Annotated in this window: 44 protein-coding genes and 1 pseudogene (1 of these 45 running past the window's edge); 27 read left to right on the top strand and 18 right to left on the bottom strand. The window is 72.6% G+C overall.

The features are described from left to right. From OG373_RS25290 to OG373_RS25265, 6 genes are all read left to right on the top strand, one after another. Positions 1-377: the 3' portion of a GNAT family N-acetyltransferase gene (locus OG373_RS25290; RefSeq protein ID WP_405440513.1), read on the top strand. It extends 58 nt beyond the left edge of the window; the window shows 377 of its 435 coding nt (coding positions 59-435); its start codon lies beyond the left edge, outside the window; it ends in the stop codon at positions 375-377. Positions 378-495: 118 nt separating this feature from the next. After that, positions 496-2,238 carry a serine/threonine-protein kinase gene (locus OG373_RS25285; protein ID WP_405444201.1) on the top strand — a complete coding sequence of 581 codons (1,743 nt, stop codon included), beginning with the start codon at positions 496-498 and terminating at the stop codon, positions 2,236-2,238. Positions 2,239-2,382: 144 nt separating this feature from the next. Further along, positions 2,383-3,606 carry a S8 family peptidase gene (locus tag OG373_RS25280; RefSeq protein ID WP_405440512.1) on the top strand — a complete coding sequence of 408 codons (1,224 nt, stop codon included), beginning with the start codon at positions 2,383-2,385 and terminating at the stop codon, positions 3,604-3,606. A 387-nt stretch (positions 3,607-3,993) separates the two neighbouring features. Further along, the gene (locus tag OG373_RS25275; protein ID WP_405440511.1) at positions 3,994-5,277 is read left to right on the top strand and encodes a hypothetical protein; all 1,284 of its coding nucleotides are present in this window, start codon (positions 3,994-3,996) and stop codon (positions 5,275-5,277) included. 86 nt (positions 5,278-5,363) lie between these two features. After that, positions 5,364-6,413 (top strand): WxL protein peptidoglycan domain-containing protein, encoded by a 1,050-nt coding sequence (locus OG373_RS25270; protein WP_405440510.1) that lies wholly within the window; start codon positions 5,364-5,366, stop codon positions 6,411-6,413. Positions 6,414-6,474: 61 nt separating this feature from the next. Next, positions 6,475-7,641: a hypothetical protein gene (locus OG373_RS25265; RefSeq protein WP_405440508.1), complete on the top strand. Its 1,167-nt coding sequence runs from the start codon at positions 6,475-6,477 to the stop codon at positions 7,639-7,641. A 75-nt stretch (positions 7,642-7,716) separates the two neighbouring features. On the opposite strand, the gene OG373_RS25260 is transcribed toward OG373_RS25265, so the two are convergent. The 4 genes from OG373_RS25260 to iolC are packed head-to-tail and all read right to left on the bottom strand — an operon-like array spanning position 7,717 to position 12,950. Further along, positions 7,717-9,216: a CoA-acylating methylmalonate-semialdehyde dehydrogenase gene (locus OG373_RS25260; RefSeq protein ID WP_405440506.1), complete on the bottom strand. Its 1,500-nt coding sequence runs from the start codon at positions 9,214-9,216 to the stop codon at positions 7,717-7,719. Between the two features lie 11 nt (positions 9,217-9,227). Continuing rightward, positions 9,228-11,102, bottom strand: coding sequence for a 3D-(3,5/4)-trihydroxycyclohexane-1,2-dione acylhydrolase (decyclizing) (gene iolD / locus OG373_RS25255; protein WP_405440504.1), 1,875 nt, complete (start codon positions 11,100-11,102; stop codon positions 9,228-9,230). Beyond that, complete coding sequence (gene iolB / locus OG373_RS25250; protein ID WP_405444199.1) at positions 11,099-11,977, bottom strand: 5-deoxy-glucuronate isomerase; 879 nt, start codon at positions 11,975-11,977, stop codon at positions 11,099-11,101. The genes iolD and iolB overlap by 4 nt, the downstream gene beginning before the upstream one ends. A 7-nt stretch (positions 11,978-11,984) precedes the next feature. Then, a complete protein-coding gene (iolC, locus tag OG373_RS25245) occupies positions 11,985-12,950 on the bottom strand; it encodes a 5-dehydro-2-deoxygluconokinase (protein WP_405440502.1) in 966 nt (321 codons plus the stop codon). A 41-nt stretch (positions 12,951-12,991) separates the two neighbouring features. On the opposite strand from iolC, the gene OG373_RS25240 reads away from it, so the two are divergent. The 3 genes from OG373_RS25240 (at position 12,992) to OG373_RS25230 (ending at position 15,383) form a co-directional block, all read left to right on the top strand. Next, on the top strand, positions 12,992-13,906 hold the full coding sequence (locus OG373_RS25240) for a sugar phosphate isomerase/epimerase family protein (RefSeq protein WP_405440501.1): 915 nt from the start codon (positions 12,992-12,994) through the stop codon (positions 13,904-13,906). 26 nt (positions 13,907-13,932) lie between these two features. Then, a complete protein-coding gene (locus OG373_RS25235) occupies positions 13,933-14,943 on the top strand; it encodes a Gfo/Idh/MocA family protein (RefSeq protein ID WP_405440499.1) in 1,011 nt (336 codons plus the stop codon). A gap of 236 nt (positions 14,944-15,179) precedes the next feature. Next, positions 15,180-15,383, top strand: a complete 204-nt coding sequence (locus tag OG373_RS25230; protein WP_405440497.1) for a helix-turn-helix transcriptional regulator — start codon at positions 15,180-15,182, stop codon at positions 15,381-15,383. A gap of 57 nt (positions 15,384-15,440) precedes the next feature. Here the strand turns inward: OG373_RS25230 and OG373_RS25225 are convergent, their stop codons facing one another. Beyond that, positions 15,441-17,675, bottom strand: a complete 2,235-nt coding sequence (locus tag OG373_RS25225) for an MMPL family transporter (protein ID WP_405440496.1) — start codon at positions 17,673-17,675, stop codon at positions 15,441-15,443. A gap of 131 nt (positions 17,676-17,806) precedes the next feature. Between OG373_RS25225 and OG373_RS25220 the strand changes: the two genes are divergently transcribed. Beyond that, a complete protein-coding gene (locus tag OG373_RS25220) occupies positions 17,807-18,499 on the top strand; it encodes a TetR/AcrR family transcriptional regulator (protein ID WP_405440494.1) in 693 nt (230 codons plus the stop codon). Here the strand turns inward: OG373_RS25220 and OG373_RS25215 are convergent. Continuing rightward, on the bottom strand, positions 18,477-19,715 hold the full coding sequence (locus OG373_RS25215; protein ID WP_405444198.1) for a cation:proton antiporter: 1,239 nt from the start codon (positions 19,713-19,715) through the stop codon (positions 18,477-18,479). The genes OG373_RS25220 and OG373_RS25215 overlap by 23 nt on opposite strands. Before the next feature lie 180 nt (positions 19,716-19,895). Here OG373_RS25215 and OG373_RS25210 point away from each other — a divergent pair, with 180 nt between their 5' ends. Together OG373_RS25210 and OG373_RS25205 are read left to right on the top strand one after the other, a co-directional pair. Next, positions 19,896-20,129 (top strand): heavy-metal-associated domain-containing protein, encoded by a 234-nt coding sequence (locus tag OG373_RS25210; RefSeq protein WP_030384770.1) that lies wholly within the window; start codon positions 19,896-19,898, stop codon positions 20,127-20,129. A gap of 112 nt (positions 20,130-20,241) precedes the next feature. After that, complete coding sequence (locus tag OG373_RS25205; protein ID WP_405440492.1) at positions 20,242-22,518, top strand: heavy metal translocating P-type ATPase; 2,277 nt, start codon at positions 20,242-20,244, stop codon at positions 22,516-22,518. 381 nt (positions 22,519-22,899) lie between these two features. Here OG373_RS25205 and OG373_RS25200 read toward each other — a convergent pair whose 3' ends face one another. Beyond that, positions 22,900-24,189, bottom strand: a complete 1,290-nt coding sequence (locus OG373_RS25200) for a citrate synthase (RefSeq protein ID WP_052871576.1) — start codon at positions 24,187-24,189, stop codon at positions 22,900-22,902. A 182-nt stretch (positions 24,190-24,371) separates the two neighbouring features. Then, positions 24,372-26,630: an ATP-dependent RecD-like DNA helicase gene (locus tag OG373_RS25195; RefSeq protein ID WP_405440490.1), complete on the bottom strand. Its 2,259-nt coding sequence runs from the start codon at positions 26,628-26,630 to the stop codon at positions 24,372-24,374. A gap of 301 nt (positions 26,631-26,931) precedes the next feature. Between OG373_RS25195 and OG373_RS25190 the strand changes: the two genes are divergently transcribed. Both OG373_RS25190 and OG373_RS25185 read left to right on the top strand, forming a co-directional pair. After that, positions 26,932-27,489: a DUF937 domain-containing protein gene (locus OG373_RS25190; RefSeq protein ID WP_405440488.1), complete on the top strand. Its 558-nt coding sequence runs from the start codon at positions 26,932-26,934 to the stop codon at positions 27,487-27,489. 44 nt (positions 27,490-27,533) lie between these two features. Next, a pseudogene (locus tag OG373_RS25185) lies at positions 27,534-28,046 on the top strand (GNAT family N-acetyltransferase); the annotation flags it as partial. Here the strand turns inward: OG373_RS25185 and OG373_RS25180 are convergent. Then, positions 27,952-28,932 (bottom strand): EamA family transporter, encoded by a 981-nt coding sequence (locus OG373_RS25180; RefSeq protein WP_405440487.1) that lies wholly within the window; start codon positions 28,930-28,932, stop codon positions 27,952-27,954. The pseudogene OG373_RS25185 and the gene OG373_RS25180 overlap by 95 nt on opposite strands. 100 nt (positions 28,933-29,032) lie before the next feature. On the opposite strand from OG373_RS25180, the gene OG373_RS25175 reads away from it, so the two are divergent. Further along, complete coding sequence (locus tag OG373_RS25175; protein WP_405440485.1) at positions 29,033-29,935, top strand: LysR substrate-binding domain-containing protein; 903 nt, start codon at positions 29,033-29,035, stop codon at positions 29,933-29,935. Between the two features lie 132 nt (positions 29,936-30,067). Beyond that, complete coding sequence (locus OG373_RS25170) at positions 30,068-31,831, top strand: glycoside hydrolase family 3 N-terminal domain-containing protein (RefSeq protein WP_405444197.1); 1,764 nt, start codon at positions 30,068-30,070, stop codon at positions 31,829-31,831. 43 nt (positions 31,832-31,874) lie between these two features. Here OG373_RS25170 and OG373_RS25165 read toward each other — a convergent pair whose 3' ends face one another. Continuing rightward, entirely contained in the window at positions 31,875-33,308 is a 1,434-nt protein-coding gene (locus OG373_RS25165) for an aminopeptidase (RefSeq protein WP_405440484.1), read from the bottom strand. Positions 33,309-33,392: 84 nt separating this feature from the next. Beyond that, positions 33,393-33,740 carry a hypothetical protein gene (locus tag OG373_RS25160; protein ID WP_405440483.1) on the bottom strand — a complete coding sequence of 116 codons (348 nt, stop codon included), beginning with the start codon at positions 33,738-33,740 and terminating at the stop codon, positions 33,393-33,395. A 335-nt stretch (positions 33,741-34,075) separates the two neighbouring features. Here OG373_RS25160 and OG373_RS25155 point away from each other — a divergent pair, with 335 nt between their 5' ends. After that, on the top strand, positions 34,076-34,630 hold the full coding sequence (locus OG373_RS25155; protein ID WP_405440481.1) for an EF-hand domain-containing protein: 555 nt from the start codon (positions 34,076-34,078) through the stop codon (positions 34,628-34,630). Between the two features lie 50 nt (positions 34,631-34,680). Here OG373_RS25155 and OG373_RS25150 read toward each other — a convergent pair whose 3' ends face one another. After that, positions 34,681-38,619, bottom strand: a complete 3,939-nt coding sequence (locus OG373_RS25150; RefSeq protein ID WP_405440479.1) for an ABC transporter ATP-binding protein — start codon at positions 38,617-38,619, stop codon at positions 34,681-34,683. 248 nt (positions 38,620-38,867) lie between these two features. Here OG373_RS25150 and OG373_RS25145 point away from each other — a divergent pair, with 248 nt between their 5' ends. Next, positions 38,868-39,095, top strand: a complete 228-nt coding sequence (locus OG373_RS25145; protein WP_405440477.1) for a hypothetical protein — start codon at positions 38,868-38,870, stop codon at positions 39,093-39,095. A gap of 55 nt (positions 39,096-39,150) precedes the next feature. Here the strand turns inward: OG373_RS25145 and OG373_RS25140 are convergent, their stop codons facing one another. Continuing rightward, on the bottom strand, positions 39,151-40,818 hold the full coding sequence (locus OG373_RS25140; RefSeq protein WP_405440475.1) for a thiamine pyrophosphate-binding protein: 1,668 nt from the start codon (positions 40,816-40,818) through the stop codon (positions 39,151-39,153). Between the two features lie 5 nt (positions 40,819-40,823). After that, complete coding sequence (gene speB / locus OG373_RS25135; RefSeq protein WP_030013156.1) at positions 40,824-41,786, bottom strand: agmatinase; 963 nt, start codon at positions 41,784-41,786, stop codon at positions 40,824-40,826. A 117-nt stretch (positions 41,787-41,903) separates the two neighbouring features. Here speB and OG373_RS25130 point away from each other — a divergent pair, with 117 nt between their 5' ends. Next, positions 41,904-43,550, top strand: coding sequence for a helix-turn-helix domain-containing protein (locus OG373_RS25130; protein WP_405440473.1), 1,647 nt, complete (start codon positions 41,904-41,906; stop codon positions 43,548-43,550). Here the strand turns inward: OG373_RS25130 and OG373_RS25125 are convergent. Beyond that, complete coding sequence (locus OG373_RS25125) at positions 43,538-44,542, bottom strand: hypothetical protein (protein ID WP_405440472.1); 1,005 nt, start codon at positions 44,540-44,542, stop codon at positions 43,538-43,540. The genes OG373_RS25130 and OG373_RS25125 overlap by 13 nt on opposite strands. Positions 44,543-44,847: 305 nt before the next feature. Between OG373_RS25125 and OG373_RS25120 the strand changes: the two genes are divergently transcribed. After that, complete coding sequence (locus OG373_RS25120; protein WP_405440470.1) at positions 44,848-46,005, top strand: acyl-CoA dehydrogenase family protein; 1,158 nt, start codon at positions 44,848-44,850, stop codon at positions 46,003-46,005. A gap of 27 nt (positions 46,006-46,032) precedes the next feature. Continuing rightward, positions 46,033-46,911: an acyl-CoA thioesterase II gene (gene tesB / locus OG373_RS25115; RefSeq protein WP_030384787.1), complete on the top strand. Its 879-nt coding sequence runs from the start codon at positions 46,033-46,035 to the stop codon at positions 46,909-46,911. A gap of 22 nt (positions 46,912-46,933) precedes the next feature. On the opposite strand, the gene OG373_RS25110 is transcribed toward tesB, so the two are convergent. The 3 genes from OG373_RS25110 to OG373_RS25100 all read right to left on the bottom strand — a co-directional run bounded on the left by OG373_RS25110 (position 46,934) and on the right by OG373_RS25100 (position 49,324). Continuing rightward, positions 46,934-47,794, bottom strand: coding sequence for a DUF4253 domain-containing protein (locus tag OG373_RS25110; protein WP_405440468.1), 861 nt, complete (start codon positions 47,792-47,794; stop codon positions 46,934-46,936). An 88-nt stretch (positions 47,795-47,882) separates the two neighbouring features. Continuing rightward, the gene (locus OG373_RS25105) at positions 47,883-48,689 is read right to left on the bottom strand and encodes a phosphatase (protein ID WP_405440466.1); all 807 of its coding nucleotides are present in this window, start codon (positions 48,687-48,689) and stop codon (positions 47,883-47,885) included. Positions 48,690-48,745: 56 nt separating this feature from the next. Continuing rightward, a complete protein-coding gene (locus tag OG373_RS25100) occupies positions 48,746-49,324 on the bottom strand; it encodes a TetR/AcrR family transcriptional regulator (protein WP_397731193.1) in 579 nt (192 codons plus the stop codon). 112 nt (positions 49,325-49,436) lie between these two features. Between OG373_RS25100 and OG373_RS25095 the strand changes: the two genes are divergently transcribed. The 6 genes from OG373_RS25095 (at position 49,437) to OG373_RS25070 (ending at position 57,364) form a co-directional block, all read left to right on the top strand. Next, positions 49,437-51,053, top strand: coding sequence for a carboxyl transferase domain-containing protein (locus tag OG373_RS25095; RefSeq protein WP_405440464.1), 1,617 nt, complete (start codon positions 49,437-49,439; stop codon positions 51,051-51,053). Between the two features lie 16 nt (positions 51,054-51,069). Beyond that, on the top strand, positions 51,070-53,109 hold the full coding sequence (locus tag OG373_RS25090) for a biotin carboxylase N-terminal domain-containing protein (protein ID WP_405440462.1): 2,040 nt from the start codon (positions 51,070-51,072) through the stop codon (positions 53,107-53,109). 11 nt (positions 53,110-53,120) lie between these two features. Further along, positions 53,121-54,038, top strand: coding sequence for a hydroxymethylglutaryl-CoA lyase (locus tag OG373_RS25085; RefSeq protein WP_405444196.1), 918 nt, complete (start codon positions 53,121-53,123; stop codon positions 54,036-54,038). A 7-nt stretch (positions 54,039-54,045) separates the two neighbouring features. Continuing rightward, positions 54,046-55,206, top strand: a complete 1,161-nt coding sequence (locus OG373_RS25080) for an acyl-CoA dehydrogenase family protein (protein ID WP_405440461.1) — start codon at positions 54,046-54,048, stop codon at positions 55,204-55,206. Positions 55,207-55,362: 156 nt separating this feature from the next. Further along, positions 55,363-56,400 (top strand): ABC transporter substrate-binding protein, encoded by a 1,038-nt coding sequence (locus tag OG373_RS25075; protein ID WP_189964566.1) that lies wholly within the window; start codon positions 55,363-55,365, stop codon positions 56,398-56,400. 64 nt (positions 56,401-56,464) lie between these two features. Beyond that, positions 56,465-57,364 (top strand): siderophore-interacting protein, encoded by a 900-nt coding sequence (locus OG373_RS25070; RefSeq protein WP_405440459.1) that lies wholly within the window; start codon positions 56,465-56,467, stop codon positions 57,362-57,364. The last annotated feature ends 68 nt before the right edge of the window (positions 57,365-57,432 follow it).

Raw genomic sequence — 57,432 nt, 5'->3', positions numbered from 1 at the left:
CGGCCGCCGAATCCCTCTTCGACGGGCCCGCCCGCACCGAGTGGTCCGAGCGGTTCCTCGCCGCCCCGGGCCACGTGATGCTCATCGCCTACGTCGACGGTGTGCCCGCCGGAATGGTCTCCGGCGTCGAGATGAGCCACCCCGACAAGGGCACCGAGATGTGTCTGTACGAACTCTCCGTGGACGAGGGGTACCGCCGCCGCGGCATCGGGCGCGACCTGACGCTGGCCCTCGCCGAGGAGGCGAAGGCGCGCGGTTGTTACGGCATGTGGGTGGGGGTCGACACCGACAACGAGGCCGCCCTGGCCACCTACGCGTCGGCAGGCGCGCGCGACGAGGGGGTCTTCTCGATGCGCGGCTGGCCCCTCGCTCCGTAGCCCGGACGGGCCCTCCCCGCACGGCCTCCCCGGCAACCTCCGTGCTCGGGCCGGAGCTTAGGGTGAGCGCGGATCAACTCGTAGGTTGATCCGGGGATCGGGGGATCGGGGGATGGCCATGAACAGCGCCACCGAGGTGTTCGAGCCACTGCGGGCGGACGATCCGTCCGCCGTCGCCGGATACCGCATCGCGGCCCGGCTCGGCGCGGGTGGCATGGGCCGGGTCTATCTGTCGCACACCCAGGGCGGCCGGCCGGTGGCCATCAAGGTCGTACGGCCGGAACTGGCCGAGGACCCGGCGTTCCGGCGGCGGTTCCGCCGCGAGGTGGAGGCCGCCCGGCGGGTCCGGGGCGCATACACGGCCGAGTTGATCGACGCCGACGCGGACGGGACGCCGCCCTGGCTGGCCACCCTGTACGTGCCCGGGCCCTCGCTGTCGCAGGCCGTGGCCCGGCGCGGACCGCTGCCCGTGTCCGCCGTGCTGTGGCTGATGGCGGGTGTGGCCGAGGCCCTGCAGGCCATCCACGCCGCGGGCATCGTGCACCGGGACATGAAGCCGTCGAACGTACTCCTGGCCGCCGACGGGCCCCGTGTCATCGACTTCGGCATCTCGCTCGCCTCCGACACCACCGCGCACACCACCACGGGCGCCACCGTGGGCACGCCCCAGTACATGGCCCCCGAGCAGGCGTCGGCGGGCGAGGTCACGGCAGCCGCCGATGTCTTCGCGCTGGGGCAGACGGCGGCGTTCGCCGCACTGGGCGAACCGCTGTACGGCACCGGCCCCTCCGCGTTGGTGCTCTACCGGATCGTCCACTCCGAGCCCGACCTGACCCGGCTGCCGCAGGAGCTGCGGCCGCTGATCGCCCGGTGTCTGGCCGCCGACCCGCAGGAGCGGGCCACCCCCGCGGAGCTCGTGGCGGCATGCCGGCAGCTGATGGGCGAGGACCTCGACGCGGACAGCGGCCCGGCCCTCTGGCGGGAGGTGACCGGGCCGGAGCCGAGCGTTCCGGAACCGGTCCCGGTCCCGGAACCGGAACCGGCTCGGGCTCCGGAGCAGGTATCGGAGGAGCCGGCCCCGTCGCCCGCTCATGGCGCTCTCCCCTGGACGCCCGGCCGAGTACCCGCCGCCCCGGCGCCCGCCCGCGCTCCCCTCTCCGCGGACACGATGCGCCAGGTATGGCAACCCCCGCAGCCGGCGACACCGGAAACACCGGAGCAACGGCGCAAGCGCCGCCGGCGCAACGCACTGGTCACCGTCACATCGCTGCTGACCGTCACCCTGGTGCTGGGCTCGGGCTGGCTGGTCCTCGACAGGGCGGCGGACCGGGTGCGCGACGCGGCGCACGCCCCGACGGACAGGACGGACAAGGGGAGCCCGGCCGGGGCGACCCGTGCGGCGAGCGGCAACCCGGCCCCGGGAGTCAGCCCGTCCGCACAGAGCCAGAGCCAGAGCCCGAACCCGAGCCCGAGCAGCCCGCCGAGGGCGATTCCCTACCCCATGCTGCGCCTGGAGGAGGACAACTCGATCGGCATCCAGGAGCCGGTCCAGCACGCCGACCGCGCGGGGGACATCCGCCTGGAATGCGGAGACTACGAGTGCTCGCTGGTGAGCAGCACCAGTGTGATCACCATGCTGCGGGGCAAGCCGAACGGCTCCCTCGACTCCTGCCGGACCGCCCTCGAGGACGCCACCAGGAAGAGCCAGTCCCTGCACCTGGCGGCGGCCGGCAGCGAGTTCTGCCTCAAGCACCCGTCGGGGGACATCGCGCTGTTCGTGATCACGATCAAGGCGATCTCGGACCTGCCCGACCTGCCGGCCACGGTGTCGGCCGACATGACGGTCTGGCGTGCGGGCTGACGGAGCGAGCCGCCGGCGGGGCGGCCGCCGGGCGTCCGCCGCCGGGCGCCGGCGCGCGCGGATACGCCCGGGCGGCGGCGTGTCGTGCGTCCACTCGGCGCACCCTCCGCGCGCCCGCGCCGCCGCTCGCAGAGCATCGGCCGCATGACCGCATTCGCCGCGCTCCTCCCCGCCGCCGCCCTGCTCGCAGCCACCGTCACCGGCTCCCCTTCGACTCCCGGCCCGGACGCCACCGCCCCCTACGTCGTCGTCCTCAAGGACACCACCTCCCGCGCCCCGACCCACACCCTGGCCGCCGAGGCCGTGGACGCCGGGGACGAGCTCGGACCCGTCTACGAGGCGGCCCTGAACGGCTTCGCCGTCCGCACCACGGCCGCCCGGGCCGCCGCCCTGGCCACCGACCCCCGGGTGGCCTCCGTGGAGCCGGACGCGGAGTTCCACACCACGGACACCACGGACACCACGGACACCACGGGCACCACCGGCACCACCGGCACCACCGACACGCCTCAGACCCAGCCGCAGGCGCCCGCACCCTGGTCCCTGGACCGCATCGACCAGCGCGAACTCCCGCTCGACGGCTCGTACACGTACCCCACCCGGGCCGAGGGCGTCACCGTCTACGTCGTCGACACCGGCATCAACACCGGGCACGTGGAGTTCGGCGGCCGCGCCCGCAACGGCTACAACGCGGTGTTCCTCGGCAGCTCCCGCGACTGCAACGGCCATGGCACGCACGTCGCGGCAACCGTGGGCGGGCAGACGTACGGGGTCGCCAAGGGGGTCTCGCTCGTCGGCGTGAAGGTGGCCGACTGCCGTGGTGGCGCCGCCCTGTCGGCCATGCTCAAGGGTCTCGACTGGGTGGTGAAGGACGCCGCCAAGGCCCCTGCCACCCCGGCCGTGGCCAATATGAGCATCGGCGGCAGCCGCAGCTACGCGCTCGACGCGGCGGTGAGCCGGGCCGTCGCCTCCGGGATCACCTTCACCGTGGCCGCCGGGAACGACGGCCGGGACGCCTGTTCCGGATCCCCGGCCGCCGTCCCGCAGGCCATCACGGTCGGCGCGACCGACGCCCGGGACCGGCGGGCGCCGTTCTCCAACCACGGCCGCTGCGTGGACCTGTCGGCGCCCGGCGTGGGCATCACCTCGGCCTGGAAGGGCTCCACCACCGCCACGGCCCGAGCCTCCGGCACCTCGATGGCCACCCCGCACGTGGCCGGCGTCGCCGCCCTCGTCCTGGCACGCGGTACGGCGCGCACCCCGGCGCAGGTGTCCCAGGAACTGCTGCACAGCGCCGTGCCCGACCGGATCACCGGCCTCCCGGCAGGCACCCCGAACCGGCTGCTCCACACCCCCACCGGCCGCTAGGCCGGCTCTTTCCGATCTTGCCGGGCCCTCGGCGTCCGGTGCCGCACCCGGCCGCGTTGTCGGGGCGCCCGAGTACGTCCAGTACACGGGCGCCCCTCCGCCTTGCCGGGCACGGCACCGGACGCCGCGGGCCCGGCCGACAAGATCCGAAAGAGACGGCCTAGCCCGTCTCTTCCCACCCACCCCGACCAGTCGGTATCCGATGGGCCATCAGACTCTCCCTGATGGCCCATCAATTTCTGTGTGCTTCGGGCGAAAGCAAGTCATTGACTTCTCATCACGGCGACGCGTCAATATCGGCCACCGCACCGGCTCGGCCTCCCCCACACAGCGGGTGGGGGGAGGGGTTCGTCATGACGAAGGAGTCGCGACCCAGTGAGTACGAGAATGCTCAGACGAAGAGTGCTGGCCGGGGCGGGAGCCCTGTCTCTGGCCCTGACGGGCGGCGTGGTGGCCCTGACGGGATCCGCGCAGGCCGCGACCAAGACCACGGCCGTCTTCGAGAACTGCGACGCCCCGGCGCCGCAGCCGGACGGCTCGGGCAACCAGAACTACACGGTGACCCTGCCCGACGGCGCCAAGGCCGGCGACGTCGTCCCGATCACGATCGACCCGGGTGCGAGCCCCCTGATCCCCTCGTTCTCCGTCACCACGGTGAACACCTCCAAGATCACCCTCAAGGTCGGGACCACCACGCAGGTGGTCACCAGCCCGCCGGAGACCGTCTCCGTCGTGGCCGGGCAGCCGCTCGACCCCAAGGCGTTCTCCGGAACGATCAAGATCCCGGACGGCACCGAAGGCACCACGGTCCAGGTCGCCCTCGACCTGGCGGTGACCGACGCGGACCTCTCCGGTTCGGTCTTCACCACCACCTGCACCCCGGCCCCCCGCCCGAGCGCCTCGCTCGGATCGGTCGCGGTCGAGGCCCTGCCCAAGGACCCGGTCACCACGAAGCTGACGCCCAACAGCGGCCCGGCGGGCACCGCCGTCGCCGTGACCGGCGCCAACTTCCCGGCCGGCCCCGTCGCCTGTTCCGCCCTGCTCGCGGGGACGGCGACCGGTGACACCGGTACCGGTACGGCGGACGCGTCCGGCGCCGCCACCTGCAACATCACGGTCACCAAGAAGGCCGACGCGATCCGGATCGACGGTTCGATCACCCCGTACAAGGCCTTCGTCTTCCTGGAGGAGCAGGCCGGTGTGAAGAACCCGGTCGACGTCGAGGTCCTGCCCGGACCGCTGGCCCTCGGCCCCAAGGACGGCCAGCCGGCCGTCAACTTCGGCGCGGTCACCATCAACGGCAAGGCCCAGTCGGTGGTCGGCGTCTTCAACGCCGCGACCGTCCAGGACTTCCGCGGCGGCTCGCTCGGCTGGGACGTGACGGCGACGCGTACGCCGTTCCTGAACCAGACCACCGGCCACTCGATGGCGAAGGCGCAGATCGGCATCCAGCCGTCCTGCACCGTCACCAACCCGGACAGCCCGTCCACCTGCACCGCGGGCACCCCCGGCGCGATCTCCGACGTCCCGATGAAGGTGGCCTCCCAGGCCGCCGGCGGGGACGAGCTGACCGGTGGCGAGTTCGCCGTCGGCGGCGCCGGAATGATCCAGCTCCCGCCCTTCATGTTCGCCGACACCTATCAGACGGTCGTGACCTTCTCGATCGCCTGACCCGTACGGCCCGCTCGACCAGGGTGGTGCGGCGCTCCGGCGCCGCACCACCCCTTTCCCCTTTCCGCGCCGACTGGAGACCGCCCATGCGCCCCCGTAGCCGCACCCGAAGCCGCACCCGCGCCCTCCTGTACGGTCTGCTCCTCGGCCTGCTGCTCGGCGCGGGCCTGCTGCCGGCCACCGCGGCGACGGCCGCCGACAACGGCACGTGGGGGGTCTTCCCGACGCCCGCGGCCGGTGCGGCCATGACCGACCGCGCGTACTTCTTCCACCAGGGCGCGGCCGGGAGCACGCTCGGCGACAGCGTCACGATCCTGAACTCCTCCGACCGGGAACTGACCTTCCAGGTCTTCGCCACGGACGCCGTGAACACCCCGGCGGGCGGCGCCTTCGCGCTGCTGCCGGTGGAGACCCGGCCCAAGGACATCGGCGCGTGGATCGCCCTGGCACCGGAGGCCGCGAGCACCGTCACCGTGCCCGCCAAGGGCCGCAAGGACATCCCGTTCACCGTGAGGGTGCCGGCGGACGCGACGCCCGGTGACCACGTCGGCGGGATCGTCGCCCTGGGCACCGCCGTGGAGGGCGTGCAGAAGGAGGGCAAGGTCCAGGTCGGGGTCAAGCGCTCGGTGGGCGCCCGGCTGTACTTCCGGGTGCCGGGACCCATCACGGCGGGGCTGAGCGTGGAGGACGTACGGGTCAGCCGGTCGGCGCCACTGCTGCCCTGGGTCGACAACGCCCGCGCCACCGTGTCGTACGCGCTGGTCAACCGGGGCAACGTGGTCGTCGAGCCCAGGGTGGCGGTCTCCGCCGAGGGGCTGTTCGGGCGCGAGGTGCTGAACCGGCCCGCCCGCGAGCTGAAGCTGTCGCTGCTGCCGGGCCAGCGGATCGAGCTGACCGAACCGTGGCCCGACGCGCCCCAGTCGGACTGGGTGACCGTCAAGGTCACGGCCGGAGCGGCGGCCCACCCCGATCTGGTCTCGGAGTCCGCGACGGAGTTCGTCGCCGTGCCCTGGCCGGCCGTGGGCCTGCTCCTGGTGCTGGCGGGCGCGGGCGCCACGGTGTGGGTCCTGCGCCGCCGCCATCACGCCAAGGGCGAACATCCTGAGCCCGTCCCGGACTTGGCTGGAACCCGCTGACCGGCGAAGGTGTCCCCGGGTGACGGTATTCGGCCTCACCGTCGCGAGGGGGGCACCTGCAATGGAACAACGGCACGACGACGCGGGGAAGGGCACGGGGCTGCTGACCCGCATCGAGCGGGCCCTGGGCACCGGCACCGCCGCCTACCTGCCCGGCAACGGCTGGATCCGGCTGACCCTCCCGCTCGACGACGGCGGCCCCGCGCCCGTCACGGTGGACGTGATCGCGGACACCGTGCGGGCCCCGCAGGGGATCGTCTACCTGCTGCCCGGCGGCGGGCTGAACTTCGCGGCGGAGTTCTTCACCCCGAGCGGCCCGGGCCGCGGCAACCTCGCCCACGCACTGCGCCGCCGGGGTCTGCTCGTCGTCGGGGTCACCCCGCGCGAGGACGCCGCCACCGCGGCCGACATCACCGCCGAGTGGGGGCTCGCGGCGCACCGCCGGGACCTGGCCGGGGTGGTGCGCGCGCTGGACTCCGTACTGGGGCTGCCCTACACCTACGCGGGGCACTCCGCCGGGGCGGCCCTCGCCCTGGACGCCGCCTCGCACGACACCTCGCCGCGGCTGCGCCGGGTGGTGGCCCTGGACACGACCGGGCCGTACACGGGTGACCTGGCACTGCGGGCGGCCGCGACGCGGGACGCGTACGCCACCCAGCTCGCGCAGGGCGTCACCACCGTCGATCCGGGGCTCGCGGCCGCGATCGCGAAGGCGGTGGCCGATCCGGACGGCGTCTCCCCGGTGCCCTGGCCGCCGGACCCATCCCGACGCTTCACCCACGCGGGACTTGCCCACTACGCGCTGGTCCGCACGGCCGCCCTCCCCGGCCCGGCGAACTGGATCTACGTCCGGGGTCACAGCGCCGGGAGCCACGCCTTCGGCCCCACTCCCGCGGAGGACCGGTTCGAGCTGGCCCACACCCCGCTGGCCGTCTGGCACGCGGCCACCGCCGCCCTCGGCAGCGGCCTCGTCCCGACCGCCCTGATGCGGGACCTCGCCGCGGTCTGGGCGGGCGACGACGAGCTGTACGGGATCGCCTGGGACCGGATCCGCGCCGAGGTGGCCTGGGTCAACGCCGAGCTGGGCCGGGGCGACCAGCCGCGCGGCGCGGAGCTGATCCGCGCGGGCGGCAACGAGCGGGTGACCTTCAGCGTGGTCCCCGGTTACGGCCACGGCGACGTGGTCTGGGGCGCCCAGGCCGCGGCGGACGTCTGGTCGAGGTTCTGACGCCCGCCGAAAAACGGAACTCGCCCCCCGCGGTGAGGGTTGCGGGGGGCGAGACGGCCTACGGGGTCCGCGCGGTCAGTGGTTGCGGGGGAAGCCCAGGTCCACGCCGATGTGGCCCTCGGCCGGGTCCGGCCAGCGGGTCGTGACGACCTTGCCGCGGGTGTAGAAGTGGATGCCGTCGTTGCCGTAGATGTGGTGGTCGCCGAAGAGCGAGTCCTTCCAGCCACCGAAGGAGTGGTAGCCCACCGGCACCGGGATCGGGACGTTGACGCCGACCATGCCGGCCTCGATCTCCAGCTGGAAGCGGCGCGCGGCGCCGCCGTCGCGGGTGAAGATCGCGGTGCCGTTGCCGAACGGCGAGGCGTTGATGAGGGCCACGCCCTCCTCGTAGGTCTCGGCGCGCAGCACGCACAGCACCGGGCCGAAGATCTCGTCGCGGTAGGCGTCGGAGTCGGTCTTCACCCGGTCCAGCAGGGACAGGCCGATCCAGTGGCCGTTCTCGTTGCCCTCGACCGTGAAGCCGGTGCCGTCGAGGACGACCTCCGCGCCCTGGTCGGCCGCGCCCTTCACGTACGAGGCGACCTTGTCGCGGTGGGCGGCCGTGATCAGCGGGCCCATCTCGGAGGTCGGGTCGTTGCCGGGGCCGATCTTGATCTTCTCGGCACGCTCGCGGATCTTGTCGACGAGCTCGTCGCCGATCGCACCGACGGCCACCACGGCGGAGATCGCCATGCAGCGCTCACCGGCCGAGCCGTAGGCCGCGGAGACGGCCGCGTCGGCGGCGGCGTCCAGGTCGGCGTCCGGCAGCACCAGCATGTGGTTCTTGGCGCCGCCCAGGGCCTGGACGCGCTTGCCGTTGGCCGAGGCGGTGGTGTGGATGTGGCGGGCGATCGGGGTCGAGCCGACGAAGGAGACGGCCGCGATGCCGGGGTGGGCGAGCAGCGCGTCCACGGCCACCTTGTCGCCGTGGACCACGTTCAGCACGCCCGCCGGCAGACCGGCCTCGCTCGCCAGCTCGGCGAGCTTGTTGGCGGCCGACGGGTCCTTCTCGCTCGGCTTGAGGATGAAGGTGTTTCCGCAGGCCACGGCCAGCGGGAACATCCACATCGGGACCATCGCCGGGAAGTTGAAGGGGGTGATGCCCGCGACGACGCCCAGCGGCTGGCGGATCGAGGAGACGTCCACCCGGTTGGAGACCGACGTGGACAGCTCGCCCTTGAGCTGCGTGGTGATGCCGCAGGCCAGCTCGACGATCTCCAGGCCGCGGGCGACCTCGCCCAGCGCGTCCGAGTGGACCTTGCCGTGCTCGGCGGTGATCAGGGCGGCGATGGCGTCGCGGTTGGCGTCCAGCAGGGCGCGGTAGGCGAACAGCACCTTGGTGCGGGCGGCCAGCGAGGACTGCCCCCAGGTGAGGTAGGCCTCCTTGGCGACCTGTACGGCCGCGTCGACCTCGTCGGCCGAGGCGAGCGCGACCTGCGTGGTGACCTCGCCGGTGGCCGGGTCGGTGACCGGGCCGTAGTTGCCCGACGCGCCCTCGACGGTCTTGCCACCGATCCAGTGGTTGACGGTCTTCATGCCTTGCTCCTTCACAGATGGCGACGTCGCTGCGCGGCTTGCCGGTCGTACTCTTCACGGGCCGTGGCAGCGGCCTTGCGGGTCGCGGTCTCGGCCACAGGAACATCCCACCACGCCTGTGCCGGGGGTGGGCCCGACACAGTGTCGGGCGTTCGGGTCTGTACGTAGACACATGTGGGACGCGTCGCCGAACGGGCCTCGGCGAGGGCTTCGCGCAGGTCACGCGTGGTGCGGGCGCGGATCACGGCCATCCCGAGGGAGCCCGCGTTGGCCGCGAGGTCCACCGGAAGCGGGTCTTCCGTATACCCGGAATCGGGCGCCCGGAAGCGGTAGGCGGTGCCGAAGCCCTCGCCGCCCACCGCATCCGACAGGCCGCCGATGGAGGCGTAGCCGTGGTTGTCGAGGATCACCACCCTGACCGGGAGCCCCTCCTGGACGGCCGTGACGATCTCGGTCGGGTTCATCAGGTACGTCCCGTCGCCGACCAGCGCCCACACCGGCCGGCCGGGCGCGGCCAGCGCCACCCCGATGGCCGCGGGGATCTCGTAGCCCATGCAGGAGTACCCGTACTCCACGTGGTACTGGTCGTGCGACCGGGCCCGCCACAGCTTGTGCAGGTCGCCGGGGAGGGATCCGGCCGCGTTGATCAGGATGTCGGTGTCGTCGACGAGGGCGTCGAGCAGCCCGAGCACCTGGGCCTGGGTGGGCGGAGCGTCCTCGTCGGCCTCCGCGACGGCGTACGCCCGCTCGACGCGGCTCTCCCAGCGGGCCCGCTCCGCCGCGTACCGCTCCCCGTACGCCGGGTCCGTACGGTGACCGGCGAGGGCGCCCCGCAGCTCGTCGAGCCCCTCGCGGGCGTCGGCGACCAGGGGCAGGGCGGCGAGTTTGTGGGCGTCGTACGGGTCGAGGTTGAGGCCGACGAACCGGACGGCCGGGTGCTGGAAGAGGGTCGCCGAGGCGGTGGTGAAGTCGCTCAGCCGGGTCCCGGCGGCGATGACGAGGTCGGCCTCCCGGGCGAGCGCGGCGGCGGTGGAGGTCCCGGTGTGGCCGATCCCGCCCACGTCGGCGGGATGCCCGTACGGCAGGACGCCCTTGCCCGCCTGGGTGACGGCCACCGGGATCCCCGTGGCCTCCGCGAAGGCGGCCAGGGCCGCGCGGGCCTCGCTGTGCCGGATCCCGCCGCCGGCGACGATCAGCGGGCGCACGGAGCCCCGTACGGCCTCGGCGGCGCGGGCCAGCTCGTGCCGGTCGGGCCGCGGCCGGCGCACGCCCCACACCCGCTCGGCGAAGAACTCCTCGGGCCAGTCGTACGCCTGCGCCTGCACGTCCTGCGGGAGCGCGAGGGTGACGGCGCCGGTCTGCACGGGGTCGGTGAGCACCCGTACGGCCTGGAGCGCGGCCGGGATCAGGGCCTCGGGCCGGGCGATCCGGTCGAAGAAGCGGGAGACGGGCCGCAGGGTGTCGTTGACGGAGATGTCCCCGGCGTAGGGCACCTCCAGCTGCTGGAGGACGGGGTCGGCGGGCCGGGTGGCGAAGGTGTCCCCCGGGAGCAGGAGCACCGGGATCCGGTTGATCGTGGCGAGGGCGGCGCCGGTGACGAGGTTGGTGGCGCCGGGCCCGATGGAGGTGGTGACGGCGTGCGCGGAGAGCCGGCCGCACTGGCGGGCGTACCCGACGGCGGCGTGCACCATGGCCTGCTCGTTGCGGCCCTGGAGGAAGGGCATGGCCTCCGGCCCGCTCTCCAGCAGTGCCTGGCCGATGCCCGCCACGTTCCCGTGCCCGAAGATCCCCCAGGTGGCGGCGATCAGCCGGTGCCGGTGCCCGTCGCGCTCGGTGTACTGGCGGGACAGGAAACGGACGAGCGCCTGCGCGACGGTGAGCCTCACCGGGGGTCCTCCGCTCGGTGGTGGGACGGGAAGGGGAGCCGGGGGTCGATGTCCTGGCCGTCCCAGCTGCCGCGGATCCAGCCGTGGTCGGGGTGGTCCCGGATCAGCCACTCCCGGGTGGCGTCCGGTCCGGCCATCACGTTCAGGTAGTACATGTCGTGCCCGGGGGCGGCGATGGACGGGCCGTGCCAGCCGTCGGGGATCAGAACCGCGTCCCCGGTGCGCACCTCGGTGAGGATGTCGGTCTTCCCCGCCGGGGAGGGGGTGACGCGCTGATAGCCGAGCCCGGGGGTGTCCCCGTGCGGGGCGATCTCGAAGTAGTAGATCTCCTCCAGGCGGGACTCCTCGCCGGGGTGGTGCTCGTCGTGCTTGTGGGGCGGGTACGAGGACCAGTTGCCGCCGGGGGTGAGCACCTCGACGGCGATGAGGCGGTCGGCGGGGAAGGTGTCGGCGGCGGCGAAGTTGTTGACCTGGCGGGAGCAGTGGCCGGCGCCGCGGAGCTCCACGGGGACGGCTTCGGCGGGGCCGTACCCGGCGGGGAGCTCGCGCTCGCACCGGGCCCCGGCGAGGGCGAACCGCCCGCCGGCGGCCGAGCGGATCTCCGCTTGCGCGTCCCGGGGCAGGTACGCGAAGTCACTGACCCCGTCGAACACCCCGGACCTCCCATGCAGTTGGAACACCTGCGGCTCCGCTGCGGTGGCGCTGCCCCCGAACCCCCGCGCCTCAAACGCCGGCGGGGCTTGATGAGACAGCGCCCGGCAGCGGACCTCGCACGCGCCCGACAACGGGAGCACGATCCACTCCGACTCCCCGCACGGGTGCGCGTACATCTCCCCCGGGGCCAGGTCGAGGACCTTCAACCTCGTCCACTCCATCCGCCACTCAGACACCACCGGCACGTCCCACCACCTCTTCCACCTCGTCCGCGAACGGCATCGCCACCGCACACGCCAGCCGCGAGGCGACGATCGCCCCGGCCGCGTTCGCGTACCGCATCACCGTCTCCAGTTCCCACCCCGCCAGCAGCCCGTGGCACAGTGCCCCGCCGAACGCGTCCCCCGCGCCCAGCCCGTTGACCACCTCCACCGGCACCGGTGCCACCTCCGCGACCGTCCCGTCGCGGTGGACCGCCAGCACGCCCTCCGGTCCGCGCTTGACCACCGCCAGCTCCACGCCCGCCGCGAGCAGCGCCCGCGCCGCCGCGTACGGGTCCGACTCGCCCGTGGCGATCGCGCACTCTTCCACGTTGCCCACGGCCACCGTCGCGGACCGCAGAGCCCGCTCGTAGAACGGCTCGGGCTTCTCCCGCCACAGCATCGGCCGCCAGTCCAGGTCGAAGACCGTCGTCCCCGTCCGCGCGCGGGCCTCCAGCGCCGCCAGCGTCGCCGCCCGCGAGGGCTCCTCGCTCAGGCCCGTGCCCGTCATCCAGAACACACGGGCCGCCCGTACCGCCGCCAGGTCCACCTCGTCCACCGCGATCTCCAGGTCCGGGGCCTTCGGCAACCGGTAGAAGTACAGCGGGAAATGGTCCGGCGGGAAGATCTCGCAGAAGGTGACGGGAGTCGGCAGCCCGGGGACCTCGGACACCCACCGTTCGTCCACCCCGAACCGCCGCAGCTCGGCGCGAAGGTACCCGCCGAAGGGGTCCGCGCCAGTACGGGTGATCACCGCCACCCGCCGGCCCAGCCGGGCCGCCGCAACGGCCACGTTGGCCGGGGAGCCGCCGAGGAACTTGCCGAAGGTCTCCGCCTCGGCCAGTGGAATGCCGGTCGTCAGCGGGTAGAGATCCACCCCGATCCGGCCCATCGTGATCAGGTCGAAGGCGAGCGGATCGCCGGTGCCGGTCACAGTCAGTCCTCCCGTTGGTCCTCCACCCTAAGGTGGCCGTTATGACGTCCTCCCCGCCCGCGTTGACCCGTATCCGCATCGGTTCGGCCCCGGACTCCTGGGGTGTCTGGTTTCCCGACGACCCCCGGCAGACCCCCTGGGAACGGTTCCTCGACGAGGTCGCCGACGCCGGGTACGAGTGGATCGAGCTCGGCCCCTACGGCTATCTGCCCACCGATCCCGCCCGCCTCACCGAGGAAACGGCCAAGCGCGGGCTGCGCGTCTCGGCCGGAACCGTCTTCACCGGACTCCATCACGGGCCCGCCGTGTGGGAGGACACCTGGGAGCACGTGTCGCGGATCGCGGCGCTCACCCGGGCCATGGGCGCGGCCCATCTCGTCGTCATCCCCTCCTTCTGGCGGGACGACAAGACCGGGGAGGTACTGGAGGACCGCACCCTCACGCCCGCCCAATGGCGTGAACTGGCCTCCCAGACCGAGCGCCTCGGCCGGGAGGTCCAGGACCGGTACGGGCTGCGGATCGTCGTCCATCCGCACGCCGACACCCACATCGACACGCCTTCGAACGTGGCCCGCTTCCTGGACGCCACCGACCCCGGCCTCGTCTCCCTCTGCCTGGACACGGGGCACTACGCGTACTGCGGCGGCGACAGCGTCCGGGCGATCGAGGCCTTCGCCGAACGCATCGGCTACCTCCACCTCAAGCAGGTGGATCCGCGGATCCTCGCCGAAGTCGTCGCCGAGGGGCTGCCCTTCGGGCCGGCGGTGGGCCGTGGGGTGATGTGCGAACCGCCCTCGGGGGTGCCCGCGCTGGAGCCGGTGCTCGCGGCGGCGCAGCGTCTGGACGTGGACCTCTTCGCCATCGTGGAGCAGGACATGTACCCCTGTCCGCCGGACCGGCCGCTGCCGATCGCCCGGCGGACCCGCGACTACCTCCGCTCCTGCGGCGCCCGCTGATCCTTCGGAAGGAAGAGGAGTACGACATGAGCACGCTCGGCATCGCCGTCATCGGCACCGGGAAGATGGGCGCCGACCACGTGCGCCGGATCGGGCGGACGGTCGGCGGGGCCCGCGTGGTGGCCGTGGCCGACCCGGACGGGGACCGGGTCAAGGAGGTCGCGGGCACCCTGGACGGGGCGTCGGCGCACACCGACCCCGCGGCCGCGATAGCCGCCCCCGGGGTCGAGGCCGTCCTGATCGCCTCGCCCGGCCCCGCCCACGAGGAGGCGATCCTGCACGCGCTGGAGCGGGAGCTGCCGGTGCTGTGCGAGAAGCCGCTGACCCCGGACCCGGCGGGGGCGCTGCGCGTGATGGAGGCCGAGCAGCGGCTGGGACGGCGCCTGGTGCAGGTGGGCTTCATGCGGCGGTACGACCCGGAGTACGAACGGCTGAAGCAACTGCTGGACGCGGACGGGATCGGGCGTCCGCTCTTCCTGCACTGCCGGCACCGCAACGCCTCCTCGCCGTCGTTCTTCACCAGCGACATGCTGATCAGCGACTCGGTGGTGCACGAGGTGGACGCGGCCCGCTGGTTGCTGGGGCAGGAGATCACCGCGGTCACCGTGCTCTCCCCCCGGCCCTCGGCGGCCGCTCCCGAGGGGTTGAGCGATCCCCGGCTGGTGCTGCTGGAGACGTCCGGCGGGGCCGTCGTCGATGTGGAGATCTTCGTCAACTGCGGTTTCGGCTACCAGGTGCAGTGCGAGGCGGTCGGCGAGGCGGGCAGTGCCCGGATCGGCGACGGCCACGCCATGGTGGTCCAGTCGGCGGGCCGCTGGGGCGGCGCGATCGACCAGGACTTCACGGTGCGCTTCGCCGATGCCTACGACCGGCAGCTTCGCAGCTGGGTGGCCGCGGCCGGGCACGGCCGGGTGGCGGGGCCCGACGCCTGGGACGGCTACGCGGCGGCCGCCGTCTCCGAGGCGGGGATCGCGGCGGCCCGCAGCGGCGTACGGACCGTGGTGGAACTGGTGGAGCGCCCGGCCCTGTACGGCTGACGCCCGCTCCTTCCTGCCTCACCGGGCCCCTGTGGCGCCCTTGTCACAGGGGTCCCCGTTCTGTCACGCATGTCCGCATTACGCGGGTGTTCCGTCACAGGCAGTCGACAGGCCCTCCCCTGTCCTTACTCCGTGTCGTTCCCCGGGCACAACTCGAGTGATCGTCAGTGTCCACGCGCCGGCTCCCCCGACGGCCTCCCGGCCGGCCCCGCGGCGTGGACAAGGAGGTGTCCAGCATGAGCGACCGACAGCTGTGGTCGTACAAGGAGATCGCTGCCCACATCCGGGTCCAGCCGGACACCGTGCGCTCCTATCGCAAGCACGGACTGCTCCCCGCCCCCGACCATGTGGAAGGGGGCAAGCCCTACTGGTACGCCGACACCGTGCGCGCCTGGGTGGCCCGCCGGCCCGGAAACCGGGGCCGGCGCGAGGAGGACTGACCCCAGTGCCGGTGAGGGGGCCGCCACGGGCCCCCTCACCCGGCACCGGGCCGGCGCCTACGCCCCGGCTCCGACGGGTATCCGGTCCGCCTCCGGCCTCGGGGGCGCGGCCTCCCCCTCGCTCAGGCCGAACCTCTCGTGCAGCCGGCGCAGCGGGGCGGGCGCCCACCAAGTGGCCCGGCCGGTCAGCTTCATCACCGCCGGGACCAGGAGGCTGCGGACGACCATGGCGTCCATCAGGACCGCCAGCGCGATCCCGAGCCCCAGCATCTTGGTGTTGGTCACCCGGGAGGTGCCGATGGCCACCATCACCACCGCCAGGATCACGGCGGCCGCGGTGATCAGCCCGCCGGTGCGGGCCAGCCCCGTCCGGACGGCGCTCTCGTGGTCGCCGGTCCGGTCGTACTCCTCCTTGATACGGGATATGAGGAACACCCCGTAGTCCATGGAGAGTCCGAAGGCGATGCAGAACATCAGCACCGGCAGGGTGGTCTCTATGTCACCGGTGGCGGTGAAGGAGAGGAGCCCCGAGAGGTGGCCCTCCTGGAACACCCACACCACCGCCCCGAACATCGCGGTCAGGCTGAGGGCGTTGAGCAGTACCGCCTGCAGGGGTATCAGCAGGCTTCCGGTGAGCAGGAACACCAGCAGCAGCGTCGCCAGGACCACCAGGGCAGCCGCCGCGGGCAGGGCGCCCGCGATGGCTTTCTGGGCGTCCACGAGGACGGCCGCCTGTCCGGTCACCGAGGTCTTGAAGCCGGGGTCCACGGCGCGGACCTCGTCGACCAGGTCCTGGGCCCGCTCCCCCACGCTCTCGCCCTCCACGGCGACCGAGAGGGAGGAGTACGCGCTTCCCGTCGTGGAGTCGATCGGCCCGTCGACCCGGATCACTCCGGGCAGGGCGGCCAGCCGGTCCCGGTAGGCCGCGAGGCGGTCGGGTCCGGGCGATCCCTCGACGAGCACGGTGAGACCGCCGCCCGGGCTGTTCGGGAAGTGGTGCCGGATCTGCTCCTGCACCACGTGGGAGGGAGCGTCCTTCGGGAGCTGCCGGTCGTCGACCGTGCCGAACTTGACTCCGATGAAGGGCAGTCCGAGGAGCAGCAGGCCCACGGTGGTGGCCACGGCGAACACCGGGGCGCGTCGCATCACGAGGGCGGCCGTCCACCCCCAGCCCTTGCCCGTCGGCGCGGCCGCGGCGGCGGCGCCGGGACGGCGGCGCTGCCACATCCGGCGCAGGTCGAGGGCGTTGACACGCTCGCCGAGGAGCACCAGCGCGGCCGGCAGCAGGATCAGCGCGGCGGCCGCCGCGAGCAGCACCACCGCGACCCCGGCGTAGGCGAAGGAGCGCAGGAAGTACATCGGGAAGAAGAGCATCGCCGAGAGCGAGACGGCGACGGTGAGCGCCGAGAAGAGCACGGTGCGCCCGGCGGTGCGCAGGGTGGCCCCGACGGCAGCCACCGGGTCGCGCCCGGCGGCGAGTTCCTCGCGGAACCTGCGGACGATGAACAGGGCGTAGTCGATGGCGAGTCCGAGGCCGAGCGCGGTGGTCAGGTTCTGGGCGAAGACGGAGACGTCGGTGACCTCGGTGAGACCGCGCAGGACGGCATTGGTGCCGAGGATGGCCACGATGCCGACGCCCAGCGGGAGCAGTGCGGCGACCGCGCTGCCGAAGACGAGGACGAGCAGCACGAGGGTGACCGGCAGCGCGATGAGCTCGGCGCGCAGCAGGTCCTCCTGGATGGTCTCGGTGACCTCGCGCTGCACCGCGGCGGGGCCGCCGAGCGACACCCGCACCGGGCCGTGCTCGCCTTCATAGTGCGGGGCGATGCGCTCCAGCGTCGCGGTGGCCGTCTTCTCGTCGCCCTGGACGCGGGCGACGATCAGTGCCTGCCGGCCGTCCTCGGAACGCAGCGTGGGCAGTTGCGCGCGCCAGTACGAGCCGACGCCGACGACCCCCCGTTCGGCGGCGAGGGTGGTGGTGAGCCGCTCGGCCTCGGCGGCGACGGCGGGGTCGTCCACTCCGGCGGTGCCCGCCGTGGCGTCGACGAGCAGGAGCAGGTTGGGCTCGGAGTGCGGGAACTCGCGTTCCAGGGCCCGCGCGGCGTAGGTGGACCGGGCGCCCGGGTCCTCCCAGCCGCCACTTCCCAGCCGGTCGGCGACGCCGCCGCCCGCGACCACGGCGAGAGCCGTGACCAGCAGGGCGAGCAGCAGCGTGAGCCGCGGCCGGGCCGTGACGAACCGGGTCCACCCCCCGTCCGTCCGGGAGGACGGCGGATTCTTGACTTCGGACATGACTCGGTGTCCCCTTCACCGTGATTGCCAGGCCACATAGACTGGCAAACACGAGCAGTCGCTCGCGTTTTCCAAGAATGCGAGCGATCTCTCGCGTTTGTCAATCACCCACGGGAAGCAGGGGATTGGACATGCCGGGGACACCCACGGGCAAAAACATCGAAAAGGGGACCAAGGGCTCCACCGCCGCCAAGAGCTCCGCCACCACGCCCACCACCCCGCGCCGCCGCCAGGCCCGCGGCGAACGCCGGATCTCCCAGCTGCTGGCCGCCGCCGCCGGCGTGTTCTGCCGTACCGGCTACGCCGCCGCCAGCACCAACGCCATCGCGCGTGAGGCGGGCGTGTCCCCGGGCACCCTCTACCAGTACTTCCCGAACAAGGAGGCCATCGCGATCGAGCTCGGCGGCCAACTGCTCCAGCGCGCCCACGAGACGCACGGCCAGGCCTTCCGCCCCGAGAACCTCCAGCGCCCCCTGCCCGAGCTGCTCGACGCCGTCCTCGACCCGGTCATCGCCTTCAACTGCGAGAATCCGGCCTTCTGGGCCCTCATGCACGGCACCGGCGTCCCCGGCATCGCCCAGGAGCACGAGGAACTGCACGAAGGACTGCTCACCCGGATCGAGGCCGTGCTGCGCGACTTCTGCCCCGGGGCCACGGCCCACGAGCTCGCCCACGTCTCGAACATGATCCTGGGCATCTTCAAGTCGTCCCTCGACCTGATCCTGGCCCACGAGGGCGACGAGCGCGCCGCCTACACCGCCGAGCTCAAGACCGTCCTGCTGCGCTACCTGGAGCCGATGCTCACCACGACTCCCCCTCGCTGACCCGCCCGGCCCGGCCGGCCCGCACCACCTCGGCGCCCTCCGGGCCCTGCCCGCGGGCCAGCAGCCGCAGCCCCACCAGCGGGAACACCAGGACGGACACCATCCCGGCCCCCACCAGCGCCGCCGCCTCCCCCGGCGCCATCATCCCGTCGTCCACGCCCAGCGTCGTGATGGCCACCACCAGCGGCAGCGCGGTGGACCCGAACAGCACCAGGGCCGACCGCTCCGGCCGCCCCAGGTCGCGCGGCGCCAGCAGCCGGATCGGCAGCCCGCGCACCACGAGGAACAGCAGCAGGAAGACCGGCAGCAGCGCCAGCGGCCGTCCGCCCGACAGCAGCGCCCGCAGATCGAACTCGATCCCCGTGACCACGAAGAACAGCGGCACGAGGAAACCGAAGCCCATGGCCTCCACCTTCGACAGCACGGTCCCACTGCTCTCCGGCGCCGCCCCCTCCAGGACCAGCCGCGTGATCAGTCCGGCCGCGAAGGCGCCGAGCAGTACGTCGAGTCCGAGCACCTCGGACAGCGCCAGCATCGCCACCAGCAGCAGGAGGACCAGCCGTACGGCGAACTGCGCACTGCTGTGCAGGGTCCTGGCGATGACCCGCGAGAGCCACGGCGGCTTGGGCCGCAGCGCCCAGAACACCGCAGCCGCCGTCAGCAGCGCGAAGACCACCAGGAGCGCAGCGGAGCCGGCCGGTGCCCGCCCGCTCAGCAGCAGCGACATGGCGATGATCGGCCCGAACTCGCCCACCGCGCCCATCGCCATCATCACGGTCCCGAACCGGCCCTGAAGGTCCCCGGTGTCCCTGAGGATGGGCAGGACGGCGCCCAGCGCGGTGCTGGTGAGCGCGGTGCCCACGTACACGCCCTTGGTGAAGCCGCCGCCCTGCGCGAGCAGGGTCCCGATGCCCAGGCCCAGGGCGAGCGTGATCAGCCAGGCCCACACCGAGCGCTTGAGGGTGTCCCCCCTCACCCGGTCGAACCGGATCTCGTACCCGGCCAGGAAGATCAGCATGGCCAGTCCGAGCCGGCTCAGTACGTCGATCACCTCGCCCGTCCCGGCCCAGCCGAGCACGTCCGGGCCGATCAGGATGCCGAGCAGGATCTCGAAGATGACCAGCGGAACCGACAGCCAGCGCGAGACCCCGTAGGCGAGCAGGGGGGCGAGTACGGCCGCGGCCATGATCAGGACGAGGCTTCCCGAGTGATCCATATCAGCCATTTACGTACAGTTCACCCATACCGGCCAGCTTTCCCACACGGTTCGAAAGACTGGGAGCGGACGCTCGCATTCATACCCCCCAGGGGTATAGTCTCGAAGAGTCGGGAGGACGGTGGAGCCATCGGCCACCCCTCCCGGTGACCGGCACACGCCCCTGAAGAGGAGAACGACATGACCGCCGAGACGGACACCCAGACCACCACCGTCTACCGGGTGACCGGCATGACCTGCGGACACTGCGAGGGCGCGGTGACCACCGAGATCTCCGCCCTGCCGGGCGTCAGCACCGTCAAGGCCGTCGCCGCGACGGGCGAGGTCACCGTGGTCTCCGCCGCCCCGCTCGCGGACGAGGACGTCCGCGCCGCCGTGGACGAGGCCGGCTACGAGTTCGCCGGACAGGTCTGAGCGGCCCGCCCTCCCGCACGGCACCCGCGGCAGCCCCGCGGAACCCTGCCGGGCCGTGCCGGCCAGCTCATACTGGTCCCGTACGGCCCGGCCATCCCCCTGGAGCCGGAACATGACCAGCAGCACAGTGCACGACGGACCGATAGCGGCGGTCGAACTCTCGATCGGCGGGATGACCTGCGCCTCCTGCGCCGCCCGCATCGAGAAGAAGCTCAACCGGATGGACGGCGTCGAGGCCACGGTGAACTACGCCACCGAGAAGGCCCACGTCTCCTACACCGGTGACGTCCGGGTCGCCGACCTGATCGCGACCGTCGTCAGGACCGGCTACACCGCCGAGGAGCCCCCGCCGCCGCCCGCCCCGGAAGCCGACGCCGCCACCGAAGCGGTACGGACCGGGGACGGGGCGACGGCTGCCGACCCGGTGCTCGCCGCCCTGCGGCAACGACTGCTGGTCTCCGTCACGCTCGCCGTGCCCGTCGTCCTGCTGGCGATGGTCCCCGCCCTCCAGTTCGACAACTGGCAGTGGCTCTCCCTGACCCTCGCGGCCCCCGTCGTCATCTGGGGCGGCCTCCCCTTCCACAAGGCCGCCTGGACCAACGCCCGGCACGGCGCCGCCACCATGGACACCCTGGTCTCGGTCGGCACGCTGGCCGCCTTCGCCTGGTCGCTGTGGGCCCTGTTCTTCGGCCACGCGGGCATGCCCGGCATGCGGCACGGATTCGACTTCGGAATCTCCCGCACCGACGGCTCCTCCGCCATCTACCTGGAGGTGGCGGCCGGCGTCGTCTCCTTCATCCTGCTGGGCCGCTACCTGGAGGCCCGCTCCAAGCGGAAGGCGGGCGCGGCCCTGCGGGCCCTGATGGAACTGGGCGCCAAGGACGTCGTCGTCCTGCGCGCCGGCCAGGAGGTACGGATCCCGGTGGGCTCGCTCGCGGTCGGCGACCGGTTCGTCGTCCGCCCCGGCGAGAAGATCGCCACCGACGGCACCGTCGTCGAGGGCAGCTCCGCCGTGGACGCCTCCATGCTGACCGGCGAGTCCGTGCCGGTCGACGTCACCGCGGGCGACTCCGTCACCGGAGCCACCGTCAACACCTCCGGACGCCTGGTCGTCGAGGCCACCCGGATCGGGGCCGACACCCAGCTGGCCCGGATGGCGAAGATGGTGGAGGACGCGCAGAACGGCAAGGCCGAGGTGCAGCGCCTCGCCGATCAGGTCTCCGGGATCTTCGTGCCCGTCGTCCTGGCGCTCGCGCTCGGCACCTGGATCACCTGGCTGCTCATCACCGACGACCCCACCGCCGCCTTCACCGCCGCCGTGGCCGTCCTGATCATCGCCTGCCCCTGCGCCCTGGGCCTCGCCACCCCGACCGCCCTGATGGTCGGCACCGGACGCGGCGCGCAGCTCGGCATCCTGATCAAGGGCCCCGAGGTGCTGGAGTCCACCCGCCGCGTGGACACCGTCGTCCTGGACAAGACCGGCACCGTCACCACCGGCCGGATGACCCTCGACGGCGTCTTCACCGCCGCGGGCGTCGACGAGCGCGAACTCCTGCGCCTCGCCGGGTCCCTGGAGCACGCCTCCGAGCACCCGATCGCCCGGGCCGTGGCCACCGGGGCGGCGCAGCGGGCGGGCGCCCTTCCCGTACCGGAGTCCTTCGAGAACGTCGCCGGGCTCGGCGTCCAGGGCGTGGTCGACGGCCACGCCGTCCTGGTGGGCCGCGAGCGGCTGCTGGCCGACTGGTCGATCGGGCTGCCGGCCGGACTCGCCGAGGCCAAGGCGGCCGCCGAGGCCGCGGGCAGCACCGCCGTCCTGGTGGCCTGGGACGGGGCGGCGCGCGGGGTCCTGACCGTGGCCGACGCGGTCAAGGAGACCAGCGCCGAGGCGGTCGCCCGGCTCCGGGCGCTGGGCCTCACCCCGGTCCTGCTGACCGGTGACCACAGGGCCGTCGCCGAGACGGTGGCCCGCGAGGTGGGCATCGACGAGGTGATCGCCGAGGTGCTTCCGCAGGACAAGGTGGACGTCGTACGCCGGCTCCAGGCCGAGGGCCGTACGGTCGCCATGGTCGGCGACGGGGTCAACGACGCGGCCGCCCTCGCCCAGGCCGACCTGGGGCTGGCCATGGGCACCGGCACGGACGCGGCCATCGAGGCGGGCGATCTGACCCTCGTCCGGGGCGACCTGCGGGTCGCGGCGGACGCGATCCGGCTCTCCCGCCGGACCCTGGCCACGATCAAGGGCAACCTGTTCTGGGCCTTCGGCTACAACGTGGCGGCCCTGCCGCTGGCGGCCGCCGGTCTGCTCAATCCGATGATCGCGGGGGCCGCGATGGCCTTCTCCTCGGTCTTCGTGGTGACCAACAGCCTCCGGTTGCGGTCCTTCCGCTGACGGATCCCCTCCCCATGGTCCGCACACTTCCTTCACAGGAGACGCAGATCACAGTGACCGCAACGTAACCATCCGGGGTCGTCGCGGGTCTAATGGGGCGATACCAAGAACGTCTTGGGGGACGTTTCACGGAGACCTGGGGGGTTTCCGTGGGTATCCGCCGGCCGGGACACGTACCCGCGGGAGGCTTTGAGCGGCCCTCCCGGACGAACGGGTCCCGGCACACCGACGCCCCGGCTCGGGTCCCGTGGGGGGAATCCGTTTCGGGGAAAAGGGAAGCGCCCCGACCGTCGACCCGTGGGGGGATCGACGGCGGGGCGCTTCTCGCATCTCTGGGGCACCGCCGCGCGGCCGCACGCCGCGCGACGGGAAGGCCTCGGGTCAGCGGGCCTCTACGGGAACGAAGTCGCGCAGGACCTCGCCGGTGTAGATCTGGCGCGGGCGACCGATGCGGGAACCCGGCTCCTTGATCATCTCGTGCCACTGGGCGATCCAGCCGGGCAGTCGGCCGAGCGCGAAGAGCACGGTGAACATCTCGGTGGGGAAGCCCATCGCCCGGTAGATGAGACCGGTGTAGAAGTCCACGTTCGGGTAGAGGTTGCGCTCGACGAAGTAGTCGTCGGCCAGCGCGTGCTCCTCCAGCTTGAGCGCGATGTCGAGCAGCTCGTCGCTCTTGCCGAGCGCCGAGAGGACGTCGTGCGCCGCCGCCTTGATGATCTTCGCCCGGGGGTCGAAGCTCTTGTAGACGCGGTGTCCGAAGCCCATGAGCCGGACGCCGTCCTCCTTGTTCTTCACCTTGCGGATGAAGGCGTCGACGTCGCCGCCGTCGTTCTTGATGCCTTCCAGCATCTCGAGGACGGACTGGTTGGCGCCACCGTGCAGCGGACCCCACAGGGCCGAGATGCCGGCGGAGATCGAGGCGAACATGTTCGCCTGCGAGGAACCGACCAGACGCACGGTGGAGGTCGAGCAGTTCTGCTCGTGGTCCGCGTGCAGGATCAGCAGCTTGTCGAGCGCGGAGACCACGACCGGGTCCAGGTCGTACTCCTGGGCCGGCACGGAGAAGGTCATGCGCAGGAAGTTCTCGACGTAGCCGAGGTCGTTGCGCGGGTAGACCACCGGGTGGCCGACCGACTTCTTGTACGCGTACGCCGCGATCGTCGGGAGCTTGGCCAGCAGCCGGATCGTCGAGAGGTTGCGCTGCGTCTCGTCGAACGGGTTGTGGCTGTCCTGGTAGAACGTCGACAGTGCGCTGACCACGGAGGACAGCATCGCCATCGGGTGCGCGTCCCGCGGGAAGCCGTCGTAGAAGCGCTTCACGTCCTCGTGCAGCAGCGTGTGCTGGGTGATCTCGTTGCGGAACGACGCGAGCTGGTCGACGGTCGGCAGCTCGCCGTTGATCAGCAGGTACGCGACCTCGATGAAGGTCGAACGCTCGGCCAGCTGCTCGATCGGGTAGCCGCGGTAACGCAGGATGCCCTGCTCACCGTCGAGGTAGGTGATCGCGGACTTGTAGGCCGCGGTGTTGCCGTAACCACTGTCCAAGGTGACGAGCCCGGTCTGGGCCCGCAGCTTCGAGATGTCGAAGCCCTGGTCACCGACGGTGCTCTCGACCACCGGGTAGGTGTATTCACCGTCCGCGTACCGGAGTACTACAGAGTTGTCGCTCACGTCATCCCTCACCGACGTAGTGCCTCTTCTTCGAGGTGCCCTGACTGCCTCTACCTTCCCCCATTTGGCGCAGGAGAGTGCACTCGGGGTCGGCGTTTGGTGCTTTCGACGGCACTGAGTGCCGTCAAGCTGCTCATCCTGCCCCCTCCGCACCGGTGCGGGAACCCCAAATGATCGATCATTTAGGTGATGTTTCCCACCGGTATCCGGCCGGACAGCCTGGCAGCGACCGCCGTGTACCTCCTGCCTGCGGAAACGGTACGCACCGCCTGCCCGAGGGCCTTGCGGGACCCGACGAGGACGACCAGTTTCTTCGCCCTGGTCACCGCCGTGTAGAGCAGGTTGCGCTGGAGCATCATCCAGGCTCCGGTCGTGACAGGGATCACCACCGCCGGATATTCACTCCCCTGTGAACGGTGAATGGTGACGGCGTACGCGTGGGCCAGCTCGTCGAGCTCCCCGAACTCGTACACGATCTCCTCGTCCTCCTCCGTCCGTACCGTCAGGCGCTGTTCGTCCACGTCCAGGCCGGTGACCACGCCGACCGTGCCGTTGAAGACGCCGTTGGCGCCCTTCTCGTAGTTGTTCCGGATCTGGGTCACCTTGTCGCCCACCCGGAAGACCCGGCCGCCGAACCGCTTCTCCGGCAGGTCCGGCCGGGCCGGCGTCATCGCCTGCTGGAGCAGCCCGTTGAGGTTTCCGGCGCCGGCCGGGCCGCGGTGCATCGGGGCGAGCACCTGGACGTCCCGCCGCGGGTCGAGCCCGAATCTGGCCGGAATCCGCCGGGCCGCCACGTCCACGGCCAGCACTCCGGCCGCCTCGGTGTCCTCCTCCGGGAAGAGGAAGAAGTCCGGCAGGCCGTCCGTGATCGGCGGCAATCCGGTGTTGATCCGGTGGGCGTTGGTGACCACCCCCGACTGCTGGGCCTGCCGGAAGATCCGGGTCAGCCGCACCGCGGGCACCGGGCCGCCCTCGGCCAGCAGGTCCCGCAGCACCTCCCCGGCGCCGACGGAGGGCAGCTGGTCCACATCGCCGACCAGCAGCAGGTGCGCCCCCGGCGCCACCGCCTTGATCAGCTTGTTGGCCAGCAGCAGGTCGAGCATCGAGGCCTCGTCGACCACGACCAGGTCCGCGTCCAGGGGGCGGTCGCGGTCGTACGCCGCGTCCCCGCCCGGTTTGAGCTCCAGCAGCCGGTGCACCGTGGAGGCCTCGGCCCCGGTGAGCTCGGCCAGCCGTTTCGCCGCCCGGCCGGTGGGTGCGGCCAGCACCACCTTGGCCTTCTTCGCCCGGGCCAGCTCGACGATCGAGCGCACGGTGAAGGACTTCCCGCAGCCCGGCCCGCCCGTGAGGACGGCGACCCGGCGGGTCAGCGCCAGCTTGACCGCGTCGCGCTGCTCGGGCGCGAGCGTGGCTCCCGTCCGCCCGGCGAGCCAGCCCAGGGCCTTCTCCCAGTCCACGTCCCGGAAGCCGGGCATCCGGTCGTCCTCGGCGGACAGCAGCCGGCGCACCTGCCCCACCAGGGACAGCTCGGCCCGGTGGAAGGGCACCAGGTACACGGCGGTCAGCGGGTCCGGCCCGCCCTGCGGATCCGGTACGGACTCCCGTACGACCCCTTCCGGATCGGCGGCGAGCTCGGCCAGGCAGTCGATCACCAGCCCCGTGTCCACCTGGAGCAGCTTGACCCCGTCGGCGATGAGCCGGTCCTCGGGGAGGAAGCAGTGCCCCTGGTCGGTGGACTGGGACAGGGCGTACTGGAGGCCGGCCTTGACCCGTTCGGGGCTGTCGTGCGGGATGCCGACGGCCTGGGCGATGCGGTCGGCGGTGAGGAAGCCGATGCCCCAGACGTCGGCGGCGAGCCGGTAGGGCTGGTTCTTCACCACGGAGATGGAGGCGTCGGCGTACTTCTTGTAGATGCGCACGGCGATGGAGGTGGAGACGCCGACCCCCTGGAGGAAGACCATGACCTCCTTGATGGCCTTCTGCTCCTCCCAGGCGGCGCCGATCAGCTTCGTCCGCTTGGGGCCCAGCCCGGGTACCTCGATCAGCCGCTTCGGCTCGCCCTCGATGACGTCGAGGGTGTCGGTGCCGAAGTGGTCCACGATCCGCTCGGCGATCTTCGGGCCGATGCCCTTGATCAGGCCGGAGCCGAGGTAGCGGCGGATGCCCTGGATCGTCGCCGGGAGGACGGTGCGGTAGTTCTCCACGGTGAACTGCTTGCCGTACTGCGGGTGGGAGCCCCAGCGGCCCTCCATGCGCAGGGACTCTCCGGGCTGTGCGCCCAGCAGCGAGCCGACCACGGTGAGCAGGTCACCGCTGCCGCGGCCGGTGTCCACGCGGGCGACCGTGTACCCGCTCTCCTCGTTGGCGTAGGTGATGCGTTCGAGGACGCCGTCGACCACTGCCAGTTGAAGCGCCCGCGACGCCCCTTCTGCTGCTGCCATGACCCGAAACTACCGGGCGGCGCCGACAACGCGTCGGGCCTGTGGACAACGCGGCAGGGCAATGCCGGGGGCGCGGCGGGGGCAACGCAAAGGGGGTCCCGCCTCGCGGCCGGACCCCCTCACGGTTACCCCTCCCGTGTCGGACTTCCCGATCCCCCCAGATCCCTCCCCGGAAGCGCCGACGCAACATACGACCCTCGATGCGCCCGAAGGGTTGCATCCGGAGCCACAGCTTTACGTTTCCGTTACCCAATGCCTACTCAAGGTGCCGGTGAAACGGCACAGAAGTAGCGTTTCCGGCATGAGCGAATCTTCATTCCAGGACGAGGTGCTGGGCGAACTCGGCGACGACAGGCTGACCGAGATCGCCGGCCTGCTCGGTACGGACACCGCCGGCGCCAAGGAGGCCGTCTCCGAGACCGTCGGCACCATGACGGGAGACCTCGAGCAGAAGGCCGCCGAGGACGACGCCGACGGCGAGGAGGTGCGCCAGGCCCTCGCCGAGGTGGCCGAGCCGCCGCTGCAGGGCGTGGCCACGCTCGGGGGCCTCGGCGGCCTGCTCGGCGGCGGAATGATGGCGGGGGTACTGGCCAAGGTGAGCAAGCCCGTGGCCGGCGCCGTCTCGAAGAAGACCGGCATCCCCGCGGCCACCGTCAGCCGGGTCATCGAGATGCTGATCCCGGTGGTGCTGGCGGTCCTCGCCAGGCGCGCCTCCGGCAAGGCGGCGGGCGCCGGAGCGGCGGGCACGGCTCCGGGTGCGGCGGGCACGGCTCCCGGCGCGGCTCCCGGCACCTCCCCCGCCCCGGGCGGCGGCCTCGCCGACCTGCTGGGCCAAATCCTCGGCAGCGGCAAGAAGTAACCCCTCCGGGTGCCCCACCCCGAGCCCACCCCCCTAGAGTTGACCCCATGGCTGAGAGCGTGCGGCTCCGCGACCCGGAACCGGGGGACCTGGGGTGGATCGTGCAGCGCCACGGCGCGCTGTACGCCGCCGAGTACGGCTGGAACAGCGACTTCGAGGGCCTGGTCGCCCGGATCGTCGCGGACTTCGCCCAGGACCACGACCCCTACCTCGAACGCGTGTGGATCGCGGAGCTGGACGGCCGGCCCGTCGGCTCGGTGATGTGCGTACGGGAGGAGGGCGCGCCCGGCACCGCCCGGCTGCGGCTGCTCCTCGTCGACCCGAAGGGCCGCGGCCGCGGCGTCGGCACCCTGCTGGTCGACACCGTCGTCGCCTTCGCCCGTTCGGTCGGCTACCGCGAGCTGGTGCTCTGGACCAACGACGTGCTGACCGAGGCCCGCGAGCTCTACCTGCGGGCCGGGTTCACCCTGATCGCGGAGCGGCCGCACCGCTCGTACGGAGTGAGCCTGACGGGACAGGACTGGCGGCTGCCGTTGCAGGAGGGCTCCCCGCGCTGACGCCCGAACCGACCCCCGTACGGTTCACGGCGCGCGCGGGGGCCAGCGAGGTCAGCGCCACCCCGCCCACCAGCAGGACAGCCGCCAGCCAGCGCAGCCCGGAGACGGACTCCCCGAGCACCAGGGCCGCGGAGGACATGCCGAACACCGGGACGAGCAGCGAGAACGGGGCCACCGAGGAGGCCGGGTAGCGGCGCAGCAGGTGGCTCCAGGCGACGAAGCCGAAGACGGTGGACACCCAGGCGACGTAGCCGATGACGGCCACCCCGGACCAGTCGAGGGCGCGCAGCGCGGCCAGGTCCCGCTCGGGCCCCTCCAGCAGCAGCGAGAGCGCGAGCAGCGGCAGCACGGGCACCGTGCACACCCACACCATGAAGTTCAGGGCGTGGGGCGGTGCGGCCCTCCGGGTCAGGACGTTGGACACGCCCCAGCAGGCGGCGGCCGCCACGACCAGGGTGAAGCCGAGCACCGGCCCGGAGGTCCCCCCGTCCACCGCGGCGACCGCGATCCCGGCCAGCGCCACGGCCATGCCCAGCACCCGTACCCGGCCCGGCCGCTCGCGCAGAACGACGGCGGCGAGGGCGGCGGTGAAGACGGCCTGGACCTGCAGGACGAGGGAAGACAGGCCGGCCGGCATCCCCGCGTCCATGCCGGTGAAGAGCAGCCCGAACTTGGCGACGCCGAGGGCGATCCCGACCCCCACGATCCACTTCCAGGCGACCTTGGGCCGCCCGACGAAGAACACGGCGGGCAGGGCGGCGACGAGGAAGCGCAGCGCGGACAGCAGCAGGGGCGGGAAGTGGTCGAGGCCGATCTCGATGACCACGAAGTTGAAGCCCCAGACGGCGGCGACGAGCACGGCGAGTGCGCTGTGTACGGGACGCATGGTCCGAGCATCGACCGCCCGACCGTGTAGCACCAGCGCGAATGTCTTCCGGGATGGATGAAGCGTTGCTTACGGATGTACGCGGTGCCACGATGGAGGCATGCTCGATCTCGCCCGGCTGCGCGCCCTGCACGCCGTCTCCGTCCACGGCTCGGTCGCCGCCGCCGCGGCCGCCCTCGGCTACACCCCCTCGGCCGTCTCGCAGCAGATCTCCAAGCTGGAACGGGAGACCCGCACCACCCTGCTGGAGCGGCGCGGGCGCGGGGTCGCCCTCACCGAGGAGGCCCACCATCTGGCCGACACCGCACAGGAGTTGCTGGCGATCGTGGAGCGCGCCGAGACCACTCTGGAGGAGCGGCGCGGGCAGCCCGGCGGACTGCTGACGGTGGCCGCCTTCGCCTCGGCGGCGCGCGGCCTGCTGCCGGAGGTCCTGGCCGATCTGGCCCGCCGGTATCCCGCGCTGGACGTACGTCTCACGGAGGTGGACCCGCACCTGTCCGTGGAGCTGGTGGCCCGCGGGGTCACCGATCTGGCGGTGGCACACGACTGGGACATCGCCCCGCTGCCCGCACCCGAGGGCATCGAACAGGCGGTGATCGGGGACGACCTCTGCGACCTCGTGGTCCCGGCCGGGCATCCGTTCACCACGCGCCGGGTCATCCGGCGCTCGGACCTGGGCGGCGAGCGCTGGGTCTGCCAGCCGCCCGGCCGGGTCTGCCACGACTGGCTGGTACGCACCCTGCGCACCGCCGGGTTCGAGCCCGACGTCGCGCACGTCGCGGAGGAGAACCACACCATCGTCGCCCTGGTCGCGGCGGGGCTCGGGGTGGCCGTCGTACCCCGGCTGGGCACGGGAGCCCTGCCCCCGGGGGCGGTCGCGGTACCGCTGGAGCCGGGCCCCGTACGGCGGTTGTACGCCCTGTGGCGGACCGGGGCGGCCCGGCGGCCCGCGATCACCGAGGCGGTTCGGACCCTGCAGGAACACTGGGCGTCCCAGCGGTAGCGGGTGTCGTCCGGCGGTGGTGTCATCCGGGGGACCTTCCGAGTGTCCGTCACTCCCCGGGCGTACCACGGCAGTAGGGTCCGGCGCGTGCCGTACCTCGCCTCGCGCCGGAACCTGCTCGCCGCAGCCGCCATGGTCGCCGTCACGGCCGCCGGGGCCGCCTCCGCAGCCGTCGGCCCCCACCCGGCCCCCGACGACTCGCGGCCCCCGGGCGGCGGGCCCGGCAGTCGCCCCGGCCGGGCGCGACTGCGCGCCCTCGTGGACCGGATGAGCCTCGACGAGAAGATCGGGCAGCTCTTCGTCTCCCGGGCGTACGGGCATTCGGCGACCGATCCCGACCCGGCGGACGCCGAGCAGAACCTGGCGGCCTTCGGCGTGCGCACCGCCGCCGAGCTGGTCGCCCGCTACCACCTCGGCGGGATCATCTACTTCGCCTGGGCCCACAACACCCGGGCCCCGCAGCAGATCGCCGCGCTCTCGGTCGGCCTGCAGCAGACCGCCCTCACCACCGGCGCCCGGATCCCCCTGCTGCTCTCCACCGACCAGGAGCACGGCGCCGTCGCCCGGATCGGCCGGCCCGCGACCCTGCTCCCGGGGGCGATGGCGCTCGGGGCGGCCGGTTCCACCGCCCACGCCCGGCGGGCCGCGCGCATCGCGGGTGCCGAGCTGGCCGCCATGGGCATCCGGCAGGACTACGCGCCGGTGGCCGACGTCAACGTCAACCCGGCCAATCCGGTGATCGGCGTCCGGTCCTTCGGCTCCGACCCGCAGGCCGTGGCGGAGCTCGTCGCGGCCCAGGTCCGGGGCTACCAGGGCGCCGGGGTGGCCGCCACCGCCAAGCACTTCCCCGGCCACGGGGACACCGAGACCGACAGCCATGTGGGCCTGCCGGTGATGCGGCACAGCCGGGCCGTCTGGGAGGAGCTGGACGAGCCGCCCTTCCGGGCCGCGGTGGAGGCGGGCGTGGACGCCATCATGACGGCGCACATCGTCTTCCCCGCGCTCGATCCCTCGGGGGACCCGGCGACCCTCTCCCGGCCGATCGTCACGGGCCTGCTGCGTGAACGCCTCGGCTTCCAGGGGGTGGTGATCACCGATGCCCTCGACATGGCCGGGGTCCGCCAGAAGTACGGGAACGACCGCGTGCCCGTACTGGCCCTGCTGGCGGGCTGCGACCAGCTGCTGAACCCGCCGGACCTGGGACTCGCGCACCGCAGCGTGCGGGCGGCCGTCGAGTCGGGTGAGCTGACGCCGGCGCGCGTCGAGGAGTCGGTGCTGCGGATCCTGGAACTGAAGGCCCGCCGGGGGCTGTTCGACGAGGCCTACACGACGGGGCGGGAGGTCGACTCCGTCGTGGGCGTCCAGGAGCACCTCGACGCCGCCGACACGATCGCGGCCGCCACGACGACCCTGCTGGCGAATCCACGGGGGCTGGTACCCCTCGATGCGACGGCCGGGCCGCGGCTGCTGGTCACCGGGACGGACCCGGTCTCCCCCACGGGTACCACCGGCCCCCCTACGGTCGTACTGGCCCGGGAGCTGACCGCCCTGGGCTGCCGGGCCACGGCGCTGCCTCCCACCCGGGCCGTGGCCGCCGCGGCCGGTCACGCGGCGGTGCTCGTGTGCACGTACAACGTCCCGGAGGGCGAGAGTGCGCAGCGCACCCTCGTGGCGGACCTGATCGCGTCCGGGGTGCCGGTCATCACGCTGGCGGTCCGCAACCCGTACGACCCGGCCCGGCTGCCGGCCTGTGCGGCGGAGCTGGCCACGTACTCCTGGACGGACGTGGAGATGCGGGCGGCGGCCCGGGTGCTCACCGGGGGGCTGCGGCCCGCCGGCCGCCTCCCCGTCCCGGTCCCGGGCCGCTACCCGCTGGGCCACGGACTGACGCCCTGAACTCCTCGGCGCCCGCCCGCGGCCCGCGCGTCCCGCTTCCCGGTTACGGCCGCAGCTGCGGCTCGCGCTCCGGGTCGACCTGGTCGAGCTGCGCGTCCGGCGCGGCCAGCGGCGCCGCCCGGCCCGCGTCGGCGAGCGCGGCGGCCGGGGCCACCCCGGCCCACTGCAGGATCTTCGCGGTGGCGAGGGCCTTCTCGCCGTCCATCAGCTTGGCCACGTTCGCCCCGTGGTTGGCGCCCGGCGCGATCATCACGTAGCTGTCGCGCACCCCGTAGCCGAGGTGGAACGGCTCGGCGCCCCACGGGTCGTTCTGCCCGTACACGAAGAGCATCTGATGGGCGTTGTTGCGCACCCACTTGTCGACGTCCGCCATCGCCCCCGGCTGGAAGGTCATGGGGATGTCGCGGGGCACGAAGTTGCGCGGCGGCTGGTAGCCGTAGCGGCTCAGGCCCTTCAGGTGCGGCTGCTTGATGTCGGGGGAACCGAGCTGCGTACCCGCCTGGTAGTAGTACGGCGTGTACGTCTCAAGGCCCTGGTCGGAGTAGGCCGAGAAACCGGAGATCGCGTCGATCGTGTCCCAGATCTCCTGGTCGCTCGCGGTCCTGGCGTCCGGGACGGAGCCGCAGTCGGCGAGCAGGCTGTACTGCCAGAAGGCCCAGACGTAGTCGAGCACGACGGCCTCGTAGGCCTTGTCGAGGTTGCCGACGGTGGTGAAGGTCCAGCCGTTCTCGGCGGCGGCGACGGCGTACTTGGCCTCCAGCGGCTCGCGGCGCACCAGCGCCTCGCGCTGCACCGCGTTCAGCCTGTCGCGGCACTCCTTGGTGCCGACCTTGGCGAAGAAGCGGTCGTAGGCCGAGTCCTCGTTGTTGACGACGTCGTTGGGCGCGACGTACGCGACGACACCGTCCATGTCGCGCGGATAGAAGCGCTCGTAGTACGTCGCCGTCATACCGCCCTTGCTGCCGCCCGTGGACAGCCAGTTCTTCTTGTAGATCTTCTTCAGCGCGGTGAAGAGGCGGTGCTGGTCGCTCGCGGCCTGCCAGATGTCCAGGTTCGCCCAGTTGGCCGGGTCGGGCCGGGAGGGCGTGAAGAATCGATACTCCAGAGACACCTGGTTGCCGTCGACGATGGTCGTCGGCTCACTGCGGCGCGGGTTGGTGTTGACGTTGTAGCCGGAGGTGAAGAACACCGACGGCCGCGAGACGTCCTTGTGCAACAGGGTCAGGCGCTGCTTGAAGGTGCCCTTCAACGGCTGCCGGTGGTCCACCGGCTGCTCGTAGTTCAGTACGAAGAAGCGGTAGCCGGGGTACGGCTTCTCCTCGATCAGGCTCATCCCGGGAATGCCGAGGATCTGGTCCTTGATGTCCGTGGCGGCCGCGGGCTCCGCGGCTGTGGCCGCTTGCGCCGTGGAGCCGGCCGCGCCCATCGTGCCGATGAGCACCACGAGCGACAGCAGCCATCCGAGCGTCTTGCGCATTCACCCTCCCCTTGAGTTCACTTCGGTCGCCGTGAACCTAGCCGGGTCAACACGCCACTGACCAGACCTAGTTGGGCCTGTCCGTCAGCACAGGATCCAGCCGGAATCAGCGGATCCGGCCCCCACGCTCCCCTTTACATACACGCAGCGGCTGATCGCGCCGACCGTGACAGGCCCGGCATATCGGGTGAACCCCCCGGCCTCGCGCACCGGGGCGCCGCCGCGCGGCTGGATGCTCACCGCCATCCGCCGGCGCTCGCCGGCGTCCCTGGCCACGGTCATCGCGCAGGCCTGATTGCGGCTCTTGTAGACGCGCACCTCGCCCGCCCCGAAGGACATCGTCCTGGCCAGCCGGCCCGCGCAGCTCTCGGTCGCGGCCCGCGCCGCCGGCGGCGCGAACAGCCCGCCCGCACAGAGCCACAGTGCCGCCACGAAAACCACCGGGGACGCGGCCCGACGGCCACGCCTCCCTCGTCCCTGCAACACCTTGTCCCCCGATCGGTCGTACGTACAGCGCACGCACGCACATACGTACGACGCCCGAGCCCGCCGGAAGGTTGCCGCGCGCAAGGACCCGCCCCGCCGGCGCCGGCACCCCTCCCTCGTACGAGTGCATCCGCCACCTCCCGGCGGGACAGCGGGAGTTCACGCCCGGAGGGGCGATTACGCTAGGTGACGGAATCCCCTCTGCTCGTAGCCGTACCGATACCCGTACCCGCACCCGCACCCGCACCCGTACCCACGCCTCAGCCGTGAAAGGCCATGAGATGACGAACGACCTGCTCGACCGCAAGCTGGAGCGCGCCTTCACGCACCTGGACGCCGACGGGAGCGGCGTGATCGACGCCGACGACATCATCGCGCTCGGCTCCCGGCTGCTGACGGCCCTCGCGGAGCCGGCCGCCTCGCCCAAGGCGGACCTGGTGATGGGCGGGCTGGCCGACTTCTGGCAGGACCTGTTCACCGAACTGGACATCGACCGGGACGGCAAGGTCACGCCCGAGGAGTACAAGCTGGGCATGACCCGCCTGTACGCGCAGGGCGGGCCCGCCTACGACCGCTCGTTCCGCCCGATGATGCGGGCGATCCTCACGATCGTCGACACGGACGGCGACGGGCGCATCAGCCCGCAGGAGTTCCACCGGGCGCAGGAGGCCTTCGACACGCAGCTGAGCCCGGCCGACACCGAGGCGCTCTTCCGGCGCATCGACGCGGACGGGGACGGCTCGCTCACGCTCGACGAACTCCTCGACGCGGTACGCGAGTACTACACCGGTACCGACGAGGACGCCCCGGGGAACCTGCTCTTCGGCGAGTTCTGATCCCGGGGCGTCCCCGACGGGCCGGCGTCCGCTCGGGCGGCGCGGGCGGCTCAGGCCGCGGCGCGCTCGTCCTCGCCGATGAAGGTGCGCCACAGCTCGGCGTACCGGCCGCCGCGCGCCAGGAGTTCGGCGTGGGTGCCGTCCTCCACGACGCGGCCGCGGTCCATGACCACGACCCGGTCGGCGCGCGCCGCGGTGGTCAGCCGGTGCGCGACCACCAGGGTGGTGCGCTTGCCCACGAGCCGGTCCGTCGCCTGGTTGACCTGGGCCTCGGTGGCCAGGTCGAGGGCGGCGGTGGCCTCGTCGAGCAGCAGCACGTCCGGGTCGACGAGCTCGGCCCGGGCCAGGGCGATCAACTGGCGCTGGCCCGCGGAGAGGTTGCGGCCGCGCTCGGCGACGGTGTGCAGATAGCCGCCGTCGAGGGTGGCGATCATGTCGTGGGCGCCGACCGCGCGGGCGGCGGCCTCCACCTCGGCGTCGCTCGCGCCCGGGCGCCCGTAGGCGATGGCGTCACGGACCGTCCCCGGGAAGAGGTAGGCCTCCTGGGGGACGACCCCCAGACGGTGGCGGTACGCCGTGAGCTCCAGCTCCCGCAGGTCGGCGCCGTCGGCGGTGACCCGGCCGGAGGTCGGGTCGTAGAACCGGGCCACCATCTTGACCAGCGTGGACTTGCCGGCTCCGGTCTCGCCGACGAAGGCGACGGTCTGCCCGGCGGGTATCCGCAGGTTGATGCCGGCCAGCGCCTCCCCGTTCTCGCCCCGTTCCTCGGCCGTCCCGTACTGGAAGCGGACGTTCTCGAAGGCGATCTCACCGACCGGCTGCCGCGGTGCGCTCGGCCGCTCGGGCCGCGGGGTGGTGGTGGGCTCGCGCAGCAGCCCCTGGATGCGGCCGAGGGCCACCGTGGCCTGCTGGTAGCCGTCGAAGACCTGGGAGAGCTGCTGGACGGGCGCGAAGAACAGGTCGATGTAGAGCAGGTACGCGACCAGCGCGCCGGTGGTGAGCGTCCCGGCCTCCACCCGGCCCGCGCCGACGATCAGCACGGCGGCCGCGGCGCCCGAGGACAGCAGCTGCACGAAGGGGAAGTAGACGGATATCAGCCACTGGCCGCGGACCCGGGCCTCGCGGTACGAGTGGCTGCGCTCGGCGAAGCGCTTGGCGCCCGAGCCCTCGCGGCGGAAGGCCTGGACGATGCGCAGGCCCGAGACGGACTCCTGGAGGTCGGCGTTGACCAGGCTGACCCGGTCGCGGGCGAGCTCGTAGGCCGCGACGGACTTGCGGCGGAACACGACGGTGGCGACGACCAGGACCGGCAGGGTCGCGAAGACGATCAGCGCGAGCTCGACGTCCAGGACGAGCAGGGCGACCAGGATGCCGAAGAAAGTGAAGACGGAGACCACGGCGGTCACCAGCCCGGTCTGCAGGAACGAGCTCAGCGAGTCCACGTCGGTGGTCATCCGGGTCATGATCTTGCCGGTCAGCTCGCGCTCGTAGTAGTCCAGGCCGAGGCGCTGGAGCTGGGCGAAGATCTTGACGCGGAGGGCGTACAGCACGCGCTCGCCGGTACGGCCCGTCATCCGGGTCTCGGCGAACTGCGCGGCCCACTGCGCGACGACGACCACGAGGGCGAGGCCGGCGGCCACCCAGACGGCGCGGAGCACGGCCTGCTCCACGCCCTGGTCGATGCCGTGCCGGATCAGGATCGGCAGCAGCAGTCCGGCTCCCGCGTCCGCGGCGACGAGGCCGAGGCTGATGGCGAGCGGCGCCCAGAACCCGTGGAGCAGGCGGCGCAGGCCGTAGCTCTCCTCGGCTGCCGCGGCGCGGGTCTCGTCCACCTCGGGCAGGTCGTCGGCGGGCGGCAGCGCGGCCACCTGCGCGAGCAGTTCGGGGGTGGCGGGCATCCCGGCGACGGACCCGGCCATGGACGGCCCGGGTCCGGGCGCACCGCTCCCGGCGGCGGGAGCGGTGGCGGTGCCGGGAGCGGTGGCGGTGCCGGCCGCGCCCTCGGTGTCCTCCTGGCGGCGCCAGAGCTCTGGGGTGACCCCGCCGGCGACCCTGCGCTTGGCGTTGACGGGCTCGGAGTCGATCTCGGCCTCGAGCTCGATGCCGCGTTCGAGGTCACGGTCGAGCTCGCGCTCGAACTCGGTCATCACGCGGTTGTCCGGGGTGCGCGGCGAGCCGGCGCCGAGCGCCTCGGGGTCGGTGAGCAGCCTGCGGTAGAGCGCCGAGCGGCCCTCCAGCTGCTCGTGCGTCCCGATGTCGGCGAGCCGTCCGCGGTCGAGTACGGCGATCCGGTCGGCCAGTGCGAGCGTGGAGCGGCGGTGCGCGATCAGCAGGGTGGTCCGGCCGGCCATGACGGAGCGCAGGGCCTCGTGGATCTCGTGCTCGACTCGGGCGTCCACGGCGGAGGTGGCATCGTCGAGGAGCAGCAGCCGCGGGTCGGTGAGGATGGCCCGGGCCAGGGCGATGCGCTGGCGCTGGCCGCCCGAGAGGGTGAGCCCCTGCTCGCCGACCTTGGTGTCGTATCCGGCGGGCAGTGCCCGGACGAACCCGTCGGCCTGGGCGGCGCGGGCGGCGGCCTCGATCTGCTCCTCGGTGGCGCCGGGATGCCCGTAGGCGATGTTGGCGCGGATGGTGTCGGAGAAGAGGAAGGAGTCCTCGGGGACGAGGCCTATCGCGCCGCGCAGGGAGTCGTAGGTCAGCTCGCGGACGTCGTGGCCGCCGACGCGGACCGCGCCGCCGTCGGCGTCGTAGAACCGGGGCAGCAGGAGCGCGACCGTGGACTTGCCGCTGCCGGAGGACCCGACGACGGCGACGGTCTCCCCCTCCGCCACGGTGAGCGAGAACCCGTCGAGGACGGGCCGCTCGGGGTCGTAGCCGAAGCGGACGTCGTCGAACTCGACGGTGGCGGGCGCGTCGGCGGGCAGCTCGTGGGTGCCCTCGCGGATCTCGGGCTCGGTGTCGATGAGCTCGAACACGCGCTCCGCGCCGGCCCGGGCCTGCTGGCCGACGGTGAGAACCATGGCGAGCATGCGGACGGGTCCGACGAGCTGGGCGAGGTAGGTCGAGAAGGCGACGAAGGTGCCGAGGGTGACCTGGCCGTTGGTGGCCATCCAGCCGCCGAGGGCCAGCATGGCGACCTGGGCGAGCGCGGGCACGGCCTGGAGGGCGGGCGTATAGCGCGAGTTGAGCCGGATGGTCCGCATCCGCCCGGCGAACAGCCGGCGGCCCGCCTCGCGCAGCTTGCCGGTCTCCTGTTCCTCCTGGCCGAAGCCCTTGACGACGCGGACGCCGGTGACGGCGCCGTCGACGACGGTCGCGACGGCGGCGGCCTGGCCCTGGGCCCACCAGGTGGCGGGGAAGAGCTTCTTGCGGCTGCGCTTGGCTATGAACCACAGGGCGGGTGCCATGAGCAGGGCGACGAGGGTCAGCAACGGCGAGAGCCAGAGCATGATCCCCAGGGATATCCCGAAGAGGAGGAAGTTCCCGATCGTCATGGGCAGCATGAAGAGCAGGCCCTGGATCAGCTGGAGGTCGCTGGTGGCGCGGCCGATGACCTGGCCGGTGTTCAGCTCGTCCTGCCGCCGCCCGTCGAGGCGGGCGATCGTGGTGTACATGTCGGTGCGCAGGTCGTGCTGCACGTCGAGGGCGAGCCGCCCGCCGTAGTACCTGCGTATGTAGGTCAGCACGTACACGAGAAGGGCCGCGGCTATGAGCATGCCGGCCCAGGGCCCCATGGGCCTGGTCCCGTCCCCGATGACGTCATCGATGATCACCTTGGTGACCAGCGGGACGACCGCCATGACGGCCATGCCGGCCAGGGAGGAGCCGAGCGCGAGCAGCACATTGGTCCTGTACCGCCAGGTGTAGGCCGCCAGCCGCCTGCCCCAGCCCCGTTTTTCCCCAGTCGCTGTCTGTGCCGCCGCCACGTGAGGCCTCCCCGTTCGTCCTGACCTGCCGGAAGCGCCAACGCTCCGACCGGCGGATTTCATCCCGCCGCAACAATCGCACTCCCGTACGGCGGCGGCGCGCGGGCCGCGTCCGACCGGGGCGTGGACGCGGGCGTGGAGGCGGGGCGGGGACGGGGCGGGGACGGGGCGGGGGGCGCGAGTGGGCGGCGCCGGGCCCTGTCAAGTCCCGACTTTCCGGATCTGGGCCCGTCGGGCCGCGCTGCCGATGCTGGAAGCACAGCCGATGCCGACCGCCGACCGTGGTGGCGGGACCGAAGGGATCCAGGGCCATGAGCACTCACGAGCAGCAGCCGACCAGCCACAGCTTCGTGCAGCGGACCGCCCGCGCCGTCGTCCCCTTCGTCACCGCCTTCTTCATCGCTGTGCTCGCGGCGAAGGTCGTGAGCCTGGTGACCGACAACGGCTGGACCAGGCTGGCGACAGCGGTCGGGGTGGCCGTGATCAGCCTCCTCTTCCACCCCTACGAGGAGGCCGAGGAGCAGGCCGCCGACTCGTGACCGGCGCCCCGGCGACTGCCCCGGCGACCGGGGCGGTGACCGGGGCGGTCGCCTCTCAGACGTGCGTCGGGGCGAACATCCTCAGGGTGGCCGGCAGGACCAGGACCGAGGGCCCCGGGGTCGCCAGCGCCTTCCTGAGGTCGGAGGTCAGGGACTCCGGTGCGGTGGTGGCGGCCGGGACGCCGAAGGACTCCGCGAGGGCCACGAAGTCCGGGCCCGCCAGCTGCGTACCGGTCGTGCAGCCGTACTCGCGCAGGATGCCGTAGCCGCCGTCGTCCACGATCAGCCAGGTGACGTCGAGGTCGTGCTGCCGCGCCGTGGCCAGCTCCGCGAGGGAGTACATCGCGCCGCCGTCGCCGGAGACCGCCAGGACCGGGGTGCCCGGTTCCGCCAGGCACGCGCCGAGAGCCGCCGGGAAGGCGTAGCCGAGACCGCCCGCACCCTGGGCCGAGTGCATGGTGTTGGGGTGCTTCGGGTCGAAGGCCGACCAGGCCCAGTAGGACAGGATCGTCATGTCCCAGAAGGACGGGGAGCGGGCGGGCAGAGCGGTCCGGATCGAGGTGAGGAGCTGCTGCTCCTGCGCCAGGTCCTGGGTGGCGAGGCGGGCCGCGATGTCCGCGAGGAGCAGGCGGACGCGCTCCGGGGCGGACGGGTCCTCGCGCTCGGACACCGTCTCCAGCAGGGCCTGCAGCGCCAGGCGGGCGTCCGCGTGGATGCCGAGGCCCGCGTGGTTCGACTCCAGCTTGCCGAGGTCCGCCTCGATCTGGACGACCCGGCCCGTCGGGAAGAACGTGTGGTAGTTCGACGAGAGCTCGCCGAGGCCCGAGCCGACGACCAGCAGGACGTCCGCGTCCTCCAGGAAGTCCGTCATGTGGCGGTCCTCCAGCCAGGACTGGAGGGAGAGCGGGTGGGTCCAGGGGAAGGCGCCCTTGCCGCCGAAGGTGGTGACGACGGGCGCGTTCAGCCGCTCGGCCAGCTGCTTCAGCTTGCCCGCCGCGTCCGAGCGGACGACGCCGCCGCCCGCGATGATCACGGGTCGGGTGGCGCTCTCGAGCCAGTGGGCGGCGAGCGCCGTGAGCTCGGGCCGCGGCGCGAGCTCGTGCGGGGTCGCGTCCACGCCGGTGACCTGCGGGATGACGGTCCCCGCCCGCAGCACGTCCTCCGGGATCTCGACGAACACCGGGCCGTGCGGGGCGCTCAGCGCCGACTCCCATGCCGCGGCGATCACGGAGGGGATCTGGGAGGGCGTGCGGACCGTGTGGACGGACTTCACCACGTCCCGGAAGGAGGCCGACTGGTCCCGCAGCTCGTGCAGGTGCCCGCGCCGCCCGCCGCCCAGGCCCGCCACCGGGACCTGCGAGGAGATCGCGAGCACCGGCGCCGAGGCGGCCGCCGCCTCCGCCAGGGCGGGCAGCGCCATCAGCGCGCCCGGGCCGGTGGAGAGCAGCAGCGGCACGGCCTCGCCGGTGATCCGGCCGTACGCGTCGGCCGCGAAGCCCGCGTTGTTCTCCGTACGCAGTCCCACGAGGCGCAGGTCGGAGCGGCCGACGGCGTCGAAGAGGGCGAGTGCGTGCTGCCCCGGCAGACCGAAGACGGTGGTCGCGCCGAGGCCGCGGAGCGTTTCCACGACCAGGTCCCCGCCCGTCCGGCCCGGCGGCGGCGCGAGCGCGGCCGCCGTCTGGGCTTCGGTGGGACGGAGTACCAGGTCGTGGTCGTGCGTCACTTCGCTTACTTGCCCTTCGCCTGCGCGATCTGTCGCGACATGATCGTGGTCAGCTCGTACGCGGTGTGCGAGGCCGCGACCGAGGTGATCTCGGCGTGATCGTACGCCGGGGCGACCTCGACGACGTCGGCGGAAACGAGGTTGCAGGAGGACAGGCCGCGGATGATCTCCAGCAGCTCGCGGGAGGTCATGCCGCCCGCCTCCGGGGTGCCGGTGCCGGGCGCGTGCGCCGGGTCGAGCACGTCGATGTCGATGGAGATGTACAGCGGGCGGTCGCCGATGCGCTGGCGCAGCTGGTCGGCGACCTCGTCGGCGCCGCGGCGGTAGACGTCGGCCGAGGTGACGATGCCGAAGCCCATCTTGGCGTCGTCGTCCAGGTCCTGCTTGCCGTACAGCGGGCCGCGGGTACCGACGTGGGAGAGCGCCTCGGTGTCGAGGATGCCTTCCTCCACCGCACGGCGGAACGGGGTGCCGTGGGTGTACTCGGCGCCGAAGTAGGTGTCCCAGGTGTCCAGGTGGGCGTCGAAGTGGAGCAGCGCGACCGGGCCGTGCTTCTTCGCGACGGAACGGAGCAGCGGGAGGGCGATGGTGTGGTCGCCGCCCAGGGTCATCAGGCGGGAGCCGGCACCGAGCAGCTCGTCGGCGGCGGCCTCGACCGTCTCGACGGCCTCGTTGATGTTGAAGGGGTTCACGGCGATGTCACCGGCGTCGGCGACCTGCGCGAGCGCGAAGGGGGAGGCGTCCTGGGCCGGGTTGTACGGGCGCAGCAGGCGGGAGGCCTCGCGGATGGCGTTGCCGCCGAAGCGGGCGCCGGGGCGGTAGGACACGCCGGAGTCGAAGGGCACGCCGACGACGGCGACGTCGGCGGAGCCGACCTCGTCGAGGCGGGGCAGGCGGGCGAAGGTCGCCGGGCCCGCGTAGCGCGGGATGCGGGAGGAGTCGACGGGTCCGCGCGGCTGCGTGCTCATGGCTGGTGCCTCTTTCTCTGTCCTGACGTGTGCGGTCCTTCGAGCGTAAGCGGGCCGCCCAGGGCTGGGCAGTGTACGTTTCATCCATCTGGATCAGCTGATATGTACGGAGTATCCATGGCCACCCTTCCCGGCGACCCGAAACCCGGCAACGGCCCGGCGGCGGGCCACGCCCCCGCGGAGGAGCCGGCGGGGTCTCCGGCCGGAGCCGGGCCCGGAACTTTCGCCGGGGAGCCGATGACGCCGCCCGTGCTGCTCGGCGGGCTGCTCGGTGAGCGGGCGCTCGGGCTGCGGCATCTCGCGGGGCCGCGGGCGGCGGAGGTGCACGGGGTGCACGCCTCAGAGATGGCGGACCCGTCCCCGTACCTGCTGGGCGGCGAGCTGCTGCTGACGGCCGGCGCCGCGCTGACGCAGGCCGGAGCGGCTGCCTATGTCGGCCGGCTCGCCCGCGCCGGAGCCGCCGCGCTCGGCTTCGGCGTGACCCCGGTGCACGAGGTGGTCCCGCCCGGCCTGGCCGAGGCGTGCGAGCGGTACGGCCTGCCGCTCGTGGAGGTCCCGCCGGGGACCCCCTTCACCGCGGTCGCCCGTACCGTCGGGCGGCTGATGGCGGAAGCCCGTACGCGGGAGCTGCGCCGGGTCGCCGAGGCCCAGCAGGCCCTGGCGGCGGCCGCCGCCCGCCCGGACCCGGTCCCGGCGGTGCTGTCGCGGCTGGCGGCGAGCCTGAGCGGCTGGGCCGCCCTGCTCACACCGGAGGGCGGGGGCGGCGGGCGGGCCGAGGCCCCGCCCCGGACGGCCGGGACCGCGGGGACCGCCGGGACCGCGGGCGGCGCCCCGGGCACCGGAGCAGCCGGGGCGGCCGGGGCAGCCGGGGCGGCCGGGGCGGCCGGAGCCCCTGGAACCACCCGGGGCGCCCTCGCCGGCGGTACCGCTCCCGGCACGGACGCGCTCGATGCCGTGGTCGCCCTGGCCCGCCGCGTGGCCCCGGGCTCCGCCGCCACCGCCACCGACGCCGTCGGCGCCACGAGCCTGGCCGCGTACGCCGTCGGCGGGGGCCGGGTGCTGGCCCTGGCCACTGGGGTCCGGACCCCGGGCGACCACACCATCGCCTCCATCGCCGCCGTACTGCTGACCCTGCTCACCGCCGAGCGGCCCGCCGGGGCGGAGGCCGCGGCCCTGACCCGGCTGCTGCTCGACGGGGATCCGGCCGCGGCCCTGACGGCCGGGCCCTGGTACGCCGTCCACGCCCGCGGGGCCGGGGATCCGCAGGCCCTCGCGGCCGCGCTGGGCACCGTACTGCTCGACCCGCAAGAGGACTCCGTACGGCTGCTCACCGACCGGGACCCCGCCCCGCAGCCCGGCTGGCGGCTGGGGGTGAGCGCCCCGGCCGCGCCCGCCGCCCTGGTCACGGCCGGCGCCCAGGCCGAGCGGGCCCTGGGGCGCGCGGAGGCGGCCCGGACCCCGCTGGCCCGCCACACCGAGCCGGGTCTCGCGGGCCTGGTCGGCGAGGCCGAGGCCCGCGCCCACGCCGAGGCCCTGCTGGGGCCGCTCTCCCCCGCCCTGCGGGAGACCCTGCGCGGCTGGCTGGCCCACCACGGCAACTGGGACCGCTCGGCCGCCGCCCTGGGCGTCCACCGCAACACCGTCCGCCAGCGCGTCACCCGCGCCACCGAACTGCTGGACCGGAACCTGGACGACCCGGACGTCCGGATGGAGCTGTGGTTCGCGCTGCGGGTCGCCGAACGCCGCCCCGCTCAGCCGGAGTAGTCGTCCGGCGGCCGGAAGGAGGAGAGCAGCTCCACGAAGCGGGCGGATCCGGTGATCACACCCGGCTCCGTGCTGCCGGGCGGCGCGGGATCGACCCCGACGGCCTCGATCCCGTCCTCACTGATCCACAGCAGCCGCGAGCTCAGCCGGTACGCCTCCGGTGCGTCCTCCCACATCTGCCGTACGAGCGGACCGTAGGCGATCACGCAGGTGTGCAGCTCGGGCCCCTCCACGGCCCACAGCATCAGGTGACCGTGGAAGGGGACCATCGCGAGGATGCCGAGCGGCGCCGGGCGGTCGATCAGATCGGCGGCGCGCAGGAGGTGGGTGGAGGTCCATCCGCCGTCGGCCTCGACGTTCACCAGCGGGTTCTCGTCGTCGTTGTACCGGAGCGAGACGGGTGCGGCGTCGAGGTTGGCCATGGCGGCGGCCCAGACCTCGGAGCCGTCCACCTGCCAGGAGTCGAACTGTGCCTGCGGGACGGGTGCGGAGAGGGCGCCGCCCACCTGGATCACCAGGACGGCCGCGAGTTCCTCGGTGAGGACGACCGCCGGCGCTTGGTGCTCCGTCACCGTGTCGACGGTCACCAGCCTCGGCATGAGCAGGTTGCGGACCTCGGCGAAGCTCGCGCGCTCCAGTCCGCGCCGGCGCTCGGCGAGCCGCTGCTTCTGGTTCAGGAAGGAGACGGCGGCCGACCTCCAGTTCGCGTGCGGCAGCGCGCGGACCAGCTCCGCCATCTCCGCGAGGTCCAGCGGTGCGCCGGGCTCGCCCTCGGCGGCGAGCGAAAGGTGCTGGTTCTCCCCGAAGCGCATGGGCGGCCCGGTCTTGTTCCCGTCCAGGAAGAGGTCATTGAGGAGCGCCTCGAAGGCGTGCCAGTCGGCGGGGCTGAACCACGCGCACCACGGCGGTACCGGCGACGCCCCCGACCCACCCCCCGCACCGGCGCCGCCCGTGTCCGCGCCGGCCTTCTTCGCTCTCCGGAAAAATGGCATGCCGGGCAGGCTAGGGGAGGGCGAATCGGTACGTGAGAGCACGAACAAGGCGTTCTTGAGCACATTCCGGCCACCGCGGCGCGGACGCACCTCCTCCGCCCGAGCCCCGCGGGAGCCCCCGCCGGAACCCCCACGGGAACCTCCGCCGGAACACCCGCCGAAACACCCGCCGGAGGGCCGGGGTGAGCCACCCCACCCTTTCCATGGCGCCTCGGCTCTGGACAGCCAGTTTGACTGGCCGGTAACTTAGACTGAGCAAGCGCTTAGGCATGGCGGCGGACCGCCGCGACCGAAGGGAGCCGGCCGTGCGCCGTACCGTTTTCAACGAGGACCACGAGGCATTCCGCGAGACCATTCGCGCCTTCATCGAGGCCGAGGTCGTCCCGGTCTACGACGAGTGGTTCGCGGCCGGCCAGGCGCCGCGCGACTTCTACTACAAGCTCGGCGAGCTGGGCGTCTTCGGCATCAACGTGCCCGAGGAGTTCGGCGGCGCGGGCCTGGACACCCACAAGTTCGAGGCCGTCCTCTACGAGGAGACCTCCCGCGCGGGCGTCAACTTCGGCGGCTCCGGCGTGCACGTGCTGCTCGCCCTCCCCTACATCAAGATGCTGGCCGACGACGAGCAGAAGAAGCGCTACCTGCCGAAGTTCGTCTCCGGTGAGGAGATGTGGGCCCTCGCGATGACCGAGCCGGGCACCGGCTCCGACGTCGCGGGCATGAAGACCACCGCCAAGCTCTCCGAGGACGGCACGCACTACGTCCTCAACGGCTCCAAGACCTTCATCACCGGTGGCGTGCACGCCGACCGCGTGATCGTCTGCGCCCGCACCTCCGCCCCCAGCGAGCAGGACCGCCGCTTCGGCATCTCCCTCTTCGCCGTGGACACCAAGTCCGAGGGCTACTCCATCGGCCGCAAGCTGGACAAGCTGGGCCTGCGCACCTCCGACACCGCCGAGCTGGCCTTCGTCGACGTGAAGGTCCCGGTCGAGGACCTCCTCGGCGAGGAGAACAAGGGCTTCTACTACCTCGGCGCCAACCTGCCCTCCGAGCGCTGGGGCATCGCCTTCGGCGCCTACGCGCAGGCCAAGGCCGCCATCCGGTTCGCCCAGCAGTACGTGACCGAGCGCACCGTCTTCGGCAAGCCGGTCGCCCACTTCCAGAACACCAAGTTCGAGCTGGCCTCCTGCCAGGCCGAGGTGGACGCCGCCGAGGCCGTCGCCGACCGCGCCCTGGAGGCCCTGGACGCCGGCGAGCTGACCGCCGCCGAGGCCGCCTCCGCCAAGCTGTTCTGCACCGAGGTCGCGCACCGCGTGATCGACAAGTGCCTCCAGCTGCACGGCGGTTACGGCTACATGAACGAGTACCCGATCGCCCGCCTGTACGCCGACAACCGCGTGAACCGCATCTACGGCGGCACCAGCGAGGTCATGAAGTCCATCATCGCCAAGTCCATGGGCCTCTAGGAACGTTCGGGCGCTTAGCCTTCACCCATGAACGAGGCACTGACGTCGCTCCTCGATCTGCTCGACCTCGAGCAGATCGAGGAGAACATCTTCCGCGGCACCAGCAGGCCTTCCCTGGTGCCGCGCGTCTTCGGCGGCCAGGTCGCGGCCCAGGCGCTGGTCGCGGCCGGGCGGACCGTCCCCGCGGACCGCACCGCGCACTCGCTGCACTCGTACTTCCTGCGCACCGGGGACACCGGCGCGCCCATCGTGTACTCGGTGGACCGGATCCGCGACGGCCGCTCCTTCACCACGCGCCGGGTCGTCGCCGTCCAGCACGGACAGCCGATCTTCCACCTCTCCGCGTCCTTCCAGAAGTACGAGGACGGCCTCGACCACCAGGTCGCGATGCCGTCGGCCCCCGACCCGGAGACCCTGCCCACCGCGGCCGAGTCGCTGCCCGCGTACCGGGAGATCTTCCGCGATCCCGGCACGGTGGAGCGGCTGATCGAGACCCGGGAAGCGGTGGACCTGCGCTACGCCACGACCCCGCCCTGGGGCAGCGTCGGCGAGCCCGTGGAACCGCGCTCGCAGGTGTGGTTCCGTACGGCCGGCAAGCTGGACGGCGACGATCCGCTGCTGCACACCTGCCTGGCCACCTACGTCTCCGACATGACCCTGCTGGACTCGGTGCTGCTCGCGCACGGGCGGGGCGGCTGGGCGGTGGGCGACGTGGTCGGCGCCTCGCTGGACCACGCGATGTGGTTCCACCGGCCCTTCCGCGCGGACGAGTGGCTGCTGTACGACCAGGAGTCGCCCTCGGCGGCCGCGGGCCGGGGCCTGGGCCAGGCCCGCATCTGGACGCAGGACGGCCGGCTGGCCGTGACGGTCATCCAGGAGGGTGTCGTACGCGTCCCGCGCGCGTGAGCGCCACGCCGCCCGGCCGGCCTCAGTCCCACCAGAAGCCCCAGTGGTTGCTGCCGGTGACCGCCTCGTCTGCGTAGGCGCGGATGCTGCCGGAGCCCTGCCAGATGTTGTCGGGCGCGAGGGCGAAGTGCTCCGCCGCGACGGGAAGGGCGCGGACGACCGTACGCGGCGGGGCCGCGACGGACAGGTGGAGCTCGTCGAAGCCGAGGGCGACGACGCGGGCACCGAAGCGGTCCTCCCAGGAGCGCAGGACCGTGCTGATGAGGGCGGTGTCGTTCTCGTGGTTGGTCGGGCCGCCCCAGCCCACGATGGTGGGTACGTCCGCCGGGCGGCCGGCGGGGACCAGCGCGAGCCGCGGGGCCGGCAGCGCGCCCTCCTCGATCAGCTCGTCCGCGAGGGCACAGGCCGCCGCCTCCGGGTCCGGTCCGTCCTCCGGTCCGTCGGCTCCCGGGTCCGCGAGCCCGGGCCAGTCCCGGCCGAAGGGCGCGATGATCTCCTCACCCTCCTCGCCCTCCTCCGGATCGGGGACCACGCGGCCCCAGAACTCGCGCAGCACCGGCTCGACGTGGTGGTCGTCGGGGTCGGACATCCGCTCCGGTGAGAACTCCCGGTCCTGCCACCACCGTTCGAGCCCGCGGCGGTCCTGGAACAGCACGGCCTGCAGGCCGGCGGCCGCGAGCGCGGGGCTCCGGTGCGCGGCGAGCGCCCCGATCCCCACGGCCTCGTCGGACACCCACACCAACGGCTCGGCCGTCTTCCCCCACCGCCGCCGCCCCGGCGTGCCGATGACCGAACCCGGCGGCAACTGGGGCCCCAGGGAGCGCCCTTGGGGATCGTCGGCCAGTACGGACAGCGGGTTGTACGTCTTCGCGGACTTCGACATACAGCGACCGTAGCCACCGCCACTGACAACCGGGCCGACGAGCCGGAACGCGCCACCCCGGGGGCTGCCCGGGACGGCCCGGGACGGCCTAAGCGCCCTGCAGGCCCGCCGCGTCCAGGAGGTACGCCACCATCGGGTCGTAGAAGCGCGGGTCGCGGACGTGGTCGTCCAGGGGGATCGTCACCTGGACGGTGCCCTCGGCCTCGCCGAGGAAGAGCGCCGGGTCGTTGCAGTCGGCGTAGCCCACCGCGTCCAGACCGCGCTGGGCCGCGCAGCCCGCCCAGCCGTGGTCGGCGACGACCAGGTCCGGCTGCGGGCGGTTCTCCGCCGTCAAGCCGTCCAGGACCGCGGCCATCGGCTCCGGCGAATGGGTGTGCCACAGCGTCGCGCCGCGTTCCAGCACCGCGACGTCGGCGAACTGCCACACCGAGCCCTCGTCCGCCACGAGGCCCTGCGGAATGACGACGATCTCGCAGCCCGCGGCGCGCAGGGCCGCGGCCGTCGCCCGGTGGACGTCCAGCAGGCCGCCCGGGTGGCCGGTGGCGAACAGCACGCTCTGCCGGTCCAGCGCGGCCTTGCGCAGCCGCGCCGCCAGCCGGTCCAGGCCGGCCACGGTCAGCTCCGGGTCGATGGTGTCCTGGCCGTAGCGGAACTCGGGGTCGTCCACCACCCCGCACCGCTCCGCCATCACCGCGAGCACGTCCTGCTCGTCCGTCCAGCGGTCGCCCAGCTCCAGGCCGAACCAGTAGTGCCGGTCGCCGTTGGCGAGCTTGCGGTAGTGGGAGAGGTTGTTCTCCCGCGGCGTCGCGACCTGTCCCGCGATCCGCGTGCGGACCAGGTGGTCGATGAGTTCGGCACGGCTCGGCGTCTCTATCGGCTTCGGCATACGGGCCATTCTGCCGCCGCCCGGCCGGAGGCGGCGCGTCCATTCCGATCGGCGGACGCCCCGGCTCATGGCGACAGCGCCCCGAACGCTCCGTGCGCGAGGCGCCGCAGCAGCTCTTCCGTGGCCTCGCGCCCCAGGGCCGCCAGGTGCGGGGTGGAGTTGAGCAGGCCGAAGACCGCGTGCACGGCGACCCGTACCTCGGCCTCGCCGACCTCGGGGTGCTGTTCCCGTACGACCTCCACCCACAGCTCCACGTACTGGCGCTGCAGCTGCCGTACGAGCTTGCGGTCGGCCTCCCGCAGCCGGTCGAGCTCCCGGTCGTGCAGGGTGATCAGCGCCTGGTCGTCGAGCGCGAAGTCGATGTGTCCGTCGATGAGGGAGGACAGGACCCGCTCCGGGGCGCCCGCGGCCTCGGCCACCCGGTGGCGGCCGCCGGTCAGCAGCCGCTCGCTGATGCCGACGAGCAGCTCGGCGAGCATGGCGTCCTTGCCCGCGAAGTGCCGGTACAGGCCGGGGCCGCTGATGCCCACCGCGGCCCCTATCTCATCGACGCCGACGCCGTGGAATCCGCGCGCTGCGAAGAGACGAGCGGCCTCACTGAGGATCTGCTCGCGACGGGTGGGGGCGGCCGCTCTGGTGCTCATGGGAAACCATTCTAGACAGGGCCGTTAGCGGTCGTTAACCTAAGCCGTACATGCGTTAACGCTTATTAACAGCGTGCACCGAGCAAGTGGACCGAGCAAGGGAGCTCGACCGATGCAGCAGGCACCAGTGCTGACGAGCGCCGCGGACCCGGCGTCCGAGGCCTGGCGGACCAACGAGGCCGCCCACCGCGAGCTGACCGAGGGCCTGCGCGCCCGGCTCGACGCGGCCCGGCTCGGTGGCGGCGAGAAGGCCCGCGCCCGCCACACCGCCCGCGGGAAGCTCCTTCCGCGCGACCGCGTGGACACCCTCCTCGACCCCGGATCCCCCTTCCTGGAGCTGGCCCCGCTGGCCGCCGAGGACATGTACGGGGGCGCGGCCCCCGCCGCCGGGGTCATCGCGGGCATCGGCCGGGTCAGCGGCCGCGAGTGCGTGATCGTCGCGAACGACGCCACCGTCAAGGGCGGCACGTACTACCCGATGACCGTCAAGAAGCACCTGCGCGCCCAGGAGGTGGCGCTGGAGAATCGTCTCCCCTGCCTGTACCTGGTCGACTCGGGCGGCGCCTTCCTGCCGATGCAGGACGAGGTCTTCCCCGACCGGGAGCACTTCGGCCGCATCTTCTACAACCAGGCCCGCATGTCGGGGGCCGGCATCCCGCAGATCGCCGCCGTCCTCGGCTCCTGCACGGCCGGCGGGGCGTACGTGCCGGCCATGAGCGACGAGGCGGTCATCGTCCGCAACCAGGGCACGATCTTCCTCGGCGGCCCGCCGCTGGTGAAGGCCGCCACCGGTGAGGTGGTCACGGCCGAGGAGCTCGGCGGCGGCGAGGTCCACTCGCGGATCTCGGGCGTGACCGACCACCTCGCGGAGGACGACGCGCACGCGCTGCGGATCGTACGGAACATCGTGGCGACCCTGCCCGAGCGCGGGGCCCTGCCCTGGTCGGTCGAGGCGCCGGAAGAGCCGAAGGTGGACCCGGACGGGCTGTACGGCGCGGTCCCCGTCGACTCGCGCACCCCGTACGACGCCCGCGAGATCATCGCCCGGATCGTGGACGGCTCCCGCTTCCAGGAGTTCAAGTCCGAGTTCGGCCAGACGCTGGTCACCGGCTTCGCCCGGATCCACGGACACCCGGTCGGGATCATCGCCAACAACGGCATCCTGTTCGCCGAGTCCGCGCAGAAGGGCGCGCACTTCATCGAGCTGTGCGACCAGCGCGGTATCCCGCTCCTCTTCCTCCAGAACATCTCGGGCTTCATGGTCGGCAAGGACTACGAGGCCGGCGGCATCGCCAAGCACGGCGCCAAGATGGTGACGGCGGTGGCCTGCACCCGGGTGCCGAAGCTGACGGTGGTGGTCGGCGGCTCGTACGGCGCCGGCAACTACTCGATGTGCGGCCGGGCGTACTCGCCCCGCTTCCTGTGGATGTGGCCCAACGCCAAGATCTCCGTGATGGGCGGGGAGCAGGCCGCCTCGGTGCTCGCCACGGTCAAGCGCGACCAGATCGAGGGCGCGGGCCAGGAATGGCCCGCCGAGGACGAGGAGTCCTTCAAGGCCCCGGTCCGCGCGCAGTACGAGGAGCAGGGCAACGCCTACTACGCCACCGCGCGGCTGTGGGACGACGGGGTCATCGACCCGATGGAAACCCGGCAGGTGCTGGGACTGGCCCTGACCGCGTGCGCGAACGCCCCGCTGGGCGACTCGGGCTTCGGCATCTTCCGTATGTGACGTGAGGACCTCACTGATGTTCAGCACTGTTCTGGTGGCGAACCGGGGCGAGATCGCGGTCCGGGTCATCCGCACCCTTCGGCAGCTCGGCATCCGCTCCGTGGCCGTCTTCAGCGACGCCGACGCGGACGCCCGCCACGTCCGGGAGGCCGACACGGCCGTCCGGATCGGTCCGGCCGCGGCCGCCGAGAGCTACCTCTCGGTGGAGCGGCTGCTCGATGCCGCCCGGCGCACCGGCGCCGAGGCTGTCCACCCCGGTTACGGCTTCCTCGCCGAGAACGCGGCCTTCGCGCAGGCCTGCGCCGACGCCGGCCTCGTCTTCATCGGGCCGCCGGCCGGCGCCATCAACCTGATGGGCGACAAGATCCGCGCCAAGGAGACCGTGAAGGCGGCGGGCGTGCCCGTGGTGCCGGGCTCCTCGGGCAGCGGCCTGACCGACGCCGAACTGGTCTCCGCCTCGATGGAGATCGGCATGCCGGTGCTGCTCAAGCCCTCGGCGGGCGGCGGCGGCAAGGGCATGCGTCTGGTGCGCGACGAGGCGGTGCTGGCCGAGGAGATCGCGGCGGCCCGCCGCGAGGCGCGGTCCTCCTTCGGTGACGACACCCTCCTGGTCGAGCGGTGGGTGGACCGGCCGCGGCACATCGAGATCCAGGTGCTGGCGGACGCCCACGGGAACGTGGTGCACCTCGGCGAGCGCGAGTGCTCGCTGCAGCGCCGGCACCAGAAGGTGATCGAGGAGGCGCCGTCGGTCCTGCTCGACGAGAAGACCCGGGCGGCGATGGGCGCGGCGGCGGTCGACGCGGCCCGCTCCTGCGGGTACGTCGGTGCGGGCACGGTGGAGTTCATCGTCCCGGGCGGCGACCCCTCCTCCTACTACTTCATGGAGATGAACACCCGCCTCCAGGTCGAGCACCCGGTGACGGAGCTGATCACCGGGCTGGACCTGGTGGAGCTGCAGCTCCGGGTGGCGGCGGGCGAACCGCTGGGCTTCGACCAGTCCGACGTGACGCTGACCGGGCACGCCATCGAGGCCCGCGTCTGCGCGGAGGACCCGGCGCGCGGGTTCCTGCCGTCCGGCGGCACCGTGCTGGCCCTGTCCGAGCCCTCGGGCGGTGCCGTGCGGACGGACTCCGGGCTGACGGCGGGCGTACCGGTGGGCTCGACGTACGACCCGATGCTCTCCAAGGTCATCGTCCACGGTCCGGACCGCGCCACCGCGCTGCGCATGCTGCGGGCGGCGCTGGCCGACACGGTGATCCTCGGCGTGCAGACCAACGCGGGCTTCCTGCGCAGGCTGCTGGCCCACCCCGACGTGGTGTCGGGCGACCTCGACACCGGGCTGGTGGAGCGCGACCTCGCCGAGCTCCTGCCGGAAGGGGTCCCGGACGAGGTGTACGCGGCGGCAGCCCTGCTGGCGCAGCCCGCGGCGCCACAGCAGGAGGGATGGGTCGACCCCTTCGACGCCGCCAGCGGCTGGCGCCTGGGCGGCACGCCCGCCTGGACGGTCCACCACTTCCGCCTTCCCGGCCAGGACGCCGTGCAGGTCCGTAGCCGGCGTTCGGGCTCCGACACCGAGCTCGCCCTTGCAGCCTCGCCGGCGATCGAGGCGCGGGGTCCGGGGCAGAGCCCCGGCGCACCGGCCCGCGGCCGGATCATCGCCCGTACCCCCGACACCGTCACCGTCGAACTCGACGGCGTCACCCACCGCTTCAGCCACGCCACCTCCCCGGAGGGAACCTGGCTCGGGCGGGACGCAGACAGCTGGCACGTGCAGCACCACGACCCCGTGTCCGCCCACGGCGCGGCGAGCGCAGGGGCGAACACCCTCGCCGCCCCCATGCCCGGCACCGTCACCGTCGTCAAGGTGGCCGTCGGCGACAGGGTCACGGCCGGGCAGAGCCTCCTGGTCGTCGAGGCCATGAAGATGGAGCATGTCATCTCCGCCCCGCACGCCGGCACCGTCACCGAGCTGGACGTGACCCCCGGCACCACGGTCGCGATGGACCAGATCCTGGCCGTCGTCACCCCCGACGAGGACGAGGAGGGGGCCGCGTGAACAGGCTGCCCATGAACGTCCCGGCCCCCGGTCTCCCGGCCCGGGTCCGCATCCACGAGGTCGGTGCCCGCGACGGGCTGCAGAACGAGAAGGGCGCGGTCCCCACGGCCGTGAAGGCGGAGTTCATCCACCGTCTCGCCGCCGCCGGGCTGACCACCATCGAGGCCACCAGTTTCGTGCACCCCAAGTGGGTGCCCCAACTGGCCGATGCGGAGGAGCTGTTCCCGCAGCTCGCCGACGTCGCGGCGGATCTGCCCGTGCTCGTCCCCAACGAGCGCGGCCTCGACCGCGCGCTCGCCCTCGGGGCCCGGCGCATCGCGGTGTTCGGATCGGCCACCGAGACCTTCGCCGCCCGCAACCTCAACCGCACCGTCGCCGAGTCCCTCGCCATGTTCGAGCCCGTCGTGGCCCGGGCCAAGGAGGGCGACGCGCACGTGCGCGGCTATCTCTCGATGTGCTTCGGCGACCCCTGGGAGGGCCCGGTCCCGGTCCACCAGGTCGTCTCCGTCGCCAAGGCCCTGCTGGACCTCGGCTGTGACGAGCTGAGCCTCGGCGACACGATCGGCGTGGCCACTCCGGGACATGTCCAGGCCCTGCTCGCCGCGCTGAACGAGGCCGGCGTCACGACCGACCGTATCGGCGTGCACTTCCACGACACCTACGGCCAGGCCCTGTCCAACACCCTCGCCGCGCTCCAGCACGGCGTGACCACCGTCGACGCCTCCGCAGGCGGCCTCGGCGGATGCCCGTACGCGAAGAGCGCCACCGGGAACCTCGCGACCGAGGACCTGGTGTGGATGCTCGACGGCCTCGGCATCGAAACCGGGGTCGACCTGGCCGCCCTCACCGCCACGAGCGTGTGGATGGCCGAACAGCTGGGACGCCCCAGCCCCTCCCGTACCGTCCGCGCCCTCTCCCACAAGGAGTAGTCACACCATGTCCCTCGACCACCGGCTCACCCCTGAGCACGAGGAACTCCGCCGCACCGTGGAGGCGTTCGCGCACGACGTCGTCGCCCCGAAGATCGGCGACCTGTACGAGCGGCACGAGTTCCCCTACGAGATCGTCGCCGAGATGGGCCGCATGGGCCTGTTCGGCCTGCCCTTCCCGGAGGAGTACGGCGGCATGGGCGGGGACTACCTCGCCCTCGGCATCGCCCTGGAGGAGCTGGCCCGCGTCGACTCCTCGGTCGCCATCACCCTGGAGGCCGGGGTTTCCCTCGGCGCCATGCCGCTCTATCTCTTCGGCTCCGAGGAGCAGAAGCGCGAGTGGCTGCCGAGGATGTGCTCCGGCGAGATCCTCGGCGCCTTCGGCCTGACGGAGCCCGGTGCGGGCTCCGACGCGGGCGGCACCCGCACCACCGCCGTCAAGGACGGCGACGAGTGGGTCATCAACGGCTCGAAGTGCTTCATCACCAACTCCGGTACGGACATCACCGGTCTGGTCACCGTCACGGCCGTGACGGGCCGCAAGGCGGACGGCCGCCCGGAGATCTCCTCGATCATCGTCCCGTCCGGCACCCCGGGCTTCACGGTGGCCGCTCCGTACTCCAAGGTGGGCTGGAACTCCTCGGACACCCGTGAGCTGTCCTTCGACGGCGTACGGGTCCCCCTGGCCAACCTGGTGGGCCAGGAGGGCCGCGGTTACGCGCAGTTCCTGCGGATCCTCGACGAGGGCCGGATCGCCATCTCCGCGCTCGCGACCGGGCTCGCGCAGGGCTGTGTGGACGAGTCGGTGAAGTACGCCAAGGAGCGGCACGCCTTCGGCAAGGCGATCGGCGACAACCAGGCCATCCAGTTCAAGCTGGCCGACATGGAGATGCGCGCGCACATGGCCCGCATCGGCTGGCGCGACGCGGCCTCCCGGCTGGTGGCCGGTGAGCCGTTCAAGAAGGAGGCGGCGATCGCGAAGCTGTACTCCTCGACGGTCGCCGTGGACAACGCGCGCGAGGCGACCCAGATCCACGGCGGCTACGGTTTCATGAACGAGTACCCGGTGGCCCGCATGTGGCGGGACTCCAAGATCCTGGAGATCGGCGAGGGCACGAGCGAGGTCCAGCGCATGCTGATCGCGCGTGAACTGGGCTTCGGCGGCTAGTCGTCGGGCTCGTCCGCACGCGGACGCAGCGACGGGCGGGAACGAGGGGGTCCTGAAAAAACTTAGGACCCCCTTACCGTTTCAGGCCAAGGTTAGGCTAACCTTCCCCACGAACGGCTCAGTGGCCGCCCGGTACGCACGAAAACGGACATCGACATGCCCAAGTCCCGAACCTCCTCCTTCACCCGTCGCGGCTTCGTCGCGGCAGGTGGCGCCCTCGGCCTCGTAGCGGTCCTCGCCGCGTGCGGTGGCACCGACTCGGCGAAGGGCGACGGCGGCAAGGACAACGGCGCCGCGGCCTCCGGCCCCTGGACCTTCAAGGACGACCTCGGCAAGGACGTCAGCACCAAGTCCACGCCGAAGAACATCGTCGCCTTCACCGGCACCGCCGCCGCCCTGTACGACTACGGCGTCCCGGTCAAGGGCGTGTTCGGCCCGACCAAGACCGCCGACGGCAAGCCCGACGTCCAGGCCGGCTCGATGGACATCTCCAAGGTCGAGATCCTCGGCAACGTCTACGACGAGTTCAACGTCGAGAAGTACGCGGCCCTCCAGCCCGACCTCCTCGTCACCAACACCTGGGACGGCACGTACTGGTACGTACCGGAGGCCTCCAAGGACAAGATCCTGAAGCTGGCCCCGGCCGCCGCGGTCAAGGTGGGCGGCGACGTCACCCTCGACAAGGCGCTGGAGCGCACCGCGGACCTCGCCAAGTCCCTCGGCGCCGACCTGAACGCCAAGAAGACCGTCGACGCGAAGGCCCGCTTCGAGGCCGCCGCCGCGAAGGTCCGCGAGGCCACCAAGGCCAACCCGGGCATCAAGGTCCTCGTGGGCTCCGGCTCCGCCGACCTGTTCTACGTCTCCACCCCGGAGACCTCGGCCGACCTGAAGTACTTCAAGCAGCTCGGCGTCGAGTTCGTCACCCCGGAGAAGCTGGACGAGGGCGGCTTCTTCGAGAGCCTCAGCTGGGAGAACGCCGGCAAGTACAAGGCCGACGTCGTCCTGCTCGACAACCGCACCGGCACGCTGCAGCCCGACACGCTGAAGGAGAAGGCCACCTGGGCCGAGCTCCCCGCCGTCAAGGCCGGCCAGATCACCCCGCGCGTGACCGAGCCGATCTTCTCGTACGACAAGTGCGCCCAGCTCCTGGAAGACCTCGCGAAGTCCATCCAGAGCGCCAAGAAGGTCAGCTGACCCTCGGCGCCCGGTGACCCCGGGCGCCCTGCAGGCCGTACCGACTCCAGGGGGACCTCTCCGCATGACCGCCACCGCATCCGACGCCCCGGCCGTCGCACACTTCCGGTTCTTCGAGCTCGAAGTCGTCCGCACGCGTCGTCTGGGCCACTCGTTCCTGCGGGTCACGTTCGGCGGGGAGTCCCTCGCGGGCTTCCGTTCGGGCGGCTTCGACCAGAGCCTGTCCCTCTTCCTGCCCCCGTCCGGTCAGGAGCACACGGTGCTCCCGTCCACGGACGAGGACACCTGGTTCGCCGCCTGGCGCGAAATGCCGGAGGAGGAGCGGCCGGTGATGCGCTCCTACACGGTGCGAGAGCAGCGCCGTACGCCCGAGGGGGCGGACGAGGTCGACATCGACTTCGTCCTGCACGGGGACACCGGCCCGGCGTCCCGCTGGGCCGGGCAGGCCGTGGCCGGCCGCCGGATCCTGGCGATCGGACCGGCCGTCGCGGAGAACAAGTCCGTACGCTTCCAGCCGCCGGCCGACACCGACGCGATCTGGATGTACGCGGACGAGACCGCCCTGCCGGCCGCGGCCGCGATCCTGGACCGGCTGCCCGCCGGGACCCGGGTCCGGGCCTGGTTCGAGGTTCCGCACGAGGACGACCGGCTCGACCTGGTGACGCCCGCCGACGCGGACATCACCTGGATCGTGCGCGAGAGCGACGGCCGGGAGCGGACGGAGCAGGTGCTGAACGCGCTGCGCTCGGCCGGACCCGCCGCCGCCGTCGCCCCGTACGCCTGGCTGGCGGGCGAGGCCGGAACGATTCGTTCCGTGCGCCGCCACTTTGTGCAGGAACGATTCGTCGACCGCCGCGCCGTCCGCTTCACGGGCTACTGGCGACTCGGCGCGAGCGAGGAACAGCTGCTCGCCGAGGCATACGCGGGCAAGGCTCCGAGCGAGGACCCGGCGTCCGAGCTGTAGTCAGTTTCCTTACCCCGCAGCGCAGTTGAGATGGGCCCTGGCTTTTCAGCCAGGGCCCATCTGCGTTT

Origin of the sequence: Streptomyces avidinii, assembly GCF_045161815.1 — a bacterium.
In the GTDB taxonomy this organism is placed as follows: domain Bacteria; phylum Actinomycetota; class Actinomycetes; order Streptomycetales; family Streptomycetaceae; genus Streptomyces; species Streptomyces avidinii.
This window is presented reverse-complemented; position numbering and strand designations above follow the sequence as displayed.

What these genes read in the sequence shown, in the direction of transcription:
- OG373_RS25210 (WP_030384770.1), top strand. Translation starts at nt 19,896, where the DNA reads ATGACCGCCGAGACGGACACCCAGACCACCACCGTCTACCGGGTGACC.
- OG373_RS25175 (WP_405440485.1), top strand. Translation starts at nt 29,033, where the DNA reads ATGCTCGATCTCGCCCGGCTGCGCGCCCTGCACGCCGTCTCCGTCCAC.
- OG373_RS25180 (WP_405440487.1), bottom strand. Translation starts at nt 28,932, where the DNA reads ATGCGTCCCGTACACAGCGCACTCGCCGTGCTCGTCGCCGCCGTCTGG.
- OG373_RS25110 (WP_405440468.1), bottom strand. Translation starts at nt 47,794, where the DNA reads ATGTCGAAGTCCGCGAAGACGTACAACCCGCTGTCCGTACTGGCCGAC.
- OG373_RS25230 (WP_405440497.1), top strand. Translation starts at nt 15,180, where the DNA reads ATGAGCGACCGACAGCTGTGGTCGTACAAGGAGATCGCTGCCCACATC.
- OG373_RS25085 (WP_405444196.1), top strand. Translation starts at nt 53,121, where the DNA reads ATGAACGTCCCGGCCCCCGGTCTCCCGGCCCGGGTCCGCATCCACGAG.
- OG373_RS25095 (WP_405440464.1), top strand. Translation starts at nt 49,437, where the DNA reads ATGCAGCAGGCACCAGTGCTGACGAGCGCCGCGGACCCGGCGTCCGAG.
- OG373_RS25215 (WP_405444198.1), bottom strand. Translation starts at nt 19,715, where the DNA reads ATGGATCACTCGGGAAGCCTCGTCCTGATCATGGCCGCGGCCGTACTC.
- OG373_RS25275 (WP_405440511.1), top strand. Translation starts at nt 3,994, where the DNA reads ATGCTCAGACGAAGAGTGCTGGCCGGGGCGGGAGCCCTGTCTCTGGCC.
- OG373_RS25220 (WP_405440494.1), top strand. Translation starts at nt 17,807, where the DNA reads ATGCCGGGGACACCCACGGGCAAAAACATCGAAAAGGGGACCAAGGGC.
- OG373_RS25125 (WP_405440472.1), bottom strand. Translation starts at nt 44,542, where the DNA reads ATGCCATTTTTCCGGAGAGCGAAGAAGGCCGGCGCGGACACGGGCGGC.
- OG373_RS25075 (WP_189964566.1), top strand. Translation starts at nt 55,363, where the DNA reads ATGCCCAAGTCCCGAACCTCCTCCTTCACCCGTCGCGGCTTCGTCGCG.
- OG373_RS25265 (WP_405440508.1), top strand. Translation starts at nt 6,475, where the DNA reads ATGGAACAACGGCACGACGACGCGGGGAAGGGCACGGGGCTGCTGACC.
- OG373_RS25225 (WP_405440496.1), bottom strand. Translation starts at nt 17,675, where the DNA reads ATGTCCGAAGTCAAGAATCCGCCGTCCTCCCGGACGGACGGGGGGTGG.
- iolB (WP_405444199.1), bottom strand. Translation starts at nt 11,977, where the DNA reads ATGGAGTGGACGAGGTTGAAGGTCCTCGACCTGGCCCCGGGGGAGATG.
- OG373_RS25105 (WP_405440466.1), bottom strand. Translation starts at nt 48,689, where the DNA reads ATGGCCCGTATGCCGAAGCCGATAGAGACGCCGAGCCGTGCCGAACTC.
- OG373_RS25090 (WP_405440462.1), top strand. Translation starts at nt 51,070, where the DNA reads ATGTTCAGCACTGTTCTGGTGGCGAACCGGGGCGAGATCGCGGTCCGG.
- OG373_RS25240 (WP_405440501.1), top strand. Translation starts at nt 12,992, where the DNA reads ATGACGTCCTCCCCGCCCGCGTTGACCCGTATCCGCATCGGTTCGGCC.
- OG373_RS25190 (WP_405440488.1), top strand. Translation starts at nt 26,932, where the DNA reads ATGAGCGAATCTTCATTCCAGGACGAGGTGCTGGGCGAACTCGGCGAC.
- OG373_RS25070 (WP_405440459.1), top strand. Translation starts at nt 56,465, where the DNA reads ATGACCGCCACCGCATCCGACGCCCCGGCCGTCGCACACTTCCGGTTC.
- OG373_RS25260 (WP_405440506.1), bottom strand. Translation starts at nt 9,216, where the DNA reads ATGAAGACCGTCAACCACTGGATCGGTGGCAAGACCGTCGAGGGCGCG.
- OG373_RS25145 (WP_405440477.1), top strand. Translation starts at nt 38,868, where the DNA reads ATGAGCACTCACGAGCAGCAGCCGACCAGCCACAGCTTCGTGCAGCGG.
- OG373_RS25270 (WP_405440510.1), top strand. Translation starts at nt 5,364, where the DNA reads ATGCGCCCCCGTAGCCGCACCCGAAGCCGCACCCGCGCCCTCCTGTAC.
- OG373_RS25150 (WP_405440479.1), bottom strand. Translation starts at nt 38,619, where the DNA reads ATGAAATCCGCCGGTCGGAGCGTTGGCGCTTCCGGCAGGTCAGGACGA.
- OG373_RS25080 (WP_405440461.1), top strand. Translation starts at nt 54,046, where the DNA reads ATGTCCCTCGACCACCGGCTCACCCCTGAGCACGAGGAACTCCGCCGC.
- OG373_RS25285 (WP_405444201.1), top strand. Translation starts at nt 496, where the DNA reads ATGAACAGCGCCACCGAGGTGTTCGAGCCACTGCGGGCGGACGATCCG.
- OG373_RS25165 (WP_405440484.1), bottom strand. Translation starts at nt 33,308, where the DNA reads ATGCGCAAGACGCTCGGATGGCTGCTGTCGCTCGTGGTGCTCATCGGC.
- tesB (WP_030384787.1), top strand. Translation starts at nt 46,033, where the DNA reads ATGAACGAGGCACTGACGTCGCTCCTCGATCTGCTCGACCTCGAGCAG.
- OG373_RS25155 (WP_405440481.1), top strand. Translation starts at nt 34,076, where the DNA reads ATGACGAACGACCTGCTCGACCGCAAGCTGGAGCGCGCCTTCACGCAC.
- OG373_RS25195 (WP_405440490.1), bottom strand. Translation starts at nt 26,630, where the DNA reads ATGGCAGCAGCAGAAGGGGCGTCGCGGGCGCTTCAACTGGCAGTGGTC.
- speB (WP_030013156.1), bottom strand. Translation starts at nt 41,786, where the DNA reads ATGAGCACGCAGCCGCGCGGACCCGTCGACTCCTCCCGCATCCCGCGC.
- OG373_RS25170 (WP_405444197.1), top strand. Translation starts at nt 30,068, where the DNA reads ATGGTCGCCGTCACGGCCGCCGGGGCCGCCTCCGCAGCCGTCGGCCCC.
- OG373_RS25235 (WP_405440499.1), top strand. Translation starts at nt 13,933, where the DNA reads ATGAGCACGCTCGGCATCGCCGTCATCGGCACCGGGAAGATGGGCGCC.
- OG373_RS25100 (WP_397731193.1), bottom strand. Translation starts at nt 49,324, where the DNA reads ATGAGCACCAGAGCGGCCGCCCCCACCCGTCGCGAGCAGATCCTCAGT.
- OG373_RS25130 (WP_405440473.1), top strand. Translation starts at nt 41,904, where the DNA reads ATGGCCACCCTTCCCGGCGACCCGAAACCCGGCAACGGCCCGGCGGCG.
- OG373_RS25205 (WP_405440492.1), top strand. Translation starts at nt 20,242, where the DNA reads ATGACCAGCAGCACAGTGCACGACGGACCGATAGCGGCGGTCGAACTC.
- OG373_RS25280 (WP_405440512.1), top strand. Translation starts at nt 2,383, where the DNA reads ATGACCGCATTCGCCGCGCTCCTCCCCGCCGCCGCCCTGCTCGCAGCC.